Annotated in this window: 54 protein-coding genes (1 of these 54 running past the window's edge); 16 read left to right on the forward strand and 38 right to left on the reverse strand. The window is 69.4% G+C overall.

Going from position 1 to position 56,680, the window contains the following annotated elements:
- Positions 1-25: 25 nt before the first annotated feature.
- Genes BIU99_RS17330 through BIU99_RS17360 form a run of 7 tightly spaced genes read right to left on the reverse strand, consistent with a single transcriptional unit; the run spans position 26 to position 7,328 of the window.
- The gene (locus tag BIU99_RS17330) at positions 26-1,783 is read right to left on the reverse strand and encodes a proline--tRNA ligase (RefSeq protein ID WP_064295345.1); all 1,758 of its coding nucleotides are present in this window, start codon (positions 1,781-1,783) and stop codon (positions 26-28) included.
- Positions 1,784-1,824: 41 nt separating this feature from the next.
- Complete coding sequence (locus BIU99_RS20070) at positions 1,825-2,955, reverse strand: hypothetical protein (protein ID WP_071262347.1); 1,131 nt, start codon at positions 2,953-2,955, stop codon at positions 1,825-1,827.
- Entirely contained in the window at positions 2,952-3,992 is a 1,041-nt protein-coding gene (locus BIU99_RS17340) for a VWA domain-containing protein (RefSeq protein WP_071262348.1), read from the reverse strand. Before BIU99_RS17340 ends, BIU99_RS20070 begins: the two co-directional genes overlap by 4 nt.
- Positions 3,989-4,987, reverse strand: coding sequence for a VWA domain-containing protein (locus BIU99_RS17345; protein WP_064295342.1), 999 nt, complete (start codon positions 4,985-4,987; stop codon positions 3,989-3,991). Before BIU99_RS17345 ends, BIU99_RS17340 begins: the two co-directional genes overlap by 4 nt.
- Positions 4,978-5,445, reverse strand: coding sequence for a hypothetical protein (locus BIU99_RS17350; RefSeq protein WP_064295341.1), 468 nt, complete (start codon positions 5,443-5,445; stop codon positions 4,978-4,980). The genes BIU99_RS17345 and BIU99_RS17350 overlap by 10 nt, the downstream gene beginning before the upstream one ends.
- Complete coding sequence (locus tag BIU99_RS17355) at positions 5,432-6,322, reverse strand: DUF58 domain-containing protein (RefSeq protein WP_254773644.1); 891 nt, start codon at positions 6,320-6,322, stop codon at positions 5,432-5,434. The genes BIU99_RS17350 and BIU99_RS17355 overlap by 14 nt, the downstream gene beginning before the upstream one ends.
- A 4-nt stretch (positions 6,323-6,326) precedes the next feature.
- The gene (locus BIU99_RS17360; protein WP_071262349.1) at positions 6,327-7,328 is read right to left on the reverse strand and encodes a MoxR family ATPase; all 1,002 of its coding nucleotides are present in this window, start codon (positions 7,326-7,328) and stop codon (positions 6,327-6,329) included.
- Between the two features lie 198 nt (positions 7,329-7,526).
- Here BIU99_RS17360 and BIU99_RS17365 point away from each other — a divergent pair, with 198 nt between their 5' ends.
- The 3 genes from BIU99_RS17365 to BIU99_RS17375 are packed head-to-tail and all read left to right on the forward strand — an operon-like array spanning position 7,527 to position 11,066.
- Entirely contained in the window at positions 7,527-8,801 is a 1,275-nt protein-coding gene (locus tag BIU99_RS17365) for an acylneuraminate cytidylyltransferase (protein ID WP_071262350.1), read from the forward strand.
- Positions 8,798-9,727: an N-acetylneuraminate synthase family protein gene (locus BIU99_RS17370; protein ID WP_083397445.1), complete on the forward strand. Its 930-nt coding sequence runs from the start codon at positions 8,798-8,800 to the stop codon at positions 9,725-9,727. Before BIU99_RS17365 ends, BIU99_RS17370 begins: the two co-directional genes overlap by 4 nt.
- The gene (locus BIU99_RS17375; RefSeq protein ID WP_217635026.1) at positions 9,720-11,066 is read left to right on the forward strand and encodes a DUF6716 putative glycosyltransferase; all 1,347 of its coding nucleotides are present in this window, start codon (positions 9,720-9,722) and stop codon (positions 11,064-11,066) included. Before BIU99_RS17370 ends, BIU99_RS17375 begins: the two co-directional genes overlap by 8 nt.
- A gap of 44 nt (positions 11,067-11,110) precedes the next feature.
- Here BIU99_RS17375 and ispG read toward each other — a convergent pair whose 3' ends face one another.
- The 7 genes from ispG to BIU99_RS17410 form a co-directional block, all read right to left on the reverse strand.
- Positions 11,111-12,271, reverse strand: coding sequence for a flavodoxin-dependent (E)-4-hydroxy-3-methylbut-2-enyl-diphosphate synthase (ispG, locus tag BIU99_RS17380; protein WP_064295337.1), 1,161 nt, complete (start codon positions 12,269-12,271; stop codon positions 11,111-11,113).
- Between the two features lie 76 nt (positions 12,272-12,347).
- Positions 12,348-12,686, reverse strand: a complete 339-nt coding sequence (locus tag BIU99_RS17385) for an SHOCT domain-containing protein (RefSeq protein WP_071262352.1) — start codon at positions 12,684-12,686, stop codon at positions 12,348-12,350.
- Positions 12,687-12,820: 134 nt separating this feature from the next.
- The gene (locus BIU99_RS17390; RefSeq protein ID WP_071262353.1) at positions 12,821-13,480 is read right to left on the reverse strand and encodes a response regulator transcription factor; all 660 of its coding nucleotides are present in this window, start codon (positions 13,478-13,480) and stop codon (positions 12,821-12,823) included.
- Positions 13,477-14,685 carry a sensor histidine kinase gene (locus tag BIU99_RS17395; protein ID WP_083397446.1) on the reverse strand — a complete coding sequence of 403 codons (1,209 nt, stop codon included), beginning with the start codon at positions 14,683-14,685 and terminating at the stop codon, positions 13,477-13,479. The genes BIU99_RS17390 and BIU99_RS17395 overlap by 4 nt, the downstream gene beginning before the upstream one ends.
- Positions 14,686-14,809: 124 nt before the next feature.
- On the reverse strand, positions 14,810-16,144 hold the full coding sequence (locus BIU99_RS17400) for an RIP metalloprotease (protein WP_071262355.1): 1,335 nt from the start codon (positions 16,142-16,144) through the stop codon (positions 14,810-14,812).
- Between the two features lie 85 nt (positions 16,145-16,229).
- Positions 16,230-17,309 carry a 1-deoxy-D-xylulose-5-phosphate reductoisomerase gene (locus tag BIU99_RS17405; protein ID WP_071262356.1) on the reverse strand — a complete coding sequence of 360 codons (1,080 nt, stop codon included), beginning with the start codon at positions 17,307-17,309 and terminating at the stop codon, positions 16,230-16,232.
- A 35-nt stretch (positions 17,310-17,344) separates the two neighbouring features.
- Positions 17,345-18,343, reverse strand: a complete 999-nt coding sequence (locus tag BIU99_RS17410) for an FKBP-type peptidyl-prolyl cis-trans isomerase (protein WP_071262357.1) — start codon at positions 18,341-18,343, stop codon at positions 17,345-17,347.
- Between the two features lie 146 nt (positions 18,344-18,489).
- Between BIU99_RS17410 and BIU99_RS17415 the strand changes: the two genes are divergently transcribed.
- Positions 18,490-19,302: a 1-acyl-sn-glycerol-3-phosphate acyltransferase gene (locus tag BIU99_RS17415; protein ID WP_071262358.1), complete on the forward strand. Its 813-nt coding sequence runs from the start codon at positions 18,490-18,492 to the stop codon at positions 19,300-19,302.
- Positions 19,303-19,323: 21 nt separating this feature from the next.
- Here BIU99_RS17415 and BIU99_RS17420 read toward each other — a convergent pair whose 3' ends face one another.
- Entirely contained in the window at positions 19,324-19,806 is a 483-nt protein-coding gene (locus BIU99_RS17420) for an OsmC family protein (protein WP_139205495.1), read from the reverse strand.
- An 82-nt stretch (positions 19,807-19,888) separates the two neighbouring features.
- Between BIU99_RS17420 and gabT the strand changes: the two genes are divergently transcribed.
- Together gabT and BIU99_RS17430 are read left to right on the forward strand one after the other, a co-directional pair.
- The gene (gene gabT / locus BIU99_RS17425) at positions 19,889-21,262 is read left to right on the forward strand and encodes a 4-aminobutyrate--2-oxoglutarate transaminase (RefSeq protein WP_064295330.1); all 1,374 of its coding nucleotides are present in this window, start codon (positions 19,889-19,891) and stop codon (positions 21,260-21,262) included.
- Entirely contained in the window at positions 21,259-22,263 is a 1,005-nt protein-coding gene (locus tag BIU99_RS17430) for an asparaginase (protein ID WP_064295329.1), read from the forward strand. The genes gabT and BIU99_RS17430 overlap by 4 nt, the downstream gene beginning before the upstream one ends.
- A 31-nt stretch (positions 22,264-22,294) precedes the next feature.
- Here BIU99_RS17430 and BIU99_RS17435 read toward each other — a convergent pair whose 3' ends face one another.
- A complete protein-coding gene (locus BIU99_RS17435) occupies positions 22,295-25,348 on the reverse strand; it encodes an FtsK/SpoIIIE domain-containing protein (protein ID WP_071262359.1) in 3,054 nt (1,017 codons plus the stop codon).
- A 91-nt stretch (positions 25,349-25,439) separates the two neighbouring features.
- Positions 25,440-26,246: a PP2C family serine/threonine-protein phosphatase gene (locus tag BIU99_RS17440; RefSeq protein ID WP_071262360.1), complete on the reverse strand. Its 807-nt coding sequence runs from the start codon at positions 26,244-26,246 to the stop codon at positions 25,440-25,442.
- A gap of 193 nt (positions 26,247-26,439) precedes the next feature.
- On the opposite strand from BIU99_RS17440, the gene BIU99_RS17445 reads away from it, so the two are divergent.
- From BIU99_RS17445 to BIU99_RS17455, 3 genes are all read left to right on the forward strand, one after another.
- Complete coding sequence (locus BIU99_RS17445) at positions 26,440-26,922, forward strand: Lrp/AsnC family transcriptional regulator (protein WP_064295326.1); 483 nt, start codon at positions 26,440-26,442, stop codon at positions 26,920-26,922.
- 76 nt (positions 26,923-26,998) lie between these two features.
- Positions 26,999-28,735, forward strand: coding sequence for a cell wall metabolism sensor histidine kinase WalK (locus BIU99_RS17450; RefSeq protein ID WP_071262361.1), 1,737 nt, complete (start codon positions 26,999-27,001; stop codon positions 28,733-28,735).
- Positions 28,732-29,904: a diguanylate cyclase domain-containing protein gene (locus BIU99_RS17455; protein ID WP_071262362.1), complete on the forward strand. Its 1,173-nt coding sequence runs from the start codon at positions 28,732-28,734 to the stop codon at positions 29,902-29,904. The genes BIU99_RS17450 and BIU99_RS17455 overlap by 4 nt, the downstream gene beginning before the upstream one ends.
- Positions 29,905-29,923: 19 nt before the next feature.
- On the opposite strand, the gene BIU99_RS17460 is transcribed toward BIU99_RS17455, so the two are convergent.
- On the reverse strand, positions 29,924-30,562 hold the full coding sequence (locus tag BIU99_RS17460) for a hypothetical protein (RefSeq protein ID WP_064295375.1): 639 nt from the start codon (positions 30,560-30,562) through the stop codon (positions 29,924-29,926).
- Between the two features lie 199 nt (positions 30,563-30,761).
- On the opposite strand from BIU99_RS17460, the gene BIU99_RS17465 reads away from it, so the two are divergent.
- Both BIU99_RS17465 and BIU99_RS17470 read left to right on the forward strand, forming a co-directional pair.
- Positions 30,762-32,258, forward strand: coding sequence for a glycosyltransferase family 2 protein (locus BIU99_RS17465; protein ID WP_064295323.1), 1,497 nt, complete (start codon positions 30,762-30,764; stop codon positions 32,256-32,258).
- On the forward strand, positions 32,255-32,632 hold the full coding sequence (locus tag BIU99_RS17470) for a hypothetical protein (RefSeq protein WP_071262363.1): 378 nt from the start codon (positions 32,255-32,257) through the stop codon (positions 32,630-32,632). The genes BIU99_RS17465 and BIU99_RS17470 overlap by 4 nt, the downstream gene beginning before the upstream one ends.
- A 64-nt stretch (positions 32,633-32,696) precedes the next feature.
- Here the strand turns inward: BIU99_RS17470 and BIU99_RS17475 are convergent, their stop codons facing one another.
- Both BIU99_RS17475 and BIU99_RS17480 read right to left on the reverse strand, forming a co-directional pair.
- Positions 32,697-33,650, reverse strand: coding sequence for a response regulator transcription factor (locus tag BIU99_RS17475; protein WP_371263825.1), 954 nt, complete (start codon positions 33,648-33,650; stop codon positions 32,697-32,699).
- 55 nt (positions 33,651-33,705) lie between these two features.
- Positions 33,706-34,767 carry a glycoside hydrolase family 6 protein gene (locus BIU99_RS17480; protein WP_071262364.1) on the reverse strand — a complete coding sequence of 354 codons (1,062 nt, stop codon included), beginning with the start codon at positions 34,765-34,767 and terminating at the stop codon, positions 33,706-33,708.
- Between the two features lie 217 nt (positions 34,768-34,984).
- Between BIU99_RS17480 and BIU99_RS17485 the strand changes: the two genes are divergently transcribed.
- The gene (locus BIU99_RS17485; protein WP_083397447.1) at positions 34,985-36,799 is read left to right on the forward strand and encodes a BCCT family transporter; all 1,815 of its coding nucleotides are present in this window, start codon (positions 34,985-34,987) and stop codon (positions 36,797-36,799) included.
- Positions 36,800-36,808: 9 nt separating this feature from the next.
- Here the strand turns inward: BIU99_RS17485 and BIU99_RS17490 are convergent, their stop codons facing one another.
- A complete protein-coding gene (locus BIU99_RS17490; RefSeq protein WP_071262366.1) occupies positions 36,809-37,777 on the reverse strand; it encodes an aldo/keto reductase in 969 nt (322 codons plus the stop codon).
- Between the two features lie 108 nt (positions 37,778-37,885).
- On the opposite strand from BIU99_RS17490, the gene BIU99_RS17495 reads away from it, so the two are divergent.
- The gene (locus tag BIU99_RS17495; RefSeq protein WP_254773646.1) at positions 37,886-38,434 is read left to right on the forward strand and encodes a methylated-DNA--[protein]-cysteine S-methyltransferase; all 549 of its coding nucleotides are present in this window, start codon (positions 37,886-37,888) and stop codon (positions 38,432-38,434) included.
- Positions 38,431-39,018 carry a DNA-3-methyladenine glycosylase I gene (locus BIU99_RS17500; RefSeq protein WP_064295318.1) on the forward strand — a complete coding sequence of 196 codons (588 nt, stop codon included), beginning with the start codon at positions 38,431-38,433 and terminating at the stop codon, positions 39,016-39,018. Before BIU99_RS17495 ends, BIU99_RS17500 begins: the two co-directional genes overlap by 4 nt.
- Positions 39,019-39,028: 10 nt before the next feature.
- Here BIU99_RS17500 and BIU99_RS17505 read toward each other — a convergent pair whose 3' ends face one another.
- The 16 genes from BIU99_RS17505 to BIU99_RS17580 all read right to left on the reverse strand — a co-directional run bounded on the left by BIU99_RS17505 (position 39,029) and on the right by BIU99_RS17580 (position 54,003).
- Positions 39,029-39,790, reverse strand: coding sequence for a YaaA family protein (locus BIU99_RS17505; RefSeq protein WP_071262367.1), 762 nt, complete (start codon positions 39,788-39,790; stop codon positions 39,029-39,031).
- Positions 39,791-39,794: 4 nt separating this feature from the next.
- Entirely contained in the window at positions 39,795-40,070 is a 276-nt protein-coding gene (locus tag BIU99_RS17510; RefSeq protein WP_064295316.1) for a F0F1 ATP synthase subunit epsilon, read from the reverse strand.
- Positions 40,071-40,072: 2 nt separating this feature from the next.
- Positions 40,073-41,539 carry a F0F1 ATP synthase subunit beta gene (atpD, locus tag BIU99_RS17515; RefSeq protein WP_064295315.1) on the reverse strand — a complete coding sequence of 489 codons (1,467 nt, stop codon included), beginning with the start codon at positions 41,537-41,539 and terminating at the stop codon, positions 40,073-40,075.
- A gap of 47 nt (positions 41,540-41,586) precedes the next feature.
- On the reverse strand, positions 41,587-42,480 hold the full coding sequence (locus BIU99_RS17520; protein WP_064295314.1) for a F0F1 ATP synthase subunit gamma: 894 nt from the start codon (positions 42,478-42,480) through the stop codon (positions 41,587-41,589).
- Between the two features lie 3 nt (positions 42,481-42,483).
- Positions 42,484-44,112, reverse strand: a complete 1,629-nt coding sequence (gene atpA, locus BIU99_RS17525) for a F0F1 ATP synthase subunit alpha (protein ID WP_071262368.1) — start codon at positions 44,110-44,112, stop codon at positions 42,484-42,486.
- A gap of 109 nt (positions 44,113-44,221) precedes the next feature.
- A complete protein-coding gene (locus BIU99_RS17530; RefSeq protein WP_071262369.1) occupies positions 44,222-45,019 on the reverse strand; it encodes a F0F1 ATP synthase subunit delta in 798 nt (265 codons plus the stop codon).
- The gene (locus tag BIU99_RS17535) at positions 45,019-45,570 is read right to left on the reverse strand and encodes a F0F1 ATP synthase subunit B (RefSeq protein WP_064295311.1); all 552 of its coding nucleotides are present in this window, start codon (positions 45,568-45,570) and stop codon (positions 45,019-45,021) included. The genes BIU99_RS17530 and BIU99_RS17535 overlap by 1 nt, the downstream gene beginning before the upstream one ends.
- Positions 45,571-45,600: 30 nt before the next feature.
- Positions 45,601-45,834 carry an ATP synthase F0 subunit C gene (gene atpE, locus BIU99_RS17540; protein ID WP_064295310.1) on the reverse strand — a complete coding sequence of 78 codons (234 nt, stop codon included), beginning with the start codon at positions 45,832-45,834 and terminating at the stop codon, positions 45,601-45,603.
- A gap of 46 nt (positions 45,835-45,880) precedes the next feature.
- A complete protein-coding gene (gene atpB, locus BIU99_RS17545) occupies positions 45,881-46,660 on the reverse strand; it encodes a F0F1 ATP synthase subunit A (protein WP_175117868.1) in 780 nt (259 codons plus the stop codon).
- A gap of 275 nt (positions 46,661-46,935) precedes the next feature.
- Positions 46,936-47,421 (reverse strand): hypothetical protein, encoded by a 486-nt coding sequence (locus tag BIU99_RS17550; RefSeq protein ID WP_071262370.1) that lies wholly within the window; start codon positions 47,419-47,421, stop codon positions 46,936-46,938.
- On the reverse strand, positions 47,418-48,683 hold the full coding sequence (locus BIU99_RS17555; RefSeq protein ID WP_064295308.1) for an MraY family glycosyltransferase: 1,266 nt from the start codon (positions 48,681-48,683) through the stop codon (positions 47,418-47,420). Before BIU99_RS17555 ends, BIU99_RS17550 begins: the two co-directional genes overlap by 4 nt.
- Positions 48,680-49,348: an L-threonylcarbamoyladenylate synthase gene (locus BIU99_RS17560; protein ID WP_064295307.1), complete on the reverse strand. Its 669-nt coding sequence runs from the start codon at positions 49,346-49,348 to the stop codon at positions 48,680-48,682. Before BIU99_RS17560 ends, BIU99_RS17555 begins: the two co-directional genes overlap by 4 nt.
- 73 nt (positions 49,349-49,421) lie before the next feature.
- Positions 49,422-50,408 carry a glycosyltransferase family 4 protein gene (locus tag BIU99_RS17565; protein ID WP_071262371.1) on the reverse strand — a complete coding sequence of 329 codons (987 nt, stop codon included), beginning with the start codon at positions 50,406-50,408 and terminating at the stop codon, positions 49,422-49,424.
- Positions 50,405-52,225, reverse strand: a complete 1,821-nt coding sequence (locus BIU99_RS17570; protein WP_064295305.1) for a nucleoside-diphosphate sugar epimerase/dehydratase — start codon at positions 52,223-52,225, stop codon at positions 50,405-50,407. The genes BIU99_RS17565 and BIU99_RS17570 overlap by 4 nt, the downstream gene beginning before the upstream one ends.
- A gap of 12 nt (positions 52,226-52,237) precedes the next feature.
- Positions 52,238-53,209 carry an NAD-dependent epimerase/dehydratase family protein gene (locus BIU99_RS17575; protein WP_071262372.1) on the reverse strand — a complete coding sequence of 324 codons (972 nt, stop codon included), beginning with the start codon at positions 53,207-53,209 and terminating at the stop codon, positions 52,238-52,240.
- The gene (locus tag BIU99_RS17580; RefSeq protein ID WP_139205496.1) at positions 53,206-54,003 is read right to left on the reverse strand and encodes a glycosyltransferase family 2 protein; all 798 of its coding nucleotides are present in this window, start codon (positions 54,001-54,003) and stop codon (positions 53,206-53,208) included. Before BIU99_RS17580 ends, BIU99_RS17575 begins: the two co-directional genes overlap by 4 nt.
- 125 nt (positions 54,004-54,128) lie before the next feature.
- On the opposite strand from BIU99_RS17580, the gene BIU99_RS17585 reads away from it, so the two are divergent.
- Complete coding sequence (locus BIU99_RS17585; protein ID WP_254773647.1) at positions 54,129-54,767, forward strand: HAD-IA family hydrolase; 639 nt, start codon at positions 54,129-54,131, stop codon at positions 54,765-54,767.
- A gap of 22 nt (positions 54,768-54,789) precedes the next feature.
- Here BIU99_RS17585 and prmC read toward each other — a convergent pair whose 3' ends face one another.
- The gene (prmC, locus tag BIU99_RS17590) at positions 54,790-55,698 is read right to left on the reverse strand and encodes a peptide chain release factor N(5)-glutamine methyltransferase (protein WP_228501986.1); all 909 of its coding nucleotides are present in this window, start codon (positions 55,696-55,698) and stop codon (positions 54,790-54,792) included.
- Positions 55,699-55,861: 163 nt separating this feature from the next.
- On the opposite strand from prmC, the gene cysK reads away from it, so the two are divergent.
- Positions 55,862-56,680, forward strand: the 5' portion of a protein-coding gene (gene cysK / locus BIU99_RS17595; protein ID WP_071262374.1) for a cysteine synthase A. The gene runs 120 nt beyond the window's last position; the window shows 819 of its 939 coding nt (coding positions 1-819); it begins with the start codon at positions 55,862-55,864; its stop codon lies off the right edge, out of view.

Here is a 56,680-nt window from a genome sequence, read left to right on the forward strand (position 1 = left end):
ACGACCGCTACTGCGCTCTCGCGGCTCAGAGGGCGAGGTCGGCGATCGCGACCCGGTCCTTCGTGCCGGCGGCCCGGTCCCAGAGCTCGACGAAGCCCTCGGTGGCCTCGCGACCGACGACCACCACGACGGGCACGCCGATCAGCTCGGCGTCGCCGAACTTGACGCCCGGGGACACCTTGCCGGTGCGGTCGTCGTAGAGGACGTCCTTCCCGCTCGCCTCGAGGGAGGCGACGAGTTCCTCGGCCACCTCGAAGATCGCCGCGTCGCGTCCTGCTGCGACGACGTGCACGTCGAACGGGGCGACGGCCTTCGGCCAGATGAGACCGCGCTCGTCGTTGTTGCCCTCGGCGATGATCGCGAGGATGCGCGTGATCCCGATGCCGTAGGAGCCCATGGTCACCGTGACGAGCTTGCCGTTCTCGTCGAGCACCTTCAGTCCGAGCGCCTCGGCGTACTTGCGCCCGAGCTGGAAGACGTGCCCGATCTCCATGCCCCGAGCGAGCTCGACCGGTCCGGAGCCGTCGGGCGCGGGGTCACCGGCGCGGACCTCCGCCGCCTCGACGAAGCCGTCGGCGGTGAAGTCCCGCCCGGCGACAAGGCCGAAGACGTGCTGCTGATCGACGTTCGCACCGGTGATCCACTCGGTGCCGTCGACGACCCGGGGGTCGAGGAAGTACCGGATCTCCGTCGCCGACTCCTCGCCGAGGACGGGCCCCTGCGGGGACCACGGTCCGATGTAGCCCTTGACGAGCCCGGCGTTCGCGGCGAAGTCCGCTTCGGTCGCGGCCTCCACCTCCGCGGGGCTGAAGGCCACCTCGACGCGCTTGAGGTCGACGTCGCGGTCGCCCGGCAGGCCGATGACGACCATCTCGCGCGTGCCGTCGAGGTGCCGCAGTGCCAGCACGACGTTCTTGAGGGTGTCGGCGGCAGTCCAGGCCCGTCCGTCGTCGCGCGGGTGCCGCTCGTTGGCGAGGTCGACGAGCGTCGAGATCGTCGGGGTGTTCGGCGAGTCGAAGACCGTCGCGGGTGCCAGACCCTCGACGGGGCGGGCCTCCGGGACCTCGGTGGTGTAGGCCTCGACGTTGGCTGCGTACCCGCCGGCCGAACGCACGAAGGTGTCCTCACCGACCGCGGTGGGGTGCAGGAACTCCTCGCTGCGCGAACCGCCCATCGCGCCGGCGTCGGCCTGCACGATCTCGTACTCGAGGCCGAGCCGCGTGAAGATGCGCTCGTAGGCGTCGCGCTGCGCCTGGTAGCTCGCGTCGAGCCCGGCGTCGGACACGTCGAACGAGTAGGCGTCCTTCATCGTGAACTCACGACCGCGCAGGAGGCCTGCCCGGGGACGGGCCTCGTCGCGGTACTTGTCCTGGATCTGGTAGATCGACAGGGGCAGGTCCTTGTAGGAGGAGTACAGGTCTTTCACGAGCAGGGTGAAGACCTCCTCGTGTGTCGGCGCCAGCAGGTAGTCGGCACCCTTGCGGTCGTGCAGGCGGAAGAGGGCGTCACCGTACTCCTCCCACCGGCCGGTGACCTCGTAGGGCTCGCGCGGCAAGAGCGCGGGGAAGTGCACCTCGAACGCGCCGGCGTTCGCCATCTCCTCGCGGACGATGGCCTCGATCTTGTTCTTCACCCGCAACCCGAGCGGCAACCAGGCGAAGACGCCCGGCGCCTGGCGTCGGATGTACCCCGCCCGCACCAGCAGGCGGTGACTCGTCACCTCCGCGTCGGAAGGGTCTTCACGGAGCGTACGGAGGAAGTAATTCGAAAGGCGCGTAACCACCTGTCCATGCTAGTCCGTCACACGCAGGCAGCCCGGAACCGCTACCAGGGGCGATCGGCGAAGTTCCCGTTGTCGTTGTTCCGACCGCGGTTCTTGGCGTCCTCGGTCGACTTGTCCTGCTGGGCGTCCTGGCCGGCGTCCTTCAACTTGTCGACCTTCCCGTCGACCTCGCTGTCCCCGGTGCCGCTCGAGCCGCTCGCGTCGCCGTCGCCCTGTCCCCCGTTCGAAGGATCCTGCTGGCCCTGCCCGCCGGACCGGTCGCGCTGGTCGGTCGCATCCTGACGTTTGCGGTCGATGCGATCGCCGGTGTCCTGCAGGTTCTCACCGGGCGTGCCCTTCGGATCGATCACGTCGGGCTGCTGCCCGGTGCCGCCCTGATCGCCCTGGCCGCCTTGGTTCCCTTGGTCGCCCTGATCCCCTTGGTCGCCCGGGTCCCCTTGGTCACCCTGGCCGCCTTGGTCGCCCTGATCCCCCTGGCCGCCTTGGTCACCCTGCTCCCCTTGCTCACCCTGGTCGCCCTGGTCGTCTTGACCGCCCTGACCACCTTGATCGCCCTCATCCCCCTGGCCACCCTGGTCCTGCTGGTCCTGCTGGTCCTCGTTCTGCTCCTGGGACTCCCCCTCGAAGCAGCCCTCGCCCTCGTCGACGATGCGCTTCGCGGTGTCGTAGAGGTTGATGGCGCCCTGGAAGAACTGGCCCTTCACGTACTCGTCGGCCTGGGTCTCGTACGCGCGCGCCAGGTTGACCCGGACGATGCAGGCGGTCTCCTCCGTCGGCGCGAGCTCGAGCGCCTTCCCGAGGTCGTCGGTCCCCTGCACCCAGTCCTGTCCGGCCGCGGCTGCGGTGCCCCGGTCGAACCAGGCGATCCACGGCTCGACGACGTTCGCCGTGAAGAGGTGCCCCGCGCTCAACTGCGCCCCGGAGTAGTCCTCGGCGCGATACTCGGCGATCGCCGACTGCGCGACGACCGGCAGACTCACGAACTTGACCCCGACGACGAGGGCGACGAGGACCAGCGGAAGGGACCACCAGAACAGCCGACGGCGCAACCGGGTGACCTCGGCCGGGGCCAGCGGCGGACGCCGCGGTTCCTCGAACCGTGGCCGTGGCTCCGGGCTGCGCGGCGCGTCGTCGGCCCGGTCGGTCCGGGTCCGGTCGTCGAAGAGGGTCATGCCCGCCCACCCTTCGTCCGTCGGAGCTCGCCCAGCGCGCCGACCAGGCCGGGGAGCTCGGTGAGGAGCAGCACACCGAACCCGAGCGCGAACACCCAGTACAGCTCATCGGTACGCCGGATGTCCACCTCGTCCTCGACGGTGACGCCGCCGACGGCGAGGCCGTCGAGCGCGTCGTCGAGCGACGCACCCGGGGTCCTGATCTCCGCTTCGACGCCGAGCTGCGACGCGATCGTCTCGAGCGCGCCCGGATCCAGCCGGGACACGGCGGGCTCACCGGTCGAGTAGTCCTGGATGTAGCGGACGCTGCCGTCCTGGTATCCCGAGAACTCGCGCATGGTCCCGCCGGCCTCGGTCCCGTAGCCGAGCACGCCACCGCCGCCGATGAGCGGTGCGATGCTCTCGAACGACCCGGGCGCCGCGCCACTCGTCTGCTCGCCGTCACCGAGGTAGAACATGATCCGGTTCCGACCCGGTTCCTGCTCCTCGGCCTGGGTCAGCAGCGTGGTCATGAACTCCACCGGCGCGTCGATGCTGCTGCCGCGGGAGTAGGTGGTGATCTCCTGCGTCATCGCCTCCGCGGCCGACCGGAGCGCCGTCGCGTCCGTCGTGAGGGGCATGCGCTGGACGGCCACGGCGTCGAACGTCACGAGCGCGTAGCGCGCACCGGCCAGCCGGTCGGCGATGCCGGTGATGTCGGCCTTCGCCCCGTCGAGTCGGGTCGGCGGTTTCGGGGCCCCGTTCTCGTCCGTCCCCGACGCGGTCCCGTCCGGCCAGTCCTCGGCGGCCATCGAGCTCGTCGTGTCCACGACGAAGTAGACGTCGAGGTCGCCCATCGCGGACGGCGGGCGATGGTTGCCGGGGATGGTCGGTCGGAGGGCGATGATCACGAGCACGACGACCATGGCCAGTCGGGCGATCCAGTGCCAGGCTCCTGGCCGCCGCACCCCGGCGAGGAACTGCCAGACGGCGAAGGCCGCGAGGACGGTGCCGAGCACGGCGATGGCCCAGATCGGCAGAACGGGGTTGATGGTCATCGGCGCAACCTCCAGGCGAGCAGCATGAGCGCCGCGAGGCCGCCGAACGCCGCCAGCACGAACACGAACGGCTCGTCGACCTGCACGAGCTGTTTGGCGCCCTTCAGCGTCTTCGTCTGCTCAGCCGTGATCTGCTGGACGATGCCGCCGACCGCGCCGGGGTCGGCTAGCGCGTAGTAGTCCCCGCCGGTGGACGTCACGACCTCGTCCATCTCCGCGGCGAGGTCGTCGAGGTAGTCCTTGCTGGAGACGTCGCCGGGGTTGATCCCGTACACCGTCACGTCCTGCGCCTTCGCATAGGCGCCGGCCTCCTTGAGCGTGAGGATCGGCTCGCCGGCGACGTAGTTGTCGGTCGCGAGCACGATCGAGCGGGACCGTTCCTCGCCGACCTGGTCGAACCGCATGACGCAGGACCCGAGACCGTCGCCGATGAGGGACGACCCGTTCCCGAGATCGGTGCCGTTCCAGTACTCGTAGTCGCTCTCCGGCGAGGTGAGGTCCTCGACGAGGTGGTCGAGCTGCGCGGCCACGTAGTCGTAGTCGCTCGTCAGCGGGAAGTACGTGGTCGCGGACGCGTTGAACAGGACGAGCGCGATCCGCTCACCGTCGAACCGCTGCACGAGCTTCTCGAACACCCCGACCAGCGCGGCGTCGTACTCCGTCATCGACCCGGACACGTCGAGGCAGAGCACGATGTCGCGGTTGCGCAGTTCGGGCTGGAACACCGTCGTGCTCACCACGCGGGACCCGAGGGCCATGCCGGCGAGCAGCAGCACCCCCAGCGCGGCGATCGTCGCGATGATGAGGCGCCGGTACCGCGACAGCGCGCGACGGTATCCGGGGAGTGCGGTGAGCCGTTCGGAGTGCGCGACCCACAGGGGCTCGGCGTTCACCCTCCGGCGCCGCCCGGTACGGGCCACGAGGACGACGGCGGCGACCACCGCGGCCACGGCGAGGAGCCAGACGAGCGGCATCCACCAGTAGATCAGCTCCACGTCGTCACCACCTGGCGCGCGAGCATGGCCGCCTCGGCGACGCTACCCGTCTCGGCCTCGCGGAACTCGACCGGGTAGTAGGCCGAAACGGCACGACTGAGTGGCGCGAGTCCTGCGCGATCGAGGTCTGCGAGCGTCATGACCTGGGCACGGACGCCGCTGGACTCGTGCGCGTACATCCGGAGGATCGCGCCGAGCCGTTGGTGGGCGCGCCGCGTGCTCAGGGCGCCGTCCCCGTGCTCGCGCTCGATCTCGCCGATGAGCGCGAGGTAGCGATCGCGCAGGACGGTCGGCGACGGCTGCGGAGCAGGGCGCGGAGCGCTCCCGCGCGCGCGACGGCGCACGTGGGCGAGCATCCAGACGTACCACCCGATCACGAGCGCGATGAGCACGAGTCCGAGCACCGGCCAGAGCAGCGTGTACTGGACCGGTGCGTAGTAGCCGTTATCGCCGGGCATGTCGGTGGGCCTCGAGGAGGTGGAAGAGGACGGGGACGACGTCGTCGGCGCCGGTCACGCGCTGGCCGCTGATACCGAGCTCCTCGAGCTGATCGAGGTGGCGGGCGGTCGCGCTGGCGACGGCCTCGGTGAACTCGCGACGGAGCGCGTCGTCCGACCGGATGAAGGCCGGCAGGGACCGCTCGTCGGCGACGTCGACCATCGAGCGACCGGTGTACTCGGCCCGCATGAGGTCGGCGTCCCCGACCGAGATCCAGAGCACCTCGTGCTGGACGTGCAGGCGACGGAGGATCTCCGACCGCTTCGGCGCGATCTCCTCGTCGTCCGAGACGATTACGAGCAGACAGCGCTGCTTGACCGACCGTGCCGCGTAACCGAGCAACTCGTCGAGATCGCTCTGGGGCGCCGCGAGCGATGCACGCCGGTCGATGTGCTGCAGCAGGCGTTCGAGTGCCGATTCGGTGCCGGCGGGTCGGACGAGTTCCGGTGCGGCGGCGTCACCGGCGACGAGACCGACGAGGTCACCGTGCCGGATCGCGAGGTACCCCAGGATGCCGACCGCGAGGATGGCGACCTCGCGTTTGGTGCTCCCGCCCTCGGCGAGCGCCGCGAGATCACGACCCGTGTCGACGACGAACAGCACCTGGTGTTTCCGCGTGGCGATGTAGCGCTTCACGAGTGGAGCGCCGTGTCGGGCTGTCGCCTTCCAGTCGATGTCCTTGATCTCGTCGCCCGGCGTGTACTCGCGGAGGTCGTCGAAGTCGAGGCTCCTGCCCTGGAACACCGAGCGGTACTCGCCGTCGAGCATCCCCCGCACGCGGCGGTGGGCGTGGATGAAGAGTTTGGACTTCACCCGGTGGAGCAGCGGGGCTGACACGGGCCTACGGTGCCTGGACCGCTCCGAAGACGGCGTCGATGATCGTCTCGGGCGAGACGTCGTCGGCCGCGGCTTCGAAGTTCAGGATGATGCGGTGCCGCAGCACCTGGTGGCGGTAGCCCTTGACATCCTCCGGGATGACGTGGTCCCGCCCGGCGAGGATCGCGAGCGCCCGCGCGACGGTGCTGAACGCGATGCTGGCACGCGGGCTCGCCCCGTACTCGATGTAGCTCGCGAGCTTCGGCGGCAGGTAGTCGCTCGCATGGCGGGTCACGTAGACCGTCTGGACGATGTAGTTGAGGATCGACGCGTCGAGGTAGACCCGCTTGGCGAGGGTCTGCAGGAACAGGACGTCCTCGAGGCTCACCCCCGGGCGATCCTGGTCGGTCTCGTAGAGCCCGGAGTTCACCCGACGGACGATCTCGGCCTCCTCGCCGATCGTCGGGTAGTCGAGCACCTCCTTGAGGAGGAAGCGGTCGAGCTGCGCCTCGGGCAGGTGGTACGTGCCCTCCTGCTCGATGGGGTTCTGCGTGGCGAGCACGAAGAACGGCTTCGGCAACGGATAGTGCGTGCCGCCGATGGAGGTCTGGCGTTCCTGCATCGCCTCGAGCATCGCGCTCTGGGTCTTCGCGCTCGACCGGTTGACCTCGTCGAGGAGCACGAAGTTCGCGTGCACGGGACCGAGCTGGGTCTGGAACGCACCGGTGCGGGCGTCGTAGATCTGTGTGCCGATGATGTCGCTCGGCAACAGGTCGGGGGTGCACTGGATGCGTTTGAACGACGCGTTCACCGCTTGGGCGATCGATTCCGCCGCGGTCGTCTTCGCGAGTCCTGGGACACTCTCGAGCAGGACGTGTCCGCCCGAGACGAGTGCCGCGAGCAGGGTGGTGCGCAGGCCCTGCTGACCGACCACCTTCGCGTCGTAGGCACCGACGATCTCGGAGAGGATGCTGCGGGCCCGTTGCAGCTCGGCTGGCGCGATGGGGGTGCTCGGCGTCACGGTCACTGGTCTCCCTGGCGAGGCTGGCGGTCCGGACGGATGACCGTCGAACGCGGATCCGCCTGGTGGAACCCGGCGGTCCGAACAGTCTACGTGTGAAGATCCGGAGCCCGGGCTCCTCGGCCACCGGATGGCCACCAGGGCGTCGGGAGCCGTTCGCCCACCGTCCCCCTCGCGTCCACCGCCGCTTCCTACCGTGGATCGATGACATCTGCAGCGCACGGGAGGCACCCGGAGACCGACGGCGCGACGGCGATCGTCCCGGTCAGGGGCGGTTCGAAGGGGATCCACCGCAAGAACCTCAGGACGGTCCGCGGGAGCACCCTCATCGCACGGTCGGTCGAAGGACTGCTGCGGTCGGGTGGCGTCTCGCGCGTGGTCGTCACGACCGATCACCCGGACCTCGCCGCCGCCGCCGTCGCCGCCGGTGCCGAGGTCATCGACCGGCCGGCCGAACTCGCCGAGGACAGCACCTCCTCCGAGGCCGCGCTCCTCCACGCGCTCGGCGTCCTCGCGGAGCGCGGCGAGCTGACCCCCGTGACGGTGTTCGCGCAGGCGACGTCGCCCTTCCTCGACGTGGAAGCACTCGACGACGCCGTCGCCCTGGTCTCCTCCGGGCGGGCGGACTCCGTCTTCGCCGCGGTACTCGACCACGGATTCCTCTGGACGGAGAAGACGAAGGGTGCCCGAGGGATCGGCCACGACCACCGCGAGCGTCCCCGGCGGCAGGACCGCGCCCCGCAGTACCGCGAGACCGGCTCGTTCTACGTCTTCGACACGGACGGCTTCCTCGAAGCCGGGCACCGCTTCTTCGGCCGGATCGCGCCCGCCGTCACCAGGTCCTTCGCCGCGCTCGACATCGACGAACCGGAGGATCTGCTCGTCGCCGAGGCGATCGCCGGACTCGCCGAACGCCAGCTGGGCATCCCGTCGGGCTCGGAGCGTTCCGAGCACCACCTCGACGTCGACGCCGTCGTCACCGACTTCGACGGGGTCCACACCGACGACCGCGCCAGTATCGACGCCGACGGGGTCGAACGGGTGAGCGTCCATCGCGGTGACGGCCTCGGCGTCCGTCTGCTGCGCGAGGCCGGACTGCCGTTCCTGATCCTGTCGACCGAGCGGGTCCCGATCGTCGCCGCACGCGCGGCCAAACTCGGCGTCGACGTCGTGTACGGCTCCGCCGACAAGGCGACCGCGCTCCGCGACTGGGCCGCGACGAAGGGCGTCCCACTCGACCGCATCGCCTACCTCGGCAACGACGTCAACGACATCCCGGCACTCGAGATCGTCGGCTGGCCGGTCGTCGTCGCCGATGCGCACCCGGAGGCGCGTGCCGTCTCCCGGCTCGTCCTGGAACGCCGAGGCGGCGACGGCGCCGTCCGCGAACTCGCCGACCTCGTCCTCGCCGCACGCGCACGCGCGGCCCTCGACCCCCTGAAGCTGTCCACGCTGCAATCGAACGGAGCACGACCATGAGCATCCACCAGGACGCGAACGACACCACCGACCTCGACGGCCGGACGCAGCCGTCTCCCGTGCGCATCGACGGCATCCCCGTCGGCGGCGGCGCTCCCGCGTACGTCATCGGGGAGATCGGTCTCAACCACAACGGCGACGTGGAGCTCGCGAAGCGACTCATCGACGTGGCCGCCGACGCCGGCGCACAGGCCGTCAAGTTCCAGAAGCGCACGCCGGAGATCTCCACGCCGACGCACATGCGCGACGTCCCGCGGCAGACGCCGTGGGGTGAGATGAGCTACCTCGACTACCGCTACCGGGTCGAGTTCGACCGTGAGCAGTACATCGAGATCGGCGACCACGCCACCCTGCGCGGCCTCAGCTGGTTCGCCTCCCCGTGGGACGAACCGTCGGTCGACTTCCTCGAGGACCTGGGCGTCAGCGCCCACAAGGTCGCGTCCGCCTCGGTGACCGACTCGCGCCTCCTCACCCGTCTCGCCGCGACCGGGAAGCCGATCATCCTCTCGACCGGCATGTCGACGCTCGAGCAGATCGACCGCGCCGTCGAGATCCTCCGGGGCTCGCCGCTGGTCATCCTCCACGCGACCTCCACCTACCCCTTGCCCGCCGAAGAGGCGAACCTCCGGATGATCGACAGCCTCGCCGCCCGGTACCCCGGTGTGCCCATCGGGTACTCCGGCCACGAGACCGGTCTCCAGATCTCCCTCGCCGCGGTCGCCCTCGGAGCCACGATGGTGGAACGCCACATCACGCTCGACCGTGCCATGTGGGGCTCGGACCACGCCGCGTCGCTCGAACCGCACGGTTTCTCCAACCTCGTCCGCGACATCAGGGTCATCGAGACCGCCATGGGTGACGGCGTCAAGCGCATCTTCCCCGGCGAACTCGCCCCACTCGCGAAGCTGCGCAGGGTCGATGCCTGATCATGGGCCCCGACGTCGGGTGATCGGGGTGGTGGACTCCGACTCCTTCGTGAAGTGGGGCGCCGCCACCCTCTCCCGCGCGACCGGCTGGGACGTCGACCTCGTCCTCATCGAGAGCGACGTGTCCGCCACGGACCGGCAGGTGGACATCGCCCTGCTCCACACGGCGTTCGAGGGTCGGACCGTCCGTCGCCTGTCGCTCCGACGACTCGTCGACCTCATCCGGACCGAGCAGCCGGACGGCGTGTTCGTCTCCACGCGGGGGCCGGTCGCCGAGGTCGTCATCTCGGAACTCCTCGCGCTCGGCCGCGCCACCCGCCCGGTCCTCCTCACCGGTCTCCCCGGTATCTCCATCCCGGCGAAGTGGAAGGGGATCTTCCTCCGTGCGCAGGCAGACGTCTTCGTCCTGCACAGCCACCGCGAGGTCGCCGCCTACCGTGAACTCGCGCTGACGCACGGGGTCGAGCCGGCGTTCGCGCTCGCGACCCTGCCGTTCCTGACGGACCCGGCGACCGAGCCACCGGCCGAGCCCGCCCCGCGTACCCGGGTCGTCTTCGCCGCTCAGGCCACCGTCCCGGCCGACCGCGGCGACCGGCTCCGGATCCTCTCCTGGCTGCGGACCCTCGCGATCCGGCACCGCGACCTCGACGTCGTGATCAAGGTGCGCGGCCTCGCCGGCGACCCGCAGACCCATCACGAGCACTACCCCTTCGACACCCTCCTCACCGGGCCGACACCCGACAACCTCCGGGTCGCCACCGGTTCGATGGCGGTCCACCTCGGCCACGCGGCCGGGCTCGTCACCGTGAGTTCCACCGCAGCGATCGAGGCCATCGCCGCCGGGGTGCCGGTCATCCTGCTCGACGACTTCGGTGTGGACCCGGCGCTCATCAACACCGTCTTCGAGGGCAGCGGGCTGCTTGCCTCCAAAGACGACCTCATGGCCGCCCGGTTCCGGCACCCGAACCCGGATTGGCTGCAGCAGAACTACTTCCACCCCGCCCCGGAGGACGACTGGATCCAGCGGTCGGAGGAGGCGTTCGCCGCGCGCGACCTCGGGACCCTGCCGGTCCGTCCTCGTGCAAGACAGAGTCGCGGCGGCATGCTCCGCACCGGTTGGGAGCGTCGTCGGGCGTTCGGGCGGGCCGACACGAGCGCGCTGGGCACGGTCGCCTTCGTCATCGGGCGGCCACTGCAGATCGCTCGCCGTCTGGTCCGTCGCGCTCGGGGCGTCCAGCCTGCCGAGCGGCAACCGATCGCCTCCCGTCGGCTCGCACCGATCGAGACGGAGACGCCGGTGCGCGCTCCGCACGGGGCTCGTCACCGCACAGCCCGCTGACGGGATCACCGCTCGACCGGAGACCGGTCGGGCGGTGATCCGGCTCAGTTGGAGCCGACCGTCACCACCGGTGCGCCCGTGGAGGTGTCGTCCGCGGGCATCTCGGCGGCCAGACGGTTGGCCTCCTGGATGAGCGTCGCGACGATCTCCGACTCCGGCACCGTCTTGATGACCTCGCCCTTGACGAAGATCTGGCCCTTGCCGTTGCCGCTCGCGACGCCGAGGTCGGCCTCACGAGCCTCTCCGGGGCCGTTCACGACGCAGCCCATGACGGCGACCCGCAGGGGCACGCTCATCCCCTCGAGGCCGTCGGTCACGTCGTTCGCGAGCTTGTAGACGTCGACCTGGGCGCGCCCGCAGCTCGGGCAGGAGACGATCTCGAGCTTGCGCTCGCGGAGGTTCAGCGACTGCAGGATCTGCAGCCCGACCTTGATCTCCTCCGCCGGCGGCGCGGAGAGCGAGACACGGATGGTGTCGCCGATGCCCTCGGAGAGCAGGATGCCGAACGCGGTCGCGCTCTTGATGGTTCCCTGGAAGGAAGGACCTGCCTCCGTCACGCCGAGGTGCAGGGGCCAGTCACCGCGCTCGGCGAGCAGCCGGTAGGCCTTCACCATGACGACCGGGTCGTTGTGCTTGACGGAGATCTTGAAGTCGTGGAAGTCGTGCTCCTCGAAGAGGCTCGCCTCCCAGACGGCGCTCTCGACGAGCGCTTCGGGGGTCGCCTTGCCGTACTTCTGCAGCAACCGCGGGTCGAGGGACCCGGCGTTGACGCCGATGCGGAGGGAGACGCCGGCGGCTTTCGCGCGCCGGGCGATCTCGCCGACCTGGTCGTCGAACTTCCGGATGTTGCCGGGATTGACCCGGACGGCCGCGCACCCCGCGTCGATCGCGGCGTAGACGTAGGCGGGCTGGAAGTGGATGTCGGCGATCACCGGGATCTGACTCTTCTTCGCGATGATCGGCAGCACCTCGGCGTCGTCGCGGGTCGGGACGGCCACGCGGACGATGTCGCAGCCCGAGGCCGTGAGCTCGGCGATCTGCTGGAGGGTCGCGTTGATGTTGGTCGTCTGGGTCGTCGTCATCGACTGGACGCTCACCGGGGCGTCGCCGCCGACGAGCACCTTGCCGACCTTGATCTGTCGCGACTTGCGCCGCGGGCTGAGCGTCTCGGGAACCGACGGAAGACCCAGATTGATAGCTACCACGAGCCTCAGCTTACGCGCGCGACGCCCCGCAGGCTCCCCGTGAGCTGAATGCCTGCTGGGACGTCGCGATCCACGGTCAACGGGCGGGCGGTGCCTCGCGATTCGCACGCAGGACGCCGAGCCGTTCCCGGTACTCGACCTCGTCGATGTCGCCCTGGGCGAAGCGCTCGGCGAGCGTCTGCTCGGCGCTCCGGGACCCGTCCTGACGCCAGGCCCACGGCGGGCCCTGGTGGCCGTCCGGGGACGCCCCGGACCAGGCTCGGCGACGCCACCGCCGACCGACCAGCGCGACGACGAGGACGATCACGGCGATCCAGAACGCGGGGATGAGCAGCAGCCAGAGGAGGTGGAAGCCCGGCCCGGGACCGCCGGGATGCATGGCGGTCACGGCGAGCACGATCAGGGAGGTGGACATGGAGGACTCCGTTCGTCGGGCGGACGACCACCGTCGTCCGCATCACGACCCCGAGCCTCCTCCGGATGGTGGCCGAGGGCATCCGACGACGGGACGGATCACCGCACTCCCCCGGGAGTACGGCCACCCGGCGGTCAGACGCCGGGACTGACGAGCCCGGTCTCGTAGGCGATGACGACGAGGCGGACCCGGTCGCGCGCGGCGAGCTTCGACATGATGCGCGACACGTGGGTCTTCGCCGTGAGCGGGCTGAGGAACAGCGCCCCTCCGATCTCCTCGTTGGTGAGTCCGCGTCCGACCAGACCCAGCACCTCGCGTTCGCGCTCCGTGAGCCCGGCGATCACGGCGTCGTCGAGCGGCGCGGCGATCGCTCCGGCGACCTGGGTGAGCAGGCGCCTCGTGACCCCGGGCGACAGCAGGGCGTCACCCGACGCGACCACACGGACGGCCCGGATGAGCTCGGCCGGCTCGGTGTCCTTCACGAGGAAGCCGCTCGCACCTGCCCGGATCGCCTGCGCGACGTACTCGTCGAGTTCGAAGGTGGTGACGACGATGATGCGGGTGGCCTCGAGCGCCGGATCCGCGACGATGGCTTCGGTGGCGGCCAGGCCGTCACTTCCGGGCATCCTGATGTCCATGAGGACCACGTCCGGCCGTTCCCGACGGACGACGGCGAGCGCCTCGTCGCCACCGGCCGCCTCACCCACGACCGCGATGTCGGGCTCCGCGTCGAGGAGGGCGCGGAACCCGCCGCGGATGAGTGCCTGGTCGTCGGCGACGACCACGCGGATCACGCGACGCCTCGGACCGGCACCCGGGCCGTGACGCGGAAGCCGCCGAGCGGACTCCGCCCGGTCTCGAGGGTGCCACCGAGGAGCTCGGCGCGCTCGGTCATGCCGAGGAGGCCGTTGCCGTGCTCGGCGGGTCCGGGTGGGGCACCGACTCCGTCGTCCTCCACGAGCAGGCGGTAGGTGCCGTCGACCTCGACGAGCTCGACGGAGACCCGTCCGGCCTGCGCGTGCCGGAGGACGTTCGTGACGCTCTCCTGCGCGATCCGGTACAGCGCCTGCTGCACGGCCGCGCCGGGCGTGGAGACGAGGCGCTGCTCGAGGACCGCGTCGACACCCTGGTCTCGGAGGGACTGGACGAGGACGGGCAGTGCCTCGAGATCCGGCCCGGGTCGCCTCGGCGCGCCGGTCGTGGGGTCCGAAGCGGTGTCGCCGCCGCGGAGGACGTCGAGGAGTCCACGCACCTCGTCCAAGGACGTCTTACTGGCGTCCTTGATGTTCGTCAGCGCTTCGCGTGCGCGTTCGGGCTGGGTGTCCATGAGGTGGAGTCCCATCCCCGCCTGGACCGTGATCTGCGCGAGGGAATGCGCGACGACGTCGTGCAGCTCTCGTGCGATGCGCACGCGCTCCTCTTGCGCCGCGGACGCTCGTCGCTCCCCCTGACGCCTCCGGTACTCGTCGAGCTGCTCGCGTCGACTGCGGAGACCCTCCGCGACGAGGAGCGCGACGATGACGAGGACCGTCGTGGTCACGACGCGGAAACCCGACAGCTCCGAGCCGAGCGTGCGTGCACCGGTCAAGAAGAGCACCCACCCGAGCCCCAGCGAGGAGTACGTCCAGCCGCGAGCGCCGCGGGCGACGCCTGAACCGGCTGCGAAGGCCAGGGCGACGGCAGGAGGACCCCAGCTCGGACCGGCGAGCATGGAAGCGCTCGACAGGACAGCGACGGCTGCGACCGACGGGCCGGGCGCCCGCCGCGCTGCGAGCAGGCAGAGCGCTCCGGCGAGGGCCAGCAGGACGGCCGAAGCCCGAGACCACTCCGAACCGCCGGCACCTGGTCCGAAGGCGCCGTGGAAGGCGACGACGGCGGTCGCCGGCACCTGCACCAGGAGGGACACGACGACCGGCGCCCAGAGACGCCACGCAGCGCGGTCGGGTCGCCGCTCGTCGTGCACCATCCAGGGCGCCGGACCCGCTTCTCGCGTTGGCATTCCTGCATGCTACTCGCGACGTGGGCCCACCGAATCGGCCGATCGGTGCCCCGCTGGTACTCCCCGGGGAGTACCAGCACGCAGTGGGAGGGTCGTGCCGGCGACGAGCTGCCCCTGGCGACGGCTAGCCGAAGAGGTTGACCGGCTTGACGATGTCGGCGTACACGAGGAGCGCGCTCATGCCGCCGAGGACGATCACGACGCCGAAGGTGAGCGGGATGAGTTTCGCCGCGTCCACCGGTCCCGGATCGCGACGTCGGAAGATCTTCGCGAAGCGGCGACGGATCGCCTCCCAGAGCGCTGCTGCGACGTGCCCGCCGTCGAGGGGCAGCAGAGGGATGAGGTTGAAGACGAAGAGCGCGACGTTGAGCGACCCGAGGATGCCGAACACGGTCGCCGCCTTCGACGCGACGGGGATCTCGTCGAGGCTGACCACCTCGCCGACGACCCGTCCGACGCCCACGACGCTCATCGGCCCGTCGGGATCGCGCTCACCGGATCCGAATGCTGCCTGCCCGACGTCGATGAGTCGCTGGGGCAGGTTCAGGATGATGTTGGCGGTCCGGGCGATCGTGTCGCCGACGGTCGGCAGGATCGTGGTGACGGGCTGCGCCACCATCTGCTGCTGCGGGGTGATGCCGACGAAGCCGACCTCATGGGTCTTCGCCGAGCCGTCGGCGTTCGTCTCGATCTTGCCGGTCTTGGCGTCGACGACGTCCCGCTCGAGCAGCAACGGCGTCAGGGTGAGGTCGAGTCGCTGCTCACCGCGGGCGACCTCGAGGGCCAACGGCTTGCCCGGCGAATCCTGCACGGCGGCGGAGATCTCGGCGAAGGTGGAGATCGGCGTGCCGTCGATCGAGAGGATCGTGTCGCCCGGCTTCAGCCCTGCGGCGGCCGCCGGACCCTGCGGATCCCCCGCTGCACAGCTCTGACGGTCGCTCGTGGACGGCAACACGCACTCGTACACCGAGGTCAGCGTGCTGCTCTGTTGGGGGACACCGAACCCCGACACGGCGATACCGATGAAGAGGACGGCGAGGACGAGGTTCATGAACGGGCCGCCGAGCATGACGACGATCCGCTTCCAGAAGGGCAGCCGGTAGAAGGTGCGCTCCTCGTCGCCGGCGCCGATCGTGTCGGCACTCGCCTCACGCGCGTCCTGGACCAGCGTGTCGAAGAAGCCGGTGCTGGCGTTGCGGGCGGCACCGCCGGGCTGCTTGGGCGGGAACATGCCGATCATCGAGATGTAGCCGCCGAGCGGGATCATCTTGACGCCGTACTCGGTCTCGCCCTTGCGGCGCGACCAGATGGTGCGACCGAAGCCGATCATGTACTGGGTGACCCGCACGCCGAACAGCTTCGCGGGCACGAGGTGACCGACCTCGTGCAGCCCGATGGACACGATGAGGCCCACGAGCACGATCACGATGCCGAGGAGGTAGAGGAGGACGGATTCCACGGCGTAACCCTACTCGCGCGGTCGGGTCACCGGCTGCACGCCGGCTGTGCGGCCGCTCGGAAGCTTCCGACGATGAACGGGCAGGTCAGCCGATGCGTTGCTGCGCGCGAGCCCTCGCCCAGCGCTCCGCCTCCGCGAGCGCCTCCCGGGTGAGCTCGCCCTCGGGCGCCTCGTGGTCGTCCACGACCGCGCGGACGGTGTCGAGGATGCCGAGGTATCCCAGCCGACCCGCGTGGAAGGCCGCAACGGCCTCCTCGTTCGCGGCGTTGAACACGGCCGGATAGGTGCGACCCTGTCCGCCCACGAGTTTGGCCAGTCGCACGGCGGGGAAGGCCTCGTGATCGAGGGGCTCGAACGTCCACTGCTGGGGCGAGGTCCAATCGAGCGGGACGCCGACGCCTCCGACCCGGTTGGGCCAGTCGAGCCCGAGGGAGATGGGGAGCCGCATGTCGGGCGGCGAGGCCTGGGCGATGGTGGAACCGTCGATGAACTCGACCATCGAGTGGACGATCGACTGCGGGTGGACCGTCACCTCGATGCGGTCGTACGGGACGTCGAACAGCAGGTGCGCCTCGATCACCTCGAGCCCCTTGTTGACGAGGGTCGCCGAGTTCGTCGTGACGACGAGACCCATGTCCCAGGTGGGGTGGGCGAGCGCCTCAGCCGGCGTGACGCCGACGAGCGATGCACGGTCCCGTCCGCGGAACGGTCCTCCCGAGGCGGTCAGGACGAGCCGCCGCACCTCGGTCGCGGTGCCGGAACGGAGGGCCTGGGCGATCGCGGAATGCTCGGAGTCGACGGGCACGATCTGGCCGGGTGCCGCGATCCGCCGCACGAGGTCGCCACCGACGATGAGCGACTCCTTGTTCGCGAGCGCGAGCGTCCGGCCCGTCTCGAGCGCCGCGAGGGTCGGGCCGAGCCCGATGGAGCCCGTGATGCCGTTCAGCACCACATCGGCGTCGACACTGCGGATGAGCCGCTCGGCGTCGGCCGCGCCCAGGGCCGTGTCGTCGACGTGGAAGGCGGCGGCCTGCTCTGCGAGGAGCTCGGCGTTCGAGCCGGCCGTCAGGCCGACGACCTCGAAGCGGTCGCGGTCACCCCGGATGACGTCGAGTGCCTGCGTGCCGATCGAGCCGGTTGATCCGAGGATGATGACGCGTCTCACGGCGGTCAGTCTACGTCGGCGACCGAGTCGGCCGCTCAGCCCGCGGCGGGAGCCGTGGTGCTGCTCGCATCGAGGATGTCGATGACGAACACGATGGTGTCGTCGGCCTCGATACCCGCCTGGCTGTTGCCGCCACTCGGTCCGTACCCGAGGTCGGGCGGGATGACGGCGACGACCTGCGAACCGATGTGCTGGCCGGCGATGGCGCTCGAGAAGCCCTTCACCACGGCGGACAGCTGGAAGTTGGTCGGCCCGTTGCCCCAGCTCTCGTCGAAGACCTCGCCGGTCCGCCAGTTCACACCCTGGTAGTTGATGATGACCTCGGCGTCGGGCTGCACCACTGCGCCGTCGCCCTGCTTGAGCACCGCGACCTGGAGATCGGCCGGAGCGGGCTCCTCGGGGATGGTGACCGTGGGTCGTCCGGCGGTGTCGAGCTCGACCGCCGGCATCCCGGCGACGGGCTCCTGCGGGACGCCGTCCGCCTTGGCGTCGCTGTGCACCGTGCTGAGGACGTCGGCCACGACGACGAGCGGCTGGTCGGCTTGGACCGTGCCGTCGCTCGACCCCGCGGAACCGAACCCGTCGCCCGCCGTGACGAAGGCCGCGACGCGGGATCCGACTGTCGTGCACTCGACGGCTCGCACGAGGCCCTTCAGGTACTTCTGATCGTTGACGACGATCGCCGTGGCCGGGCTGGCGCCGTAGGCGGTCTGCGCGACGATCGAACCGGTCACGGCGTTGTAGATGGACATCTCGACGAACGTCGTGTCGCCGGGATCGACCCGCTCGCCGTCGCCCTTCGCCACGATCGTGCGTTCTGTGGTGTCTGCGGAGAGCGTGCCCTTGGCGAAGGTGACCTCCGGGATTGAGCCGAAGTCCCCGCTCACGCTGATCGCCTTGGACGCCTTGCCGGCGCTCGTGTCGGCGCACTCCCCCGGGCTGGCCAGCGCTTGCGACTGCGACGTCGCCGAACTGCACGCGGTCAGCGACACGAGGGACGCGATGACGGCCAGAAGGCAGAGGCTCTTGCGCACAGGGGAACTTTCGGTCGTTGCTGAGGGGTCGGTCCAGTCTCACCCACCAGGCTCCATGCTGGCTGACAGCGCGCCGAACATCCTCGGTGCACCGGCGCGCGTCAGTATGCCGGGTCGCGCATGCGTCGGCGGGTACAGTCGTGCGCATGGCCGATGAGGAGCAGACGCAGCGACGCGCCCAGGAACCTTCCGACCAGGCCACCGTCGAGCCGTCGACGGACGACACGGTGGCCACGCCCTCGAAACCCGGTGTCGTCTACTACTTCGGACGAGCCGTCCTGAACACGACGGCGAAGCTGCTCTACCGCCCCAAGATCATCGGCCGGAAGAACGTCCCGAAGCGTGGGCCGGTCATCCTGGCGAGCAACCACCTCTCGTTCATCGACAGCATCGCGATCCCCATCAGCGCCCCACGCCGGGTGCAGTTCCTGGCGAAGTCCGACTACTTCACCGGACGCGGCCTGAAGGGCTGGGTCTCGCGCACGTTCTTCACCTCGATCGGCGCTGTCGGGGTCGAACGTGGTGTCGGGCAGGCAGCGCAGGAAGCCCTCGACCAGGGACGCCGGATCCTCGAGAGCGGGGAGGCCTTCGCCATCTACCCCGAGGGCACCCGGTCGCTCGACGGACGGTTGTACCGCGGCAGGACCGGTGTCGCCTGGCTGGCACTCACCACGGGTGCGAGGGTCGTCCCGGTCGGCCTCATCGGCACCGACGACCTCATGCCGGTGGGCACGACGATCCCGAAGTTCAAACCGGTCACGGTGATCTTCGGTGAACCCATCGACGTGAGCCACCATGGACCGGCGACCTCAGGACGCGCCAGACGCAAGGCGACGGACGAGATCATGGCGGCGATCCACGCCCTCACCGGCCAGGAGCTCGCGAACGCCTACAACGAGTCGCCGCCCGCCGACACCGTCGAGCGCATCAAGCGCGCCTTCCGCCCCGAGCGGCTCTGAGCCGCGGCATCGTCCCGTTCCTCAGGCGGTCGCCGCGACCACGATCGTCGGCTCATGACGGACCGGGAAGTTCACCGAATTGGCGATGAAGCACAGCTCGTTCGCGCGGGCGTGCCCGGCTCGCGCCGCCTCGACCATCGATGCATCAGCGACCGTGACCTGCGGACGCAGGACCACCTCCGTGAACGCACCGCTCCCCGCGCCGTCCTCGACCATGGTCCCGACGGCGTCGTCCGTGTAGGCCGTCACCACGACACCGAGGGTCACGGCGACGTGCAGGTAGGACAGCAGATGGCACTGCGCGAGGGCCGCCAGGAGCAGCTCCTCAGGGTTCCACCGACCTGCGTCGCCGCGGAACGGTTTGTCGGCCGAGCCCTCGAGGTCGTGCTTCCCGGCGGCCGTCACCGTGAGCTCCCGGGAGTAGTCCCGGTACCCGCTCGTGCCCGTCCCGAGGTCTCCGTCCCAGCGGACGCCGATGGTGTAGTCGTGGTGGCCCGTGATCATGCCACCAGTATCCCACTGGCCTCTCCACCGCGGCCCGCGTTCGCGGCCCCGCTGTCGGGAGGTCGCGCTACGCTGGAGGACTATGACTGACACGCTCGACACCACGGACCAGACGACCGCCTCCGCCCCCAGCGTGACGCAGGAGCGTCGCATCGTGACGGCCGTCCCGGGCCCGCGCTCACAGGCGCTGCACGCCCGCCGGACCGCAGTCGTGTCCGATGGCGTGTCGAGTGTCCTCCCGGTGTACATCGAGCGCGCGCACGGCGCCATCGTCGTCGACGTCGACGGCAACCAGTTCATCGACCTCGGTGCCGGCATCGGCGTCACCACCATCGGCCACACGGAGTCCTCCGTGGTCGACGCCGTCCAGGACCAGGCGGCCGACGTCCTGCACACCCTGTTCACGATCACCCCCTACGAGGAGTACGTGCGCGTCGCGGAGCTCCTCGCCGAGCACACCCCGGGCGACTTCGCGAAGAAGTCGGTGCTCGTGAACTCGGGCGCCGAGGCGGTCGAGAACGGCGTGAAGATCGCCCGCAAGTACACCGGTCGGCGGGCTGTCGCGGTGCTCGACCACGGCTACCACGGTCGCACCAACCTGACCATGGCGATGAACTACAAGGCCGCCCCGTACGCGACCGGCTACGGCCCGTTCGCCGGCGACGTCTACCACGCCCCCAACTCCTACCCATACCACGACGGCCTGTCCGGAGCGGCGGCTGCTGCCCGCACCATCGCCTACCTCGAGAAGCGCATCGGCGCCACCGACCTCGCGTGCCTGGTGGTCGAGCCGATCCAGGGCGAGGGCGGCTTCGTTGTCCCCGCGGAGGGCTACCTCCCCGCGCTCCAGGAGTGGTGCACGGCCAACGGCGTCGTGTTCATCGCCGACGAGATCCAGAGCGGTATGGCGCGCACCGGCGAGTACTTCGCGAGCTCGCACTTCGGCCTCGTCCCCGACCTCGTGCTGAGCGCGAAGGGCATCGCCGGCGGTCTGCCGCTCGCGGCGGTCACGGGGCGTGCCGAGATCATGGACGCGAGCCAGCCCGGCGGCCTCGGCGGCACCTTCGGTGGCAACCCCGTCGCGTGTGCCGCGTCGGTCGCGGTCTTCGAGTCGATCGAGTCCCGTGGCCTGCTGGCCGAAGCGGATCGCATCGGCGCCACCCTGACGGCGGCGCTGCTCGAACTCCAGGGCAAGTACGACATCATCGGCGACGTCCGCGGCATCGGTGCGATGATCGCGATGGAACTCGTCCAGCCGGGTACCGCCTCGACGACGAAGGAGCCCAACCCGGCCGCCGTCAGCGCCATCGCCGCAGCCGCCGCGCAGCAGGGCGTGCTCGTCCTCACCGCCGGCACCTACGGCAACGTCCTCCGCTTCCTCCCGAGCCTCGCGGTCTCCGACGAGCTCATCGCCGACGCGATGACGGTCATCGATCAGGCGCTCGCAGCACTGTGAGCACGGCGGTCCCCCAGACCTTCGGTGTCTCGGACGCGGTGGAGTTGGCCGTCGTCGAGCGCAGCGGCTTCATCGAGTCACGACACGCCGGGTCGGCGATCGTCCTCGGGCCGGAGGGCGAAGTGCTCGCGAGTCTCGGAGCACCGGACGCACCCGTCTTCCCCCGTTCGTGCCTCAAGCCCTTCCAGGCCATCACGATCATGAACGCCGGGGTGTCCCTCGAGGGCGCTCAGGCCGTGCTCGCCACCGCGAGCCATGCGGGGACCCGGAAGCACGTCCAGGTCGTCCGCAGCATGCTCGGCCGGGCCCGGATCGAAGACTCGGCGTTGCAGTGCCCGGCCGATTGGCCCGGTGATCGCGTATCCCGCGACGAGCTGGTCCGGGACGGCCTCGGCACGAGCCCCCTGTACATGAACTGCTCCGGGAAGCACGCGGCCATGCTGCTCGCCTGCGCGCAGAACGGGTGGGACCAGGCGACGTACCTCGAGCCCGACCACCCGTTGCAGCTCGCCGTCCGCGACACCGTCGAGCGCTTCACCGGCGAGAAGCCCGCCGCCAGCGGGGTCGACGGCTGCGGGGCGCCGGTCTACGCGATCTCCCTGACCGGACTCGCACGCGGCATCGGACGCGTCGTCAACTCCTCCCCCACCTCGCCGTTCGCCCTGTACCGGAATGCCGGCCTGCTCACAGCGGCGGTGCTCGCCAACGGCTGGGCACTCGACGGACCGGGGCGGGCGAACACGCTCGTCATCGAGCGCCTCGGCCTGTTCGCGAAGCTCGGGGCGGAAGGCGTGATGGTCATGTCGGCACCCGGCGGCGCGACCGTCGCGCTGAAGGTCCTCGACGGCTCGCTCCGGGCCTCGACGATCGTCGCCCTCCGGCTGCTCGTCTCGGTCGGAGCGCTCGATGCGGCCGCCGTCGACGCCCTCGAACCGGAACTCGACCTGGCCATCCACGGTGGAGCCGCCGTCGTCGGGCGGATCGCCGTCACCGCGGTCTGACCACCCGGCCGACAGCCTCGGTGCCTTCGGGTCAGGAACCGAGCAGGTCCACACGCATCGCCTCCTGTCCGGCTCGCCACCACCAGGCACGGCCGCTCGCGTAGCCGAGGAGCGGTGGGAGTTCACGGCTCCTGGTCACCTGTCGGAAGTCGGCGGCGGAGCAGCCGTGGACCACCAGGTCGGCACCGGCGGTGCTCGGCGGAAGGTCTCGCCCGACGACCAACCGGCCCGACAGCCACGTCTCGGGGTCGACGAGGACGACGATCGCGGCGTCGTCCTCCAGGACGTCGCTCTCGATGCCCGCGACGCCCGCGAGCGGTGCGGACGGGAACAGGTGCGCCGCCGGTTCGATGAGCCGCACGCGTTGCTCCGTACCGGTCGACCGCTGCAGCATCGCCCGGACCGCACCGGTCGCGCGCGTGACGATGACGGTCGCGCGTGCCGGGCTCGGCCGCCAGCGGTGGACCCCGGGCGCCGAGGACGGAGACGCCGGAGACGGTGGAGCGAGCGCGATCTGCACTTCCGCGTCCTGCCAGTGCGCGCGGCCGGCGGGTCGGCGTGGATCGAAGCAGGAGGCGGGTGCGCCGGCGACGAGATGATCCTGCCGATCGGCGAGGCGGAGGACGAGCGTGCTGCTCAGCTGAGCCGAGAACCGGTGGACCACACCGCCGAGCCGGGAGGCGGCGAGGACGACGCTGATCCCGCGGCGGCCGCCGTCTCGAAGCAGGCCCAGCAGTGCGTCGCGGAGGGCGGCGCCGTGCTCGTCCCCGGCGGTGGCGAGGAGCGACTCCACGTCGTCGACGAGGAGGAGGGTGCGCTCGGTCGGGCGGAGCGGATCCGACAGCGCCATGACGGTGTCCCAGGCCTGCTCGGCATCCTGGCCGACGCGCTCCACGCGGAAGCGATCGCACGCGCCGACCTCGAGCGTGTCCAGCAGGGTCGTTCGACCGGAACGTCCGGTGCCGAGCACCAGCAGCGAGCCGTCGTGCTCCGGACACCACACCGCGGGGCGTTGCGCCTGCTCCTCGGGGAGGTCCGCGAGGCCGAACACGATGCCCTCCCCGGGAGGACAGTCGACACCGGTGCTCTCCGAGCCTCCGGCACGTCCCGCCTCGATCGCCGAGACGGCACCCAAGGCCAGGCGTGCCGGCAGGGGGTCGAGCCATGGTCGCCGAGGTGCAGGCGCGTCGCGCCACCGCTCACGCACCGCGAGGACGTCGTCGGACGACGTGACCGCGGATTGGAACACGAGTCGTCGGTCGCCGTTCCAGACGATGCAGCGGCCCGGTGTTCCGGCCGGGATCGCAGCTGCATCGGGCACACCGAGGATCGCGGCGCTGTCGGGGCGCGAGGTGACCCGGAGCGAGAGACGGAGCGTGCAGTTCGCGAGGATGGCATCGGCGGCGACCGCCGCCGGACGCTGACTGCAGAGGATCAGGTGCAGGCCGAGCGATCTCCCGCGGGCCGCGAGGTCTGCGAACACCTGATGGAGGTGCGGGCTGGCGTCGAGCAGCGCCTGGAACTCGTCGACGACGACGACGAGCCGTGCCGGGCGATGCTCCGGCAGAAGCACGGGGTCGAGCAGATGCCGAGCCCCGTGTCCGGCGAGCACACGCTCGCGGTGGCGGAGCTCGGCGCGCAGACTCGACACGACCCGGTCCGCCGCTCCCGGTTCGAGGTCGGTCACCATCCCGACCACGTGCGGCAGGGCTTCCACCGCTTGGAAGGAGGCGCCGCCCTTGCAGTCGACGAGGAGCAGGGAGAGCTCCTGCGGCGAGCACTGCGCGGCGAGAGCCGTGATCCAGGTGATGAGCAGCTCGCTCTTCCCGCTCCCGGTCGTGCCGCCGACCAGCGCATGGGGCCCGTCCGCCCCGAGGTCCAGCAGCTGCACGCCCTCGACGCCGGTGCCGACGGCGACCCGGAGCGCATCCGGCCGCCAGTCGGATCCCGCCGGCGGGCGACGGCCCCGCACCGGATGCACCTGCGCGAAGGCGACGTCGGTCGGCAGACTCGAGAGGGCCGGGGACTCCCCCGTCGTGAGTGCGGCTGCGGTGAGCGCCCCGACGACGTGCTCCGCCTCGGCTTCCGCGAGCAGGGTCGGCGACACCGACACGGACGAGGAGGCGCCGGTCCCGTCGGCGAGGACGGTCTGCCCGTCGGCGCCGAGCACGAGCAGGTGTCGGCAGCGGGTGGGGATGAGCTCGACGGTGTCGGACAGGGCGACGAGCACACCGCCGGTCGGTGGGCGTCCTCCCGAGCGCCCCGCGGCGGCCCCGACCGCTTCCCAACGCTCGACGACCGAGACGAGGGTCGTCGGGTCCGCCGCACCCCCGTCGCGCACCGGCTCCACCGGGTCCGAGACCGCGCGGTGCGGGAGGTCCTCCAGGAATGCCCAGGTGCGGTCGTCGGGAGCCGCGGGGTCCCCGGAGAACTGCGCTGCCTGCGGCGGGAACTGTCGGGCGAGCTGCAGGAGGATGCTGCGGGCCACCGCGCGCGCGAACACCTTGCCACCGACGATGCCGATCCCCTCGACCGCGTCGACCACGACCGGCGCCTCGGACAGCCGTGCCGCCCACGCCCACCGGTCGTCGTCGGCCCCGGCATCCACCCGGACGGCACTCTTCGTCTCCCCTCGCCCGATGCAGACGAGCGTGCGGCGGGCCTCCGGCACCCGCCACCTGGCGCGATCAGGTCCGTCGAGGACGTCGAGGAGCCGACCGGCAGGGTGGAGTGCTCGCAGTTCCTCGCGTTCCTCGGCATGCGCTCGCGCGACGTCCTGTTCCAGCTCCTGCGTCGCAGCGTCGTACGCCGCACGCGCCCGTCGTCCGCGCCGCCGTCTGGTCCAGCGTGCGTCGATGTAGCCGGCGACGGCGATGAGGGGCCCGAGCGCGGCGAAGACGAGGGTCACGGGTGAGCCGGTGATCGCGAACAGGGCGACCGACCCGACGACCGGGGCGAGACTTGCGAGGATCGGGAGCGACCCGGTGGGCGGCTCTGCCGGCGGGCTGGGGGCACGGAGGCGGGCCGACGTCGTCGCGGGCCGGTGCGAGTTGGTCGCGGAGGGCATCACGTCCGAAGGGCTCATGGCTCCAGTGGAGCACCCAGCGGCCCTGACCGGCTGACGGGACGGTCCGACCGGGCGCGAAGCCCGCGCGAGCAGCGGCTGTGGAGCGGGCTCAGGAGGCGGGCTGCTCGACGCTCTCGTCCACGGCCTCGTCGACCGCCGCGATATCGAGCACGATGACCGAGACGTTGTCGCGTCCGCCGTTGTCGAGGGCGGCACGTAGGAGGAGTTCGGCCGCGTCGACCGGCGTGGCCCCCTCCGTCAGGAAGTACCAGATCCCGTGGTCGGTGAGTTCCTTCGTGAGCCCGTCCGAGCAGACGAGCCATCGGGCACCGGTCTCGATCGGGAAGAGCTCGACGTCAGGTACGGGGTCGTCCGACGGACCGACGGCCCGGGTGATCATGTTGCTGTTCGGGTGGAACTCCGCCTCCTCCGGGCTGATCGCCCCTGCGCGGATCAGCTCCTGGACGATCGAGTGGTCCTCGGTGACCTGGACCAGCTCGCCCTCCTGCAGGCGGTACACCCGGGAGTCGCCGATGTTGAAGACCGCGACGCGACCCTCGCCCTCGTCCGCCGTCAACACGACACCGGTGACGGTGGTACCCATGCCGAGTTCGCCCTCCTCCGCGGTGTCGATCATGTCCGCGACGGCCATGCGCAGCGCGTCGACGAGGCCGTCGACGGTGAGGATCTCGGCTCCCTCGGTGGCCTTGGTCAGGCGGTGCGCGACCGCCGCACTCGCGACCTCGCCGGCGGAGTGCCCACCCATGCCGTCGGCCACGGCGAACACGGGAGGGAGCGCCACGAAGGCGTCCTCGTTCAATTCGCGCCGCTTGCCGACATCGGTCATGCCGGCCCACGCGAGTGAGACTCGACGCCCGCCGGGCAGCGTGACGGTCCGTTGCCCGTGCTCGGTCACGTCTGCTCCTCTAATACGGCTGGCGGTGGCTGATGCACCCTCGACGATAGTACGGTACCGGCCGACCGAAGGACCGCCCCACCCGGCTCGGCGGATTCCGTCCGGGGATCGGCGACGACGGATCCGCACGCCGGGATCGGTCGGGCCTGCGGATCCGCTTGCCGCGACCCGTCTGCGCTGTCATGATCGACGCATGACACGAGCGAGCTCCGATGCACCGGCGAAGGCGGCGCCGCCCGACGACACGTCGAAGGCGATCATCGAGCAGCTCCAGACCGACGGACGTCGCTCCTACGCCGAGATCGGGAAGGCCGTCGGGCTCAGTGAGGCCGCCGTACGGCAACGGGTGCAGAAACTCACGGAGTCCGGCGTCATTCAGATCGTCGCGGTGACCGACCCGATGCAGCTGGGCTTCACCCGGCAGGCGATGATCGGTGTCCGTGTGACCGGTGACACGCGAGTGGTCGCGGACCGCCTGTCCGCGTTGTCCGCCGTCGACTACGTCGTCCTGACCGCCGGCTCCTTCGATCTGCTGGTCGAAGTGGTCTGCGAGGACGACGAGGAACTGATCGCGCTGCTGAACGACGAGATCCGCACCGTCGACGGCGTCTCCGGAACCGAGACCTTCGTCTATCTGCGCCTGCACAAGCAGCTCTACGACTGGGGCACCCGCTAGGGGGATTCTCCCGCGCCAGCGCAAGCCGTCCCTCGTATCACGCTCCGCCACCCCCCGACAGAGGTACGCTCGACCCATGCCCGCGAAGCCGACCGGAGAACGGACTCCCTCGTCCGGCCCGTCGACGTCGGGTGACACCGCCTCGGCACCGGGTCGCGCGGACACCGGCCCCACGAGAACGGGCCCGCACGCGGTCGAGGTCCCCCGACGCGTCGGCCGGATGACCGGCTACAGTGCCTTCCCACAGCTGCTCTTCGGCCTCGCGGTCGTCGCGATCCTGTTCGCCACGCTCCTGTTCCAAGGCGTCGACGACAACTCGGTCCTGTTCTACGTCGGCGTGATCCTGGCGTTCATCGCCACGGCACTCGCACCGATCGTGCCCTGGCACCAGGCACCGCGCCTGCTCATCGTGCTTCCCATCCTCGACATCATCGCCATCGCACTCATCCGGCAGGGCGAGCCACTGATCGGTGCGGGCCTCCTCTGGGTCTTCCCGACCATCTGGATGGCGACGGCCTTCGGCCTCGCCGGCGCCGTGACTGCCATCGTGCTCGTGTGCACGTCGAGCTGGTCCACCCTGGCGATGACACCGGGGCAGATCACGATCGCCAACCTGCCGGCGCTCGTCATCCTGCCGACGGTCCTCGCGTTCGTCGCCGTCTCCACCGCGATGACGGCGAAGCGGACGGAGGCGCAGCGCGTGCTGCTGAACAAGCAGGCCGGCCAGCTCGAGACCGCCCTGGGTCGCGCGCAAGACCAGGAGAGCCGCCTCGCGGAGATCCTGAACGCCGTGAACTTCGGCGTCGTCCGCTTCGACCGCATCGGAGCCAGAGCGATGGTGAACCGGTTCCAGACGCGGCTGCAGGACGAGGTCGGCGAGCTGTCCGACGTCAACCCTGCACTCCCGGTGTGGGCCGAGGACGGACTGACCCTCCTCCAGCCGCAGGACAAGCCGTACATCCGCGCACGTCGTGGAGAGGAGTTCGAGAACCTCACGGTCTGGCTCGGCGCCCCCGGCACCGAGCGGATCGCCCTCGCCCTCACCTCCCGCCGCCTCTACGACCACGAAGGCGGATACGACGGCACGGTGCTCGTCTCGCGCAACGTCACGAGCGAGATCAACGCGATCCGCGCCAGGGACGACCTGGTCGCCTCCGTCTCGCACGAACTCCGGACGCCGCTGACGTCCATCCTCGGCTACCTCGACCTCGCCCTCGACGACCCCGGGCTCCCCCCGCGGGTCGCGAAGCAGCTCACGATCGCCCAGACGAACGGCGATCGACTCCTCGAACTCATCGCGGACATCCTCGCCGCCTCGCGCGACGTGAACCGGACCATGGTGCTCGAACGCTCCGAGTGCGAGCTCCGGGAGATCGTCGACCGGTCGGTCGAGTCGTTGGCGCACCTGGCCGCCGAACGGAGCATCAGCATCGTGCGCCACGACGAGGAGGCCGTGCCGCTCTTCGCCGACCCGTTCCGCCTCCGGCAGGTCGTCGACAATCTGCTCTCGAACGGCATCAAGTACAACCGCGACGGCGGGGAGCTGAGCGTCGGCGTCACCGCGGAGGGCGACACCGCCTGGGTCATCGTGCGCGACACCGGCATCGGCATCTCCGAGGAGGATCAGCCGAAGCTTTTCGAGCGGTTCTTCCGCTCCGACCTCGTCCGCAACTCCACGGTGCACGGCAGCGGTCTCGGCCTCGCGATCAGTCGGGACATCGTCCGCTTGCACGGCGGCGACCTCACCGTCCACAGCGTGCTCGGTGAGGGCACGACCGCGGTGGTCCGTATTCCGAGAGGCGGCACCGAATGACCTTCGACAGCGAGACCGTCGCGGTGATCAACGCGCTCGTGATCTTCGTCTGCGGCGCCACGTTCATCGTCAACACCTTCATGCGGAAGGACGACGCGAGCGGGCGGGTGTGGTCCGTGTCCTACATGGCCGGGATGTTCACCAGCTTCTCCTACGTCGTCAGCGCGCTCAGCCAGGAGGCCTGGTGGGCGACCGCCGCCGGGAACGGTGGCTACGTGCTGAGCATCGCCGCCCTGTGGTCCGGCGCACGGCTCTTCAACGGCAAATCGAGTCTGCTCTGGGTCTCGCTCATCGGAACGGCGGTCACGATCGTCGCCGCGCTCGCTGCCGGGCCCTCGGGAGGCCCCTGGGCGGGCGCGCCTGCGACGTTCCTGTGCATCGCCCTGTTCGCGGGCCTCGGCACCGCGGAGACGCTCGTCGGCGCGATGCGGGACAACCCGACCACCCGTGGCTTCACCATCGTGCTCGGCATCGCGTCCCTGTTCTTCGCAGCCCGGCTGATCACACTCCTCGTGGAGGGGCCGGACGGTGCGTTGTTCACGACGCTCTTCGGGACCGTGGCCGCCTCGCTGCTGCTGATCGCGCTCCTGATCGTCGCGACCGTGGTGCTCTCAGTACTGCGTGCGGAGCGGGCCGCGCCGGCGAGCCGACGGCACGGGAGCATCGTCGCGTACACGGGTGACGACGTCCTCCTCCAGGAGTCCTTCGTCCGCATCGTCGAGGACTGGCTGGAGCGGGCCAACTTCCACGACGAGCAGCTCGCGATCCTCCACGTCCGACTCGACGACCTCGATGAGATGACGACGGCGTTCGGAGCGGCGTTCAGCGGCGAGGTCGCCGAGGGGTTCATCTCCTCGGTCCGTCGATACGGTCCGACGCTCTCCGACATCGGCGAGGACGGCGCCGGGTGTCTCCTGATCGCGACCCCCGCGGTGGATGCCGACGTCGCGCTCCAGGCGGCCAAGAGCATCCAGGACGGTCTGCTCGACCACCCCGTCGAGACCACACCGCGCCTGCGCCCGACGGCGAGCATCGGGATCGCGTTGACCGACTACCTCGGATACGACGTCGCCGTCCTCACGCGCGCCGCCGGCGATGCCAGCCTGCGTGCCGCGGCAGCCGGCGGGAACCGCACGGTCCTCGCCTCATCGTCGCCGACGGGCCGCTGACGGCTCCGCGGGACTGCGGTCAGGCGCGCGGGGCGATCGCGATCGTGAGGGTGTCCACCGCAGTCTGCTTCGCATACTCGGCGGACGTCGGCGTCGCCTGCACCAGCAGCTCGTAGGTGATCGTCAAGGTGACGCCGGTCGCCGCGCTGTCCACCTCGGGCAGGACGAACGTCTGGCTGTAGCTGTACGGCGCCTTGATGAGATATCCCGGCGCCACCGTCGACTGGTCGGTGAACGGCGCAGGCGACTCCAGCTGCCCCTTCGGCCCGTGGACCGTCGTGGTCAGCGTCACACGCGACAGGTAGAGCGCCTGGAGGTCGTCGGGGTTGAGCACGCCGCTGAGCGAGAAGCTCACGGGCTTGTTGACGTCGGCGGTCCACGCGTCCATCGACAGGGTGGACCAGTAGTCGACCGTGAGGGTCGCTGCTCCGGCGGTCAGCGTGTGCTTGGCGCTGCCGCTCGCGAGCTCGTTCGTGATGGCGCTGACCGTGGGCCTCGGCGTCTTCGAGGCGCTCGGCGAGGTCGTGGGCTGCGCACCCGGTTCCTCCCAGGGCGGCGTACCGCACGCGCTCAGACCGAGGACGAGCACGGCGGCGGTCGCAGCCTGGAGCACGTGCTGCACGCGCCGGTTCCGGGCCGGGCTGGGGTGGATCGACATGAGACTCCTGACGGGTTTCGGAGGGATGATCGAGTGGTCCTCGCGGGTCCGCATGACCCACGAACTGGGGCCAGGGCGAATCTTGAGGAAATCCTGAGGCGACGCTATCGCATTCACGCGCGAAAGCCGCGCCGAACGCGGCAGAGTTGCAACTGCAGCGCGACCCGCTGCACTCGACCCTCTCGGAACAGGACCCCTGATGTCAGAACTCGAAGCGCGACCGGACAACGCTCGGCCCAACGCCCAGCAGCCTGACCCTCGGTACATTCAGACGCAGCCGCTTCTCGCACCCGAACTTGAAGCGTACGCCAACGAGTTCATCGACTCGGTCAACTCGCTCCCCGAGTACCGCGCGACCATCGGGTGCATCATCCCCGCCTACAACGAGGAGGAGTCGCTGCCGGCCGTGCTCGCCTCCCTCCTCGAGCAGACGCGGATGCCCGACGTGATCCACGTGGTCATCAACAACACGACGGACCGGTCGGTGGACGTCGCCGCGCCCTACGCCGGCCCGCACTCCCGCGTCGACGAGGACGGCTACGAGCAGTTCACCGAGGTGTTCATCCACGACATCGGGAAGAACCCCGACAAGAAGGTGGGCGCGCTCAACTACGGCTTCACGCTCGTCGAGGGCTACGACTACCTGCTCGGCGTCGACGGTGACACGGTCGCCGACCCGACCGCGATCGAGTCGCTCGAAGCCGAGATCGTCTCGGACAGTCGCATCGGCGGCATCTCCGCGATCTTCTCGATCGATGACGAGCCGTTCAAGAAGCAGATCGTCCCGGCGTTCCTCATCGCCGGCCAGCGCACGCAGTTCGCCGCGTTCAACATGCAGAACATGCTCCGGGGCCGCAACATGGCCGTGCTCGGCGGACAGTACTCGATCTTCTCCGTCCAGGCGCTGCGCGACGCCATGGAGCAGAACCACCAGTCCACCCCGTGGGTCAAGGACTCCGAGGTGGAGGACTCGCTCCTGTCGCTGCAGATCAAGAGCGCGGGCTACCTCACGAAGATCAGCGCCCGCGCCCGTGCCGACGTCGGTGGCATGACCACCGTCCGCTCGCTCGACGCCCAGCAGGTCAAGTGGAACTACGGCGCGATCGAGCTCATGTGGCCCGGCCAGCGCGGCGACACCAAAGGACAGCCGCTCCACCCGAACCTCCGACTGCGGTGGCTCGAGAACGCGGAGATGCTCCTCAACATGGTCACGCGCATCCTCTTCGTCGTGCTGCTCGCCGGCTCGCTGTCGATCCACGCCTTCGTGTTCAGCCCGGTGTGGCTCATCCCACCGCTGATCGCGATCCTCCTCAACCTGCGTATCGCGCTGTCGATGAAGAAGCGGAACGTGCGCGACATCCTCTTCGCGGTCCTCGTCTTCCCGGCCGAGTTCTACATGTGGATCCGCATGGGGCACTTCATCCGAGCCTGGTCGAAGTTCGCGTCGAACAAGAAGGTCGACAACTGGGCCGAGCAGGCGAAGGCCGAGCGAGGCTCGGGCAACGCGCACCTCGCGCCGCTCCTGTTCGTCCTCGCCGCCATCATCGCCATCGTCGCCGCCTGGACCCAGCTCTCCCCCGTCGTCCAGTCCACGATCCTCTGGGCGGGCTGGCCGGTCCTCGGCGTCATCACCGTGCTCCAGACGCTCAGCATGTTCGGCAAGCTCATCCGTCGTCAGCGCGGCTACCGGGTGTGACCTCCCCCGACCCGGGCACGGTCGACGCCGACGAACTGCGCAGGTTGCTCCGAGAACTCTCGGGCGACCTGCGCAGTCGTCGTCGCTTCGTCCAGACCTACGTCGAGATGTGGCCCGTCCGTCTGGCGCGTCTGCGAGCGGCTCTCGACGCCGACGACGCCGACGAGGCCAAGGTCGTGCTCCTGAGCATCCGCTCCTCCAGCGTCATGCTCGGCGTGATCGGGGTGTCCGGACTCGCGAGTGCCGGGCTCCGGGCGATCGAGCAGGGGCAGTTCGAACGCGCGCGCGAGATCCACGGCGCGCTCGACGAGGTCGGCCGTCGGAGCTGCGACCGGCTGCTCGAACTCGACGCGGCGGACGCGGCGGAATCCTGAGCTCCGGCCACCCGGCGTCGTTCGTCGCCGGTGAGCCTGCGTCGCGGTCGGGACCGCGGCGTTCTCAGTCGTCGGAGGTCATGCGGTAGCCGACGCCGCGCACCGTCTCGATGAACCGCGGCGCCACCGTGCTGTCCGCGAGCTTCCGGCGCAGGTTGGCGAGATGCACCTCGATCGCACGCTTGTCGGCTTCGCTGACGTAGTAGGCCGTGATGTAACTCTCGCCACGGAGCATGAGCGCGAGATCAGCCTTGCTGCGCACCCGACGACGGGACTCCATCAGTGCCTGCAACAGGTCGAACTCGCTCCGGGTGAGGTCCACTTCGGTGCCGTCGACCTCGACGATGCGGGTCGCCGAGCTGAGCTTCAGACCGCGGTGGACGAGCCACCCCTCGCCGTCGTCAGGCGCCGCGGCGGCCGGTTGCATGATGATCGGGACGACCGACTGACCGACGGGTGCGACATGACGCGCGACGGTCTCGTGCACGATCGTGGGGTCGGGCGACGACATCTGCTGCTGCAGCGGCGGCGTGGCGACCTGGGCCGGCGCGCCCGGAGCGGCTGCAGCCGGCGCCACCGCGGTCGGAGCCGGTTGTGCCGGTGCCACAGCGGCGACGGCCGGAGCATCCCCGTTCGCGCGAGGCCGACGGAGCATCGCCTCGATGCGGGCACGGAGCTCGCGCGGACGGAACGGCTTGGTCATGTAGTCGTCGGCGCCGGAGTCGAGGCCCTGCAGGGTGTCGATCTCGTCGCCGCGCGCGGTGAGCATGACGATGTAGGTGGAACTGATGGCGCGGATGCGCTTGGCAGCCTCGAACCCGTCGATACCCGGCATGCTGACGTCGAGGGTCGTGACGAGGGGGTTGTGCGTCCGGACCGCCTCCACTCCGTCGAGACCGTTCGCTGCGGACACCGTCTCGAAGCCGGCCTGCTCCAGGACGGTCTCGAGCAGTTGGCGGATGTCCGCGTCGTCTTCGATGACGACCGCGGTCCGACGTTCGCTCAGCTCTTCGGTCACGATGCCCCTACCCGTTCCACCCGTCAGCGACGTGCCGGATGTGGCCGGTCCCGACTCACCACGCGCTGAATCCCTTGGCCAGTTGCACGGCCTGCTCCGGCCACCATACCCCAGCAAGGGGGCCACCGTTGCACGCTCCGTCGCTCTCTCCGGGGGCTTTCACCCAGAGGTTCGCGTCGAGGTGTTCGGCCTGCGCGGTGAGGGGCTGCTGCCCGACCGTCCGGCCGGACGGATTGCACCACTCGCCGTTCGAGCCGCTGCCGTTCCGAGAGGTGTCGATCACGTAATGGGCGCCGTCGAGGAGACCGCTCAGCTCCTCCGCATAGGCGATCTCGTCCTCGGTCGTGTTGTAGTTGGAGACGTTGGTGGCGAAGCCGGTGGCGTCGGCGACACCGGCCTCCCGGAGGAGCTCGGCCATCTCGGCGGGCGGACGCCAGTCGGAGTGCCCACCGTCGAGGTAGACGGGGACGGTTGCGTCCGCGAACTGCTCGGTCGCGGCTGCCAGTTGCCGCATCCGCGCGGTGCGGTCACCGCAGTCCGGTGCGAGCGCGACGGCATCCGGTTCGAGGATCACGGCGACGCGGTGATCCGCGACGGCGGCGACGATCTCGGCGACCCAGTCCTGGTACTCGTCACTCGACAGCCCACCTGCGGACTGGTTGCCGCAATCCCGCTCCGGGATGCCGTAGACCGTGAAGACCGGCATGGAACCGGAGCGTTCCGCGGACCGGACGATCTCGGAGACGGTGTCCCGGACGGTTCCCATCGGGTAGCGCTCCGGCACGAGCCAGATCGCGGTCGGCTCCGCCGCGAGCCGCTCCGCCGCTGCGAGCTGTTGGGCGACATCGGTCGGGTCGCCGCTTGAACCGCCGCTCGTCCCGGCCGTGGCGGAACTCGTCGGTTCCTCGGTCGCGTCCGCCGGGCCGGCCGCGGCGGCGCGAGCGGCCAGCGAGGACGGATCGACGTACAACTGCGCTCCGTCGAACGGGCCGGCGGCGGCGTTCGGGACACGGCTCACGAGCGACACCGCGAGTGCACCGCCGGCGAGGAGGACGGCGACGACACCGAGGGCGACGGCCGTCCGGGTACGTCGTCGGTCGCGGGGCGTTCTCGGCACGGATCCTCCTGCATGGTCATCCGCAATTGTGCCCGACATTCCCGCGGTGCGGTGTCGATTCCCGCGAATCCGTGCCCCGAGTGGGGGACGGATTCGCTCAGTGGCCGCATGGACGGTCCCACGACGCGCCGAGCTCCGCGAGCGACCCGCCCACTGGGACTGCACACCAGGGCCCCCACCGCAACGTTGTCCGGATCGCCGCTGCTCCCTACCCTTGATGATCGGGGCGACGCAGGGTCGCCCGCACGGCCCGAGGAGCGCACACGTGAGCACGAAGACCATCCCCACCTCCGACGCGGCGGCCGGTGACGCCCCCGCGAAGGTCATCCCCTGGGTGCTCGGGCCCTCCCTCGTCGTCATCCTCGGTGTCGCGCTGTTCTCGATCCTGCTTCCGGAGCAGGCGGAGTCCGTCTTCAACGCGATCCAGTCCGGCATCATCGGTGGCCTCGGGTGGTACTACGTCCTCCTCGTCGCGGCCTTCGTCATCGTGGCGATCGTCTTCGCCGTGTCGAAGTTCGGCGACATCAAGCTCGGCAAGGACGACGACGAACCGGAGTTCTCGCTCCTGTCCTGGTTCTCCATGCTCTTCGCCGCCGGCATGGGCATCGGCCTCGTCTTCTACGGCGTCGGTGAACCGTTGACGCACTTCCTCGAGCCGCGTCCCGGCGTCACGGGGTCCGAGCAGTCCCTCGCCCAACAGGCGATGAGTCAGACGTACCTGCACTGGGGCCTTCACGCTTGGTCGATCTATGCGGTCGTCGGCGTGGCCCTGGCCTACGCCGTGCACCGGAAGGGACGACCGATGTCGATCCGCTGGGCGATCGAACCGCTCCTCGGCAAGCGCGTGCAGGGCGGCTGGGGCAACGCGATCGACACCATCGCCGTCATCGGCACCGTCTTCGGCGTCGCGACCTCACTCGGACTCGGTGTGCTGCAGATCTCTGCTGGACTCGGCTACACGGGCATCGCCGAGCCGAACATCCTCACCCAGGTCATCCTCATCCTCGTGATCACCGGGGTCACGATCTTCTCCCTCGTCTCCGGTGTGCACAAGGGCATGAAGTGGCTCTCGAACACCAACCTCATCCTCGCCGGGCTCCTCCTGTTCTTCGTCCTGTTCGCCGGCCCGACGCTGTTCCTCCTGCGCGAATGGGTGCAGTCGATGGGCGCCTACCTCCAGAACGTGGTCGGACTCACCTTCAACGTCTCCGCGTACCAGGGTGCTGCGGGCGAGGCCTGGCAGTCCTCGTGGACGACCTTCTACTGGGGATGGTGGATGTCGTGGGCGCCCTTCGTCGGCGTCTTCATCGCCCGCATCTCGAAGGGGCGCACCGTGCGGCAGTTCGTGCTCGGCGTCCTGCTCGTCCCGACCCTCGTCACCTTCCTCTGGTTCGCCGTGCTCGGTGGCACCGCCATCATGCAGTCGCTCGAGGGTCGTGACTTCAGCGGTGCCGACGGCCCGGTGGATCTCAACACCGCCCTGTTCAACATGCTCGCAGGCCTCCCCGGCGGATCGATCGCGACCGTCGGCGCCCTGCTGCTGATCCTCCTGTTCTTCGTGACCTCGGCCGACTCGGGATCGCTCGTGATGGGCATGCTCACCACCGGCGGCACGGAGCCGCGGAACCGGGTCCGGATCGCCTGGGCACTCGTGACGAGCCTCCTGGCCATCTCGCTGCTCATCGCGGGCGGGCTCGCGTCGATGCAGACGGCGGCCATCATCACGGCGCTGCCGTTCAGCGTCGTGATCATCCTCATGTGCGTCTCCTCGTTCAAGGCATTCGGCATCGAGGTGCGACGGGAGCAGCGGGCGAAACGTCGCCTGTTCGCCGCAGAGCTCACCGAGAGCGTGTCAGCGGACGTGAGCGAACAGCTGTCCGATCAGGTCTCCGAACAGGTCACGGAGCACTTCGGGACGATGACCGCCCAGCTCGACCTCCGGCAGCTCGCCTCCCCGGACGCCCCGGGAACATCGGCCCCGTCCCCGGACCCGCAGCAGCAGGACCCGAAGCAGCGCCGCTCGAAGGACTGACCAGGCGGCTCAACCGACGGGGAAGCGGTCCGAGATCCAGGCCGCTTCCTCGGCGGTCGGCGACCACGCCGAACCGGCTGCGGCGTTCGCGCGGATCTGCTGCGGAGTGGTCGCGCCGGCGATGACACTCGAGAGTCCGTCCTGGGCGAGCAACCAGCCGAACGTCGCCTCCAGCATGGAGATGCCGCGTTCGTCGCAGAAGGCCCGGTAGGCCTCGATCGCGTCCCAGGGCGCCGTGTCGAGCAGGTGCTTGCGCTGGCGCATGATGCGGCTGTCCGCCGGCCCGCCGTCGCGGGAGAACTTCCCCGTGAACAGGCCGTTGTAGAGCGGGAAATACGGAAGGAAGCCGACGCCGGCGGCGCGCATGGCCGGGAACAGCTCGCGCTCGGCGCCCCGGACGAGCAGGCTGTACTCGTTCTGGGCCGAGATGAAGGCCGGGTGGCCGGCGGTGCGAGCCGCCCAGTCCGCCTCGGTCAGCTGCCAACCGGCGAAGTTCGAGTGGCCGGCGTAGCGGATCTTCCCCTCGTGGACGAGTTCGTCCAGGGCGGCGATCGTCTCCTCGATGGGCGTGAACGGGTCTGGGGTGTGCAGCTGGTAGAGGTCGATCCAGTCGGTGCCCAGGCGGCGGAGCGAACCCTCGACGGCGAGCCGCACGTAGCGACGGGAGCCCTTGGCGCCCCAGTTCGGGATCGGGCTCTCGTAGTCCACATGGCCGAACTTGGTCGCGAGGACGATCTCATCCCGCCGTCCGGCCATCGCCTGCCCGAGGAGTCGTTCGCTCAGCCCGTACTCCCGGCCGTAGATGTCGGCGGTGTCGAAGAGGGTGATTCCGGCGTCGATCGCGGCGTCGACGACGGCTCGCGTGCCGTCCAGGCTCTCGGTGACCGTGCCCTCGCGGCCGAAATTGTTGCAGCCGATGCCGACCGCTGAGACGAGGAGGCCGCTGCGACCGAGTGGGCGATAGCTGAGATCAGACATGCGTCCAGGCTAGCCCGACCGTCCTCCACAGGCACCCGTCGGCCCCCGACGTCACGGTCACGGCCGTGCGACGCATCGCGCCGATCACGGGCTTCCTACGCTCGGTGCATGACCACACACCTCACCGTCACCGATCCCGTACTCCCCTGCTCCGTCATCGCCGAACCGTCCGCCGAGGGCTTCCTCCGGATGCCGACGCCGGTGGGGCGGATCGAGCTCTGCTCGGTCGACGACGCGGTCTCAGCCGTGCGCTTCGAACGCCACGGCCGACTCCCGCTCGACGGAACGGACGAACGCCCCACCGCGGTCCTCCTCGACGCCGCGGAGCAGATCGACGAGTACTTCCGCGGACGACGCACCGTGTTCGACCTCCCGATCGTCACGACCGGCACGCCGTTCCAGCAGGCGGTCTGGTCGGCGCTCGGCGAAGTGCCGTTCGGCGACACCACCGGGTACGGCGCCCTCGCGGCCGCGGCCGGTGCCCCGCAGGGCGGCCGGGCGGCCGGCCAGGCGGTTCGGGCGAACACCATCGCGCTCCTCATCCCCTGTCATCGCGTCCTCGGAACCGGGCGGATCGTGACGGGCTATTCTGGCGGAGACGGACCAGCCACCAAACGCTGGCTCCTCGACCACGAAGGGATCCCGTACCGCCGATGAGTCCAGTCTCCCCGACCATCGTCGGCACCGACGGCCTGACCCGCTGCGCTTGGGCCGGGACGGACACGGAGTACCAGCGCTATCACGACGAGGAGTGGGGCGTGCCGCTCCACGGACAGCGGCAGGTCTTCGAGAAGATCAGTCTCGAAGGGTTCCAGGCGGGGCTCTCCTGGATCACGATCCTTCGGAAGCGACCGGCTTTCCGGGAACGGTTCCACGGCTTCGACCTCGACGCCGTCGCAGCCATGACGGAAGCTGATGTCGAGAGCCTGCTCGATGACGCCCGGATCATCCGGCACCGCGGGAAGATCAACGCGGTCATCGGCAATGCCCGCACCGCCCTCGAGCTGGGCGACGACCTGGACGAGCTCCTCTGGAGCTTCGCTCCCCCGTCACGGCCGGCCCGGTTCGCCCAGTGGACCGAGGTGCCTGCGGTGACCCCCGAGTCCACCGCGCTCAGCGCCCACCTGCGGAAGCGCGGCTACCGGTTCGTCGGCCCGACGACGATGTACGCCCTCATGCAGTCCGGAGGGCTCGTCGACGACCACCTCGTCGGCTGCTGGCGCTCGGAGAGCGCTCCCTGATCCGAAGGGGTCAGACGACGAGGGCGAGCTCGGTCACCCGACCGTCGTCGGCACGGGCGTGGACGTCGAGCACCCACCCGGTCGATCGCGCCCAGTCGAGCAACGAGTCGACATCAGGGTGGTCGACACCGGCCTCCAACAGCGCGCGGGTGAAACGGCCCTTGCCCTGCTTGTTGAAGTGGTTGAGCGCGCGACGGCGGCCATCGTCGCCGACCGTGAGCACGCGCAGGTAGACGGCACCGACGCGGTCCGGCAACGGCCCGAGCGCCGCGTAGCCTTCCGAGCGCAGGTCCAACAGGACACCCGGGACGGCGTTCAACTCGCGGGCGACGGGCCCCGCCCAGTGCCGCTTGAGCACGAACCCCGGGAGCCTGGAGTCATGGGAGAGCCGATAGGCCGGAATGGGATCGAGCGCGCCGACCGGGCCGAGCAACGCCGAGTGCACGACCAGGTGCTGAGCGGCGAAGCGTCGGGCGTCTGCTGGGAGTGTGGCGGCTTCGAGCGCGTCGTACAGCACCCCCGTGTACCGGTCGATCGCCGGCATGGTCGCGGACGTCGCCGCCACGCGGTTGCGCTTGACCTCGCCGAGCTGCTTGGGACCGAGCTTCAGAGCCTTCACCGTCGCAGCCTCATCGGCGGCGAGCGACACCAGGGCGTCGAGGCAATCGTTCCGGGACGAGGAGAGCCCTGGAAACCGCAGCAGGGCGGTGTCCAGGGCTCGTCCGTCGCCGCCGTCCCGCTTCGTCTCCGAAGGGGGAAGGAGGATCAGCACCGAATCAGGAGCTGGTCACGAGCGTGGCGTTGCCGGCCACGACGGTGACGGTGTTGTTCTCGACCGACAGGAAGCCGTCTTCAGCGTTCGCGACGATCTTCGAGCCGTCTTCGAGCGTGACACGGACCTCACCGGCGGCGAGGATGGCCAGCATCGGCTCGTGGCCGGGCAGGATTCCGATCTCGCCGTCGACGGTCTTCGCGATCAGCTGGCGTGCCGGGCCCGACCACACTTCGTGGTCGGCCGCGACGACGCTCACGGTCAGAGGAGCGGAGGCCATGACTAGCCGTTCTCCTTCTGGATCTGAGCCCACTTCTCTTCGACGTCGGAGATGGCACCGACGTTGAAGAAGGCCTGCTCGGCCACGTGATCGAACTCACCCTTGGCGATGGCGTCGAACGACTCGATCGTCTCCTTGAGCGGAACGGTCGAACCCTCGACACCGGTGAACTTCTTCGCCATGTAGGTGTTCTGCGAGAGGAACTGCTGGATCCGGCGCGCACGCGACACCGTGATCTTGTCTTCCTCGGAGAGCTCGTCGACACCGAGGATGGCGATGATCTCCTGCAGTTCCTTGTTCTTCTGGAGGATCTGCTTGACCGTGGTGGCGACGCGGTAGTGGTCGGCACCCAGGTAGCGGGGGTCGAGGATACGGCTCGTCGAGGTCAGCGGGTCGACGGCCGGGTAGAGACCCTTCGACGCGATCTCACGGGAGAGCTCGGTCGTCGCGTCGAGGTGCGCGAAGGTGGTCGCCGGTGCCGGGTCGGTGTAGTCGTCCGCGGGGACGTAGATCGCCTGCAGCGAGGTGATGGAGTGACCACGCGTCGAGGTGATGCGCTCCTGGAGGAGACCCATCTCGTCGGCGAGGTTCGGCTGGTAGCCCACGGCGGACGGCATGCGACCGAGCAGGGTCGACACCTCGGAACCGGCCTGGGTGAAGCGGAAGATGTTGTCGATGAAGAGCAGCACGTCCTGCTTCTGGACATCGCGGAAGTACTCCGCCATCGTCAGCGCCGAGAGGGCGACCCGGAGACGCGTTCCCGGCGGCTCGTCCATCTGGCCGAACACGAGGGCCGTCTTCTCGAAGACACCCGCCTCCTCCATCTCGTGGATGAGGTCGTTGCCCTCACGGGTGCGCTCACCGACACCGGCGAACACCGACACACCACCGTGGTCCTGCGCGACGCGCTGGATCATCTCCTGGATGAGGACGGTCTTGCCGACACCGGCACCACCGAAGAGGCCGATCTTGCCACCGAGGACGTACGGCGTCAGGAGGTCGATGACCTTGATGCCGGTCTCGAAGAGCTGCGTCTTCGACTCGAGCTGGTCGAACGACGGCGGCTGGCGGTGGATCGGCCAGCGCTCGGTGATCTCGATCTGCTCGCCGGGCTCGGCGTTGAGCACCTCGCCGATGACGTTGAAGACCTTGCCCTTGGTGACGTCGCCGACGGGCACCGAGATGGGCGAACCCGTGTCGGTGACCTCCTGGCCTCGGACGAGGCCGTCCGTCGGGTTCAGGGCGATGGCGCGCACGAGGTCGTCGCCGAGGTGCTGTGCGACCTCGAGCGTGAGGACCATCGTCTGCTCGCCGATCACGACGCTGGTCTTCAGGGCGTTGTAGATGCCCGGGATCGCGTCGTGCGGGAACTCGATGTCGACGACCGGGCCGGTGACGCGGGAGATGCGGCCGACGGCGCCGGCCTTCACCTCTGCAGCGCCCTGCTCGGCAGTTGCGGTGGGAGTCATGTTCTTCTCTTCTCTGTCTCTACAGATACGTGTGCGTGTTGCGATGACTAGGACGAGAGCGCGTCTGCGCCGCCAACGATTTCGGAAATCTGCTGGGTGATCTCGGCCTGCCTCGCGTTGTTGCGGAGGCGGGTGTAGTCGGTGATGAGCTTGTCGGCGTTGTCGCTGGCCGACTTCATCGCCTTCTGCGTCGCGGCGTGCTTCGCGGCGGAGGACTGCAACAGCGCGTTGAAGATCCGGCTCTCGATGTAGTTCGGGAGCAGCGCATCGAGCACGCTCTCGGCATCCGGCTCGAACTCGTACAGCGGCAGCACAGCGGTGTCGGTGGGCTCCTCGACGCCTTCGACGACCTCGAGCGGCAGGAGACGGACGACCTCGGGGGTCTGCGTCATCATGCTCACGAGGCGGTTGTAGACGATGTGGATCTCGTCGACGCCACCTTCAGAGGCGTCCGTGAGGAACGCCTTGAGGATGGACTCGCTGATCTCCTGCGCGGTGGCGAAGTCGGGGTTCTCCGTGTTGCCGACCCACTCCCCTGCAGCCTGCATCCGACGGAACGTGAAGTAGGCGACGGCCTTCCGGCCCACGAGGTAGTGCGTGACGTCCTTGCCCTGGCTGCGCAGGAGCTCGGTCAGCTCGGCGGCCTCACGGAGGACCTGCGAGTTGAAGGCGCCGGCGAGGCCTCGGTCGGATGCGAACACGACGACCGCAGCCCGCTCAACCTTCTCCGGCTCGGTCGTGAGCACGTGGTCGACGTTGGAGTACGTCGCGACGGCGGACACGGCACGAGTGATCGCACGAGAATAGGGTCCGGATGCCGCCACCCGCGCCTGCGCCTTCTGGATGCGCGACGCGGCGATGAGCTCCATCGCCTTCGTGATCTTCTTGGTCGTCTGCGCAGACTTGATCTTCTGCGTGTAGACCCGGAGTTGAGCGCCCATGGACTAGCGGCGACCCTTCACGATCTTCTCCTGGTTGACGTCTTCAACCGGGAGCTCCTCGACCTGCTCCGAACCGAGGGCAGCGCCCTCGCCCGTCTGGAACTCGAGCTTGAACTGGTCGACAGCGGCATCGAGCTTCGAGACGGTGTCGTCGTCGAGCACGTTCGTGTCGCGCAGCGTGGTGAGGACCTCGGTGTTCCGACCCAGGTAGTCGAGCAGTTCGCGCTCGAAGCGGAGGACGTCCTCGACCGGAACGTCGTCCAGCTTGCCCTTGGTTCCGGCCCAGATCGAGACGACCTGCTCCTCGACGGGGTACGGCGAGTACTGCGGCTGCTTGAGCAGCTCGGTCAGGCGAGCGCCACGGGCGAGCTGACGGCGGCTGGCAGCGTCGAGGTCGGATGCGAACATCGCGAAGGCCTCGAGCGAGCGGTACTGCGCCAGCTCGAGCTTCAGCGTTCCGGAGACCTTCTTGATGCTCTTCACCTGAGCATCGCCACCGACGCGCGAGACGGAGATACCGACGTCGACCGCGGGGCGCTGGTTCGAGTTGAAGAGGTCGGACTGCAGGAAGATCTGGCCGTCGGTGATCGAGATCACGTTGGTCGGGATGTACGCCGAGACGTCGTTGGCCTTGGTCTCGATGATGGGCAGACCCGTCATCGAACCGGCGCCGAGCTCGTCGGACAGCTTCGCGCAACGCTCCAGCAGACGGGAGTGGAGGTAGAAGACGTCACCCGGGTACGCCTCGCGTCCCGGCGGACGACGGAGGAGGAGGGAGACGGCACGGTAGGCCTCGGCCTGCTTCGACAGGTCGTCGAAGATGATCAGGACGTGCTTGCCCTCGTACATCCAGTGCTGACCGATGGCCGAACCGGTGTACGGAGCGAGGTACTTGAAGCCGGCCGGGTCGGACGCAGGCGAGGCGACGATCGTCGTGTACTCGAGCGCGCCGGCCTCTTCCAGCGCACCCTTGACGGAGGCGATGGTTGAGCCCTTCTGGCCGATGGCGACGTAGATGCAACGGACCTGCTTGTTGACGTCGCCCGACTCCCAGTTGGCCTTCTGGTTGATGATGGTGTCGATCGCGATCGCGGTCTTGCCGGTCTGGCGGTCGCCGATGATCAGCTGGCGCTGGCCACGGCCGACGGGGATCATGGCGTCGATCGCCTTGATGCCGGTCTGGAGCGGCTCGTGCACCGACTTGCGCTGCATGACGCCGGGAGCCTGGAGCTCCAGTGCGCGGCGGCCGGTGCTGGCGATCTCGCCGAGGCCGTCGATCGGGTTGCCGAGCGTGTCGACGACACGTCCGAGGTAGCCGTCGCCGACGGGGACCGACAGGACTTCGCCCGTGCGGGTGACGTCCATGCCTTCGACGATCTCGTCGAACTCACCGAGGACGACGACGCCGATCTCGTGCTCGTCGAGGTTGAGCGCGAGGCCGAGGGTGCCGTTCGCGAAGCGGAGGAGCTCGTTCGCCATGGCGCCCGGGAGGCCCTCGACGTGGGCGATGCCGTCAGCGGCATCGATCACGCGTCCGACCTCGGTGGCCGCGGCGGTGCCGGGCTCGTAGGCCTTGACGAAGTCCTTGAGAGCATCCCGGATCTCGTCTGGGCTGATCGTGAGTTCTGCCATCATGTTCCTTTTGGTTGTGGAACCCGGGGGTTCCGAGAGGTGCGATCCGTCAGGATCAACGTCTTGAGTTGTGGAGACCGTCGGGCCGGTCTCCGCGCTGCACGGGCCGTTATCCGGCCAGTTGCAGACGGAGGTCGTTCAGTCGGGCAGCGAGGCTGCCGTCGATGACGTCGTCCCCGAGCTGCACGCGCAGTCCACCGACGACGGCGGGGTCGATCACCTGGTTGATCTTCACCTGACGGCCGTAGGCCGTGGCGAGGTGGCGCTCGAGGCGCTGGAGCTGCGACGCCTCGATCGGTGCGGCTGCCGTGACCGTGGCGACCGCGAGGCCCTGCTGGTCGGCGACGATGCCTGATGCGTACCGGAGCAGTTCTCCGATCCGACGGTCTCGCGGCTGCTGCACGAGCTGACCGACGATGCTGACGGTCTGCGGGCTCGCCTTGCCCGCGAGGAGGGACGCCGCGAGGGCACCCTTCGCAGCGGACGAGCCGAGCTTGCTGCTGAGGGCCAGTTCGAGCTCGTGGTTGCTCGACACGAGCTTCCCGAACTCGAACAACTCGGCCTCGATGTCGCCCTGCGCACCGGCGGAGATCGAGGCGGCCCGGAGGCCGAGCTCCTCGATGCCCGCGAGCAGGTCGGCCTCGCTGGACCAGCGGCCGGAGACGACGGTCTGCAGCAGGCCGAGCGCCTGAGCGCTCAGCTGGGTGCCGAAGATCCGCTCGACGACGGTGCGCTTGGCACCGGCGTCGGCTGCGGGGTCGCTGAGCGCCGCGCTCAGGTGGCTCGAGCCGCCGATGGCCCGGCCCGCTGCGAACAGTCCGTCCGCGGTGGCCAGATCGGCCCCGGCGCCGAGGGCGGCGAGGGCCTCCTTCGACGAGGCGAGTGCTTCTCTGGTCGCGCTTCCCATTACTTGGCTGCCTTCTCCGACGCTTCGAGGTCCGCGAGGAACCGGTCGACGACCGCCGTGGCCTTCGCGTCGTCGTTCAGCGTCTCGCCGATGACGCCACTGGCGAGGTCGAGCGCGAGCGTGCCCACCTCGGCACGCAGCGACACGACGGCCGCCTGACGCTCGGCTTCGATCTGTGCCTGAGCACTCGCGGTGACGCGAGCGGCTTCGACCGTGGCCTGCTCCTTGAGCTCGGCGAGGATCGTCTGACCCTCGACACGAGCCTGCTCGCGGATGCGGCCGGCTTCCTGACGGGCCTCGGCGAGCTGAGCGTTGTACTGCTCGAGCGCCGCTTCGGCCTGCTTCTGCGCTTCATCGGCCTTGGCGATGTTGCCCTCGATGGCCGCTGCGCGGTCGTCGAGGAGCTTCTGCACCTTCGGCAGGACCAGCTTCCAGAAGAAGCCGAGGATGATGATGAAGACGACGGCAGACCAGACGATGTCGTAGACCGCTGGGATGAGAGGGTTCGTCGGTGCGCCCTCTTCAGCAGCGATGATCACTGCATCAAACATCTTGCCTCCTTCGGAGATGTGAAAGGGGGCTTAGACGAAGATGAAGTAGGTCGCGATGCCGATGAAGGCGAGCGCCTCGGTGAAGGCGATACCGATCCACATGAGGACCTGGAGACGACCACCCAGCTCGGGCTGACGCGCGGTGCCTTCGATCGTCTTGCCGACGACGATACCCACGCCGATGGCGGGGCCGATGGCTGCGAGACCGTAACCGACCGTCGCGATGTTTCCTTCAAGGGCGGCGAGAACGGTAGTTGCGTCCACGTTTGTTTCCTTCCGTTGGGTGAGACCTGGCGGGTGCCGGGCTCGATTAGTGCTCTTCTGCGACCGCGAGCTGGATGTAGACCGCGGTGAGGAGGGTGAAGACGTAGGCCTGGAGGACTGCGACCAGGAGTTCGAAGAGGGTGAAGACGAGGCCGAAGGCCAGCGTCCCGACACCCATCAGGGCGAACCATCCGCCGAGGTTCACGATGAAGAACTGCGTCGCCGCGAAGAACAGGACGAGGAGCAGGTGCCCGACGATCATGTTCATGAGGAGTCGGAGCGTCAGCGTGAGCGGGCGGATGACGAAGGTCGATATGAGCTCGATCGGCGTGACGATGATGTACACCGGCCACGGCACCCCGGAGGGGAAGAGGGAGTTCTTGAAGAACTTGCCCGGGCTCTTCTTGATACCGGCGTAGATGAAGGTGACGTAGGACACCAGCGCGAGCACCAGCGGGACACCGATGACCGAGGTACCGGCCAGGTTCAGCCCGGGGATGATGCCCGTCAGGTTCATCGCGAGGACCATGAAGAAGATGGTCGTCAGGATCGGCAGGAACCGGAGGCCGTCCTTCTTGCCGAGCAGGTCTTCCGCGATGTTGACGCGGACGAAGCCGAGCCCCATCTCGGCGAGGCTCTGCGCACGGCCGGGGACGAGGCGCATCTTGCGCGTCGACAGCCAGAAGAACAGGAGGAGGGCGATCACCGCGATGAACCGGATCAGGATGACCCGGTTGATCGCGAAGGGCGTGCCCTCGAAGAGGATGATGTCGGGGAAGAACTCGTCGATCGACGGACCGTGGAACTCGCCATCTTCGGCGGCCATCGGTGCGATCAGGTGCACGGCGTTAGCGAACAGCACGTATCTCCAGTTTCGGGGGCGTGGAGCAGAGCTCTCGCGGCGACGAACAGGGGGGATGTCTCCTCGCCGCACGCCGAAGCGGTGCTAGTGGGAGGATTCGTTGACGAGTCTAGCAAGGAAACCGGGCCCCGACGAACCCAGGGGTGGTATTCCACGGCTATATTCCGAGCCGCGACCTCGACTGCGACCCGGATACCGGTTCCGGCATGCTCCCGCGCGACCACGATGCGTCCGCAGCGTCAGCCCCGGTCGGAGTCCTGCGGCGACGCCTTCGGGAGGATGTCGTCTGAGACGTAGGGCACCCGCACCTTCGCCGCCACGACGGCGTCGATCACGAGCGATCCGACGACACCGACGATGACGCTCCCGAACAGGATCGGTGCGTTGACCCACGGCTGGTCCTTGAGGATGAAGCCGAGCACGAGGAAGATGACGAACTTCACGAGCCAGCTGCCCATCACCACCCCGAACAGGATGCCGACGAAGAACTCCTGGCCGGACCAGCGGTTGGCGAAGAGGATGCTCACCGAGGTGATGCCGAGGAACACGAGCGCCATCGCGGTGCCGATGAGCGCACTCGTCAGCCCGCGGGAACCGTCGACGCTCCAGCCGACCACTCCCCCGACGACGGCGATCACGAGCGCGAGGAGCGCGCTGTACCGGAGTGCCGTGCGGAAGACCCGGTTGGCGCTCACGTGCGAGCCGGCCTGGGCGGGAGGAGTCATGGGTGCTGGTCCTTCTTGGCGAGAGAGTCGAGGGTGTCGAGGGTTGCGCCGCTCACGGGCGCCTCGGGGTCGCGCTGCCCGGAGGCCTCGTCGAGCCGATCGTACAGCGCCGACCCGGGAGCCCCCTCAGCGCCGGCGGCCACGCGCTGCGCGAGCCGGTCGGCCCGCCTGCGGCGACCGATCGGCAGGAGCGTGAACGCCGTGCAGGTGACGACGCCCACGGAGACGAAGAGCACGGCCAGCCACGTCGGGGCGGCGAAGAACGCCAGGCATCCGACGGAGATGACCACCGTCCAGCCGTAGAAGATCAGGACGGCGTGCACCTGGCTGTGACCGAGGTCGAGCAGCCGGTGGTGCAGGTGCATCCGGTCCGCGCTGAACGGCGACTTGCCGGCCCGGAGACGACGGAGGACGGCCAGGACGAAGTCGGCGAGCGGCACGACCAGGATGGCGAACGGCAGCAGGATGGGGATGAACGCGGGCAACAGTTGCGTGCGGCCCAGGGCGGCCGGGTCGACCTGGCCGGTCACGGCGGCTGCGGAGGTCGCCATGAGCAGCCCGACGAGCAGCGCACCGGCGTCGCCCATGAACAGTCGGGCGGGGTGCCAGTTGAGCGGGAGGAAGCCGAGACAGGCGCCGACGAGGATCGCGGCGATCAGCGAAGCGAGGTTGAAGTAGTCACTCGCCCCGGTGGAGGTCACGAGCAGCTGCGTGTAGACGAAGAACACGGTGTTCGCGATGACGGCGACACCGGCGACGAGCCCGTCGAGACCGTCGACGAAGTTGATCGCGTTCATCACGAGCACGATGGCGAAGACCGTCATCGAGAAGGACACCCACGACGAGCCGACCGTCAGGCCACCGATGGGCAAGGAGTAGATCTGCACACCGAGCCAGGCGACGAGCCCTGCCGCCATGAACTGTGCGGCGAGCTTGATCATCCAGTCGAGGTCCCACAGGTCGTCTGCGACGCCGATCCCGACGATGAACAGGGCGGCACCGAGGATCGCGAGCACCGGCTCCGGATCGGCGAACACGAGGTCGAAGAAGGGCAGCTGCCAGGCCACACCGAACGCGACGAGGATGCCGATGAACATCGCGACCCCGCCGAGGCGCGGCGTCGGCGTCTGGTGGACGTCCCGCTCGCGGATCGGTGGGTGGAGACCGTACTTCACACCGACGCGCCGCGCGAGGTGGGCGAAGCCGAAGGTGATGCCCGCGCTCACGACGAGCACGATGAGGTACCCGGAGAACTGGTTCATGGTTCGCGCGACTCGGGGAGCAGATCGCCCACCACGTCGCGGATCGCCTCGCGGGAGACGGCTCCGTCGCGCAGGACGACGATCCGTTCGTCGGCCGTGCCGAGTCGGGTCGCGTCGATGATCGTCGACGACTGCTCGCCGCTCTCGCCGCCGTCGAGGTAGACCGAGACCGAATCGCCGAGCATCTCGAGCGCGGCAGCGGCGGACGTCGCGGCCGGTCGGCCGGTGAGGTTCGCCGAGGAGACCGCGAGCGGGCCGGTGTCCTGCAGGAGTTCGAGGGTCACCGGGTTCGACGGCATCCGGAGCGCGACCGTGCCTGCGGTCTCGCCGAGGTCCCAGGCGAGCGACGGCTGGGCCTCGAGCACGATGGTCAGGCCTCCGGGCCAGAACGCCTCGACGAGCCGGTGCACGGCATCGGGCACGGACGCCGCCAAGGCCTCGAGCGTGTTCACACCGGAGACGAGGACGGGCGGCGGTGACTGCCGGGTCCGACCCTTCGCGTCGAGCAGGCGCTGCACCGCGGCCGGGGAGAACGCGTCGGCGGCCACCCCGTAGACCGTGTCGGTCGGGAGCACGACCAGCTCACCCCTCGCCAGGGCCGTCCGCGCCAGGCGCATCCCGGCGAGCAGCTGCGCGTGATCCTGGCAATCGAAGGTCTGCGGCATGTGGTGGGTCCTGGCTGAACGGGGCCGCCGATCGGTGATCAGTCGGCCGGATGATCGGGGTGACGACGCTCAATCATAGCCTCGGGCGTCTTCCGAGCAGTCTGGGCAGGCACAGGTAGACGGCGAGGACGAGCAGGATGCCGAGGACGGCGAGGACCTGGAGGGGCCACGCGCCCGTCGCGACGACCACCCCGAGGAGCCCGGTGGCGAGTGTCGCGACGCTGACGACGGCGGTGGACCCGAGGTGGCCGAGTCCGCCGGCGGCGAGACGCTGGTACGCGTGGCTGCGATGCGCCTCGTGCAGCGGCTCCCCCCGCCTCCAGCGCGCGATGATCGTCGTGCCGGTGTCGGCGACGTACACGAGGACCGGGGCGATCAGCGCGACGAAGGAGATGCCGCTGAAGGCCGCGTAGATGGCGACCGCGACGAGGGAGCCGCCGAGGAGGTAGCTGCCGACGTCGCCCAGGAACATCCGGCGCCGAGCGAGGTTCCACGGCAGGAACCCGAGGAACGCGGCCGCGACGACGAGGCCGGCTGCCGTGACACCCGGGAGACCGGCCACGGTGCCGAGACCGGCGTAGAACCCGCCGACGACCGTGCCGTGCATCGAGGAGATGCCGTTGACGCCGTCCATGAAGTTCGCGATGTTCGTGTAGGCGACGAGCGCCACGATCCCGAGCGGGATCCACCAGAAACTCGCGGCCATCGAGACGACGAGCACCCAGGTCGCCACGAGTCCGAGCACGACCTGCAAGCCGAAGCGCACCCGGACGGGGAGTCCGCGGACGTCCTCCACGGCTCCGATGGCCGCGTTCACGATCGACACGGCGGCGACGATCCAGAGCGGCAGGCTGTGGAGCAGGACCGCGGCCGTACCGAGACCGACGGCGACCGCGAGCGCGACGCCGATCCCTCCCCCGCGGATCGTCGGGGTGACGTGCATGGATCGGTGGTTCGGGGTGTCGACGACCGCCCGACGGATGAGGATCGGGCGGATGGCGAGCTGGGACAGCAGGCTCACGACGAGCGCGAGCACCCCCGCCAGGATGGCAACCGTCATTGCACCAGGTGGCGGGTTCCGGCGCCCTCGTCGGCGATGGTCTCCCGCCAGACGGCGATGTCGAGGAGTGCCGGGTCGAGCGGCTGGATCCGCGTGTGCGAGACCTTCGGGTGCTTCGAGCGGTCGGCGATCTCGTCGGTGTCGATGAGGACCTCGTGCAGCTTCTCGCCGTGCCGCAGACCGGTGTACACGATCTCGACGTCCTTGCCGGACGCGGCGATCATGCGCTTGGCGACGTCGAGGATCCGGACCGGACGGCCCATGTCGAGGATGAGGACCTCGCCCGGGTCGCCGATCGCGCCGGCCTGGATGACGAGCTTCGACGCCTCGGGGATCGTCATGAAGAAGCGGGTGACGTCGGGGTGCGTGACCGTGACCGGGCCACCGGCCTCGATCTGGGCGGTGAACGCCGGGATGGCGGAGCCACGGCTGCCGATGACGTTGCCGAACCGGACCGAGAGGTACCGTGCGTCGGTCTCCTGGGCGCTCATCCAGGCGGTGAGCTTCTCGGCGATGCGTTTGCTGTAGCCGAGGACGGTCGTCGGGTTCGCGGCCTTGTCGGTCGAGATGTTGACGAAGGTGCCGACGCCCACGGCTCGTGCCGCGTTCAGCACGTTCAGGGTGCCGAGGACGTTGTTCTTCCAAGCCTCGTCGGGGTACTGCTCGAGCATCGGAGCGTGCTTCAGCGCTGCCGCGTGGAACACGACGTCGGGACGGCGGTCCTCGAAGATCTCCATGAGCGAGGGGAGGTCGCGGATGTCGGCGAGCACGACCTCCTTGGTGTCGAGCAGACCGTGTCCGGAGATCGAGAGCTGCGTGGTGTGGAGCCCCGTCTCGTCGCGGTCGAGCAGGACGAGCTCCGCCGGACCGAACTGGTTGACCTGCCGGGCGATCTCGGAGCCGATGGATCCGCCGGCACCGGTGACGAGCACGCGCTTGCCGGTCAGGTACCCCGCGATGCTCTCGACCTGCAGGTCGACGGTGTTGCGGCCGATGAAGTCCTCGACGTTGAGGTCGCGCAGGCTCGGCGCGCTCTCGCCCGTCCCGGGAGCCAGCATCGTGTCGATGGGAGGGACGACGAGCACTCGGAGCTTCGCCTCGTCGGCGCGCTCACTGACCTGGCGGATGAAGTCGTTGTCGACGTCCGCGATGCTGATGATGAGCGCCTGCGCCCCGGTGCGCTTGACGGCCGCCACCAGGTCGGCTCCTGTGCCGACCACGGCGACGGAGGCGATGCGGAAGTTGCGCTTCGAGGGGTCGTCGTCGATGACACCCACCGGGAGGTAGGGCGACTGCGGGTCGCGCATGAGCCGAGGGATGATCGACATCCCGAGCGCACCGGCTCCGTAGACGAGGACGCGCTGCGCCTCGATCGGCCGGCTGCGGCTGTCGACGAAGAGTCGCTTGACGTAGCGCGTGATGCCCATGAAGACGATCGCGAACGGGAACGCGATCACCGTGGTGGACCGTGGAACCCCCCACGCGACGCCGAACACCGCGTTGACCGCGATGAGAATCGCCGTGACGATCAGCGCGACGACGATGAGCTGTTTCGCCTCATAGAAGCTGCCGAAGCTGTGCAGGCCGTGGTAGTAGCTCCACAGGTAGGCCACGACGAGCTGGGCGACCACGGCGATGACGCACAGGAGGACCGTCCCCACGAGGGCCACGCGCTCGTACTCGAGCTCGAACCGGACGAGCTGGGCGACCACGATGGCGAGCACCCAGCACAGTGCGTCGAGGGCGGTCTTCGCGGCGAAACGAGGACCGGGCGCCTGCGTCCATCTACGGGGGGCGTCGGGGAGCGTGGAGGTCATAACGTGTCGATCCTACCGATCGCCGGCTCCGCGTTGGCTGCGCACGGACTGCGCGTCGGGGCCGGGCGCACCGCGCTCCGCGGCGAGGGCTGCGATCGAGGACCGGAGACCGTCGTCCGTCGCCGTCGGCATACGCTCGTGCCCGAGTGCACCGAGCAGTCGGGCACCGGAGACGCGGTAGTCCTCGGTGAGCTTGGCGAGACGCCCGGAGTTGAGCGGCACGGCGGGGACGCGATCGCCGACGGCGGCCGCCAACCGCACGAGGGCCGGTGGGAGCGCCAGGCGACGGACCCGGCGACCGGTGACCTCGGCGATGAGGGTGACGAGGTGCCCCGTCGACACGGGCTCGTCGTCGGCGACGAGGTACACACCCGTCGTGACGGTGGGCGTGTCGATGATGCTCGTGATCGCCCACGTGAGGTTCTGGATCGACACGAAGCTGCGCTCGTTGCGGAAGGCGTCGAGCGGGTACGGGATGCCGCGGGAGAGCAGACCGAACAGGAGGCGCAGGTTGCCCTTGTCCCCCGGCCCGTGCACCATCGTCGGACGGAGGACGATCGTCCGGCGACCGGCGGGCGGCTCGACGGCGAGCAGGAGCCGCTCGGCTGCGAGCTTCGACTTCCCGTACGGGGTCACCGGGTGGGGCTCGGCGGACTCGTCGAGCACGCCGTCGACCGTCGCCTCGTTCACCGCGGCGACGCTGCTCAGCTGGATGAAGGTGGTGGCGTCCGACGCGAGGAAGGCGACGTACGCACGTTCGGCGAGGTCGGTGTTGATCCTGCGGTACACCTCGGGAGAGGCGGTGCCGTCGAGGTCGTGCGCCTTCCCGGCGAGGTTCACCACGACGTCGACGTCCGCGGGGAAGGGCTCCCCCGTCCACCCGCGTAACGAGAACGGCACGACCTCATGGCCGGCCGCCTCGAGGACGGGGACGAGGTTCGTCCCGATGAAGCCGGTCGCACCGGTCACGAGCACCCGGCTCATCGTCCGAACCATCCCCACGTGCGGAAGTACACGAAGGCCCCCTGGATCGAGTACCACATCAGCTTCCGGTTGTGATGCGAGCCCTTCGCGAAGTGGTGGTGGATCGTCGCTCCGGGGTAATACGCGGTCCGGGACACCTGGAGGAAGCGTCGGGTGAGGTCGGCGTCCTCGATGTACATGAAGATCCGCTCGTCGAAGAAGCCGACGCGGTGCAGGGTCGAGGTCCGGAGGAACATGAAGCACCCCGAGAGGTAGGGCACGTCGAACATCGTCTTGTTGTAGTCGTGCGCCGGGTTCTCGTCGATGTCGCGGTACTCGTAGCGGGCCATGCGCTTCGCGACGAGCGGCTTCAGCGGACCGGGCAGGAACCGGCGGGCGAAGAGGTCGAAGACGGAGGGGTTCCGCTTCACCAGGTACTGGAGGGAGCCGTCGGGGTACAGCACCTTCGGCATGACGTGCCCGACCTCGGGGTGCTCGAGCATGAACTCGTGGAGCTCCTCGATCGCCTCCGGCTCGAAGTACACGTCCGGGTTGACCACCATGTGGAACTTCGAGCGCCCGAGGACCTTCGCGATCGCGAGGTTGTGGGCTGCGCCGAAGCCGGGGTTCGAGGGGTTGTGCAGGTACTCGATCCGCGGGTCGTCCACGAGGTCGCGGAGCTCGTCCGTCGGCGAGTTGTCGACGAGGTAGAGCGTCTCGACGAGCGGGCTTCCGAGGGTCGAGTCGATGGCCGCACGCAGCTTGTCGCGATCGTTCCGGTACATGACGATGCAGGCGGTCACAGGACGGTCCACGGTTCACCCTCTCCGGCGGCGGGGACGGCACCGCCGAGGCACGACGGACGTGGGCCCGACGCGCCTGGTCAGTCTACGTGCTGCCCGTGTCCGGTCCGGGAAGCCCGGGGCCGCATACTGGAGTGGTGCCAGAGCGTGTGTTCTTCTTCGACTGCGACAAGACCCTGTACGACTACGACTTCCGGAAACGCCTTCCGGCGCTCTCGCGGTTGACGGGCGTGAGCCAGTACCGGCTCGCGAAGCAGTGGTGGGTCGGCGGGCACGAGGCCGCGGCCAACATCGGCGAGTACCCGACCAGTGACGACTACCTGGCGGTGTTCGCCGAGGTCACCGGATACCCGCTGACCCTCGCGGAGTGGCGCGAGGCCCGTGCGGCGGCGATGACACCGGTCCCCGGCGTCCTGGCCACCCTCGCCCGCGCCTCGACCCTCGGCACGGTCTCCCTGCTGTCGAACAATCCGGTCCCGTTCCGGGACTCCTTCGCGCAGCTGGCTCCCGAAGCCGCAGCCCTCCTCGGCGAGAACGACCTCGTGTCCGCCGTGCTCGGAGCGGAGAAGCCGGAGCCCCGTGTCTACACCCGGGCGCTCAGCCGGTACGGCGTCGCGCCCGGTCGCACCATGCTCATCGACGACTCCGCGGCGAACTGCGCGGGTGCCGAGGCCGTGGGGATGCACGCCTTCCGATTGACGAAGGACGCCTCAGGTGCCTTCGACGTCGCGGGACTCGACGCCGCCGTCGACGCGTTCGTGGCCGCCACCCCCTGACCCGACCTCCGGCCGCGACGGGTCAGCGGATCGCGATGGTGGTGCGGTCGCGGGTGGTGAGGTCGCGGTGCGTCGCCGCGGCGTGCCAGCCGTCGGCCGTGAGCAGCTCGCGGATGGCCTGCCCCTGGAGTTCACCGTGCTCGATGATGAGCGTGCCGCCCCGGTGGAGCAGTCGCTGCGCGGTCGCGGACACCTGGCGCACCACGTCGAGACCGTCCGGTCCGCCGTACAGCGCGGCCGAGGGGTCGTGGAGACGCACTTCGGGATCGCGTGGGATCGCGTCGTCCGGGACGTACGGGGGGTTCGAGATCACGACGTCCACCGAGCCGTCGAGCTCGTGGAAGGCGTCGGCGAGGTGCTCGAAGACGACGGTGGCGTTGTCGGCACCGGACTCGGCGAAGTTCCGTCTCGCCCAGATGAAGGCCTCGACCGAGTTCTCGGTCGCGTAGATCGCCGCGTTCGGGACCTCGGTCGCCATCGCCAGCGCGATCGCTCCACTGCCGGTGCCGAGGTCGACGCCGATGGGCCGAGGGATCGGCACCGCCCGGAGCGCGTCGATGGCGAACTGCACGACCGACTCGGTCTCGGGGCGCGGCACGAAGACGCCTGGTCCGACCGCGAGTTCCATCGAACGGAACGCGGCACGACCCGTGATGTGCTGCAGCGGTTCACGCGCGGCCCGACGTTCGACCAGCTCGGCGAACACGGTGCGCTCTTCGGCGTCGAGCACGCGACCGGTGATCGCCGCGGCCTGCACGGCACCGCGACCGAGGCCGAGCACGTGTCCGAGGAGGAGCTCCGCGTCGACGTCGGGTGACGGCACGGCCGCGCGGGTGAGGATCTCGACGGCGTGTTGGCGCGCGAGTTCGACGGTCGCAGGGTGGCCGGCTGACGGGGTGTCTGCGGCGGCGGCGGAAGGGGTGCTGGGCATGAGCGAGGTCATCATCTGGGGCGGCCTGGTCGGGTGGGCCGCACCGAGCCTACCCCACCGCCTCGATGCGGCCGCGGGCCGTCGCCCCTGCTCGTCACACGGGAGACCGCCGATCGACCAGGTCGTAGGCTGAACCGAGCCCCGTTCGAGGAAGAGGAACACCGTGACCGGCACCGTCTACACCGACATCACCCAGGCCTACGGCCGCACCCCGCTCGTCCGTCTGAACCGCATCGCCGAAGGCGTCGGCGCGACCGTCCTGGCGAAGCTGGAGTTCTACAACCCCGGATCGAGTGTCAAGGACCGCCTGGGCATCGCGCTCGTCGATGCGGCGGAGGCCTCGGGCCAGCTGCAGCCCGGAGGGACCATCGTCGAGTCGACGAGCGGGAACACCGGTATCGCGCTCGCCCTCGTGGGAGCCGCGCGGGGCTACCGGGTCATCCTCACGATGCCCGCCTCGATGAGCAAGGAACGCCGGACCCTCCTCCGTGCCTACGGTGCCGAGCTCGTCCTCACCGATCCGACGAAGGGGATGGCGAACGCCGTGCAGGAGGCGCAGCGCATCGTCGCCGAGAACCCCGGCGCCGTCTGGGTCAGGCAGTTCGAGAACGAAGCGAACCCCGCCATCCACCGACGGACGACCGCGCCCGAGATCTGGGAGGACACCGCCGGCACGGTCGACGCGTTCGTCGCGGGCATCGGGACGGGCGGGACCATCACCGGCGTCGGCGGCTGGCTCCGTGAGCACAACCCCGACGTGCAGATCATCGCGGTCGAGCCCGCGGACTCCCCGCTGCTCAGCGAGGGTCGTGCCGGTGGACACAAGATCCAGGGCATCGGCCCGAACTTCGTGCCCGACATCCTCGACACCGCCTTGTTCAGCGAGATCATCCCGGTCGAGACCGACACGGCCTACGCGACCGCACGACGCCTCGCGACCGACGACGGCATCATCGGCGGCATGTCCTCCGGCGCCGCCGTC

It is taken from the genome of Plantibacter sp. MMLR14_011 (assembly GCF_001865025.1).
GTDB lineage: Bacteria > Actinomycetota > Actinomycetes > Actinomycetales > Microbacteriaceae > Plantibacter > Plantibacter flavus_A.

Coding starts and splice junctions, on each gene's coding strand:
- BIU99_RS20070 (WP_071262347.1), bottom strand. CDS start 2,955: ATGACCCTCTTCGACGACCGGACCCGGACCGACCGGGCCGACGACGCG.
- prmC (WP_228501986.1), bottom strand. CDS start 55,698: ATGCCCAGCACCCCTTCCGCCGCCGCCGCAGACACCCCGTCAGCCGGC.
- BIU99_RS17550 (WP_071262370.1), bottom strand. CDS start 47,421: ATGACTCCTCCCGCCCAGGCCGGCTCGCACGTGAGCGCCAACCGGGTC.
- BIU99_RS17365 (WP_071262350.1), top strand. CDS start 7,527: ATGACATCTGCAGCGCACGGGAGGCACCCGGAGACCGACGGCGCGACG.
- BIU99_RS17510 (WP_064295316.1), bottom strand. CDS start 40,070: ATGGCCTCCGCTCCTCTGACCGTGAGCGTCGTCGCGGCCGACCACGAA.
- atpB (WP_175117868.1), bottom strand. CDS start 46,660: ATGGCCGCCGAAGATGGCGAGTTCCACGGTCCGTCGATCGACGAGTTC.
- BIU99_RS17435 (WP_071262359.1), bottom strand. CDS start 25,348: ATGAGCCCTTCGGACGTGATGCCCTCCGCGACCAACTCGCACCGGCCC.
- BIU99_RS17450 (WP_071262361.1), top strand. CDS start 26,999: ATGCCCGCGAAGCCGACCGGAGAACGGACTCCCTCGTCCGGCCCGTCG.
- BIU99_RS17340 (WP_071262348.1), bottom strand. CDS start 3,992: ATGACCATCAACCCCGTTCTGCCGATCTGGGCCATCGCCGTGCTCGGC.
- BIU99_RS17415 (WP_071262358.1), top strand. CDS start 18,490: ATGGCCGATGAGGAGCAGACGCAGCGACGCGCCCAGGAACCTTCCGAC.
- BIU99_RS17570 (WP_064295305.1), bottom strand. CDS start 52,225: ATGACCTCCACGCTCCCCGACGCCCCCCGTAGATGGACGCAGGCGCCC.
- BIU99_RS17530 (WP_071262369.1), bottom strand. CDS start 45,019: ATGGGAAGCGCGACCAGAGAAGCACTCGCCTCGTCGAAGGAGGCCCTC.
- BIU99_RS17495 (WP_254773646.1), top strand. CDS start 37,886: ATGACCACACACCTCACCGTCACCGATCCCGTACTCCCCTGCTCCGTC.
- atpD (WP_064295315.1), bottom strand. CDS start 41,539: ATGACTCCCACCGCAACTGCCGAGCAGGGCGCTGCAGAGGTGAAGGCC.
- BIU99_RS17555 (WP_064295308.1), bottom strand. CDS start 48,683: ATGAACCAGTTCTCCGGGTACCTCATCGTGCTCGTCGTGAGCGCGGGC.
- BIU99_RS17395 (WP_083397446.1), bottom strand. CDS start 14,685: ATGCCAACGCGAGAAGCGGGTCCGGCGCCCTGGATGGTGCACGACGAG.
- BIU99_RS17565 (WP_071262371.1), bottom strand. CDS start 50,408: ATGACGGTTGCCATCCTGGCGGGGGTGCTCGCGCTCGTCGTGAGCCTG.
- BIU99_RS17375 (WP_217635026.1), top strand. CDS start 9,720: ATGCCTGATCATGGGCCCCGACGTCGGGTGATCGGGGTGGTGGACTCC.
- BIU99_RS17490 (WP_071262366.1), bottom strand. CDS start 37,777: ATGTCTGATCTCAGCTATCGCCCACTCGGTCGCAGCGGCCTCCTCGTC.
- BIU99_RS17465 (WP_064295323.1), top strand. CDS start 30,762: ATGTCAGAACTCGAAGCGCGACCGGACAACGCTCGGCCCAACGCCCAG.
- BIU99_RS17455 (WP_071262362.1), top strand. CDS start 28,732: ATGACCTTCGACAGCGAGACCGTCGCGGTGATCAACGCGCTCGTGATC.
- BIU99_RS17420 (WP_139205495.1), bottom strand. CDS start 19,806: ATGATCACGGGCCACCACGACTACACCATCGGCGTCCGCTGGGACGGA.
- BIU99_RS17350 (WP_064295341.1), bottom strand. CDS start 5,445: ATGCCCGGCGATAACGGCTACTACGCACCGGTCCAGTACACGCTGCTC.
- BIU99_RS17370 (WP_083397445.1), top strand. CDS start 8,798: ATGAGCATCCACCAGGACGCGAACGACACCACCGACCTCGACGGCCGG.
- gabT (WP_064295330.1), top strand. CDS start 19,889: ATGACTGACACGCTCGACACCACGGACCAGACGACCGCCTCCGCCCCC.
- BIU99_RS17445 (WP_064295326.1), top strand. CDS start 26,440: ATGACACGAGCGAGCTCCGATGCACCGGCGAAGGCGGCGCCGCCCGAC.
- BIU99_RS17575 (WP_071262372.1), bottom strand. CDS start 53,209: ATGAGCCGGGTGCTCGTGACCGGTGCGACCGGCTTCATCGGGACGAAC.
- atpA (WP_071262368.1), bottom strand. CDS start 44,112: ATGGCAGAACTCACGATCAGCCCAGACGAGATCCGGGATGCTCTCAAG.
- BIU99_RS17460 (WP_064295375.1), bottom strand. CDS start 30,562: ATGTCGATCCACCCCAGCCCGGCCCGGAACCGGCGCGTGCAGCACGTG.
- BIU99_RS17535 (WP_064295311.1), bottom strand. CDS start 45,570: ATGTTTGATGCAGTGATCATCGCTGCTGAAGAGGGCGCACCGACGAAC.
- BIU99_RS17385 (WP_071262352.1), bottom strand. CDS start 12,686: ATGTCCACCTCCCTGATCGTGCTCGCCGTGACCGCCATGCATCCCGGC.
- BIU99_RS17520 (WP_064295314.1), bottom strand. CDS start 42,480: ATGGGCGCTCAACTCCGGGTCTACACGCAGAAGATCAAGTCTGCGCAG.
- BIU99_RS17485 (WP_083397447.1), top strand. CDS start 34,985: ATGATCGGGGCGACGCAGGGTCGCCCGCACGGCCCGAGGAGCGCACAC.
- BIU99_RS17560 (WP_064295307.1), bottom strand. CDS start 49,348: ATGCCGCAGACCTTCGATTGCCAGGATCACGCGCAGCTGCTCGCCGGG.
- BIU99_RS17500 (WP_064295318.1), top strand. CDS start 38,431: ATGAGTCCAGTCTCCCCGACCATCGTCGGCACCGACGGCCTGACCCGC.